We start from the raw sequence: 53,977 nt of genomic DNA on the forward strand, positions 1-53,977 counted from the left end.
GGTGGTCGCCGCCCTGCTCACCGAGAACCGCGATCTGACCCGGGTCGAGTGGACGGTGGGCACCGGCCGCTGGGAGGCGCTCTGCTCCGCCGGCACGACCCGGCACCTCACCATGCTGCTCAAGGTCGTCGCCGGGAACTGGCAGCTCACCTATCAGCACCTCGGCTGACTCAGCCGGCGGACGGCCTGCCGGCGCGTCCTCGGTCACCGCCGCGGCCCCGCCGGTCAGCCGGGTGTTGCCGGAAACGAATCGAGCGCCGCGCGTAAACCCGGCGAAACAGGCCCGGGCCAGCATGGCGGAAAGGTGCGAGACCTCGGACGAAGGAGATCTCTGATGCGGTCGGTTCCCCGGTTCCTGCAGGGCATCTACAGATTCGAGGGCAAGGGGCTGGACCAGCCGTTCCTGCTGGACGCCGGGCTCACCTACACGGTGCCGGACGGGACGGTGGCCCAGCCGGTCTACTTCCGGGGCGGCAACGCCGCACCCGACCTGATCTGCGTGATCCTGATGCGGGACGGCTCGCCGATGCGGTACTTCCCGATCGGCGCGAAGGGGGACGTCCACGTGCCGCTGCGCGTGGTCGAGGACCTGGAGCCGGGTACGGCGATCGAGCTGCACCTGGCCGCGCCGGTCGGTGCCACCGGCGCGCTGGTGGTCGACCTCGGCCTGGTCGAGGTGTGAGGTGGCCCGCAGACTGGTGGTGATCGGCAACGGGATGGCCGGCGCCCGGACCGTCGAGGAGATCCTGGAGCGCGGCGGCGGCGATCTGTTCGACATCACGATGTTCGGCGCCGAGCCGTACGGCAACTACAACCGGATCCTGCTGTCGACCGTGCTCAGCGGCGCCGAGGACGAGTCCGGCATCTTCCTGAACGACGTGGACTGGTATGCCGCGAACCGGATCGACCTGCACCCCGGCGTCCGGGTGACCCGGATCGACCGGTTCGCCCGGACGGTGACCGACGAGCTCGGCGGGACCACGCCGTACGACAAACTGATCCTGGCCACCGGAAGCGACGCCTTCGTGCCGCCGATCGCCGGCCTGCACCGGCCCGGCCGCGGCTATCACCAGGGTGTCTTCACGTTCCGGACGCTCGACGACACCCGCGGCATGATCCGGTACGCCCGGGAGCACCAGCGCGCCGTGGTGATCGGCGGTGGCCTGCTCGGCCTGGAGGCGGCCCGGGGCCTGCAATCGCATCTGCCCCACGTCACACTGGTCCATTCGGCCGGCCACCTGATGAACGCGCAGCTCGACTCGCAGGCCGGGGCGATCCTGCGCCGATCCGTGGAGGCGCTCGGCATCGAGGTGGTGATCGGCGCCCGGACCACCGAGATCCTCGGCAAGGAGGCGGTCACCGGCGTCCGGCTGGCCGACGGCCGGACGATCCGGTGCGACATCGTGGTGGTGGCGGCCGGCATCCGGCCGAACACGGCGCTCGCCGAGCGCAGCGGTCTCGACGTGGAGCGCGGCATCGTCGTGGACGACCAGATGCGCTGCCTGGACGAGCCGGACATCTATGCGGTCGGCGAGTGCGTGCAGCACCGCGGGGAGACCTACGGGCTGGTCGCCCCGCTGTGGGAGCAGGCGCGGGTGCTGGCCGACCACCTCACCGGCGCGGACCCGGACGCCGCCTATCACGGCTCGCGCACCGCGACCAAGCTCAAGGTCGCCGGGGTGGACGTGGCCACGATGGGCCTCAAGGAGCCGGATCGGGACGACGACGAGACCGTGGTGTTCGCCGAACGCCGGCGCGGCGTGTACCAGAGCGTGGTCATCCGGGACGGGCGGCTGGCCGGCGCCACGCTGCTCGGGGACGTCAGCAAGGCGGCCTTCCTGATCCAGGCCTTCGACCGGGGTTCACCGCTGCCGGAGGAGCGCATCCGGCTGCTGTTCGACCTCGGCGGACCGTCCGCCGAAACCAGCGCGGCGGAACTGGCGGACGAGGCGCAGGTCTGCAACTGCAACGGGGTGACCAAGGCCGCCATCGTCGGCGCGGTGCAGTCCGGGACCCGGACCGTCGGCGGCGTCGCCGACGCCACCCGGGCCGGCAAGGGGTGCGGCTCGTGCAAGACGCTGGTCGGGCAGATCGTCGAGTGGGCGGCCGGCGGTGAGGTCGAGGAGGACGAGTCCGCGTCGTGGTACGTGCCGGGCATCCCGCTGGCCAAGCCGGAGCTGATGACGACGATCCGGAACATGGAGCTGAAGTCGGTCTCCGCCGTCTTCGCCGCGCTCGCGCCCGGCGGCGCTGAGGACGCCCGGTCCAAGATGGGCCTGGCCTCGCTGCTGCGGATGATGTGGGCCGGCGAATACGTGGACGAACGTGACGCCCGATTCATCAACGACCGGGTGCACGCGAACATCCAGCGCGACGGCACCTTCTCCGTGGTCCCGCAGATGAAGGGTGGCGTGACCACCCCGCACCAGCTGCGCCGGATCGCCGACGTGGCGGAGCGGTACCGCGTGCCGATGGTCAAGCTCACCGGTGGACAGCGGATCGACCTGCTCGGCGTCCGCAAGGAGGACCTGCCGGCGGTCTGGGCCGATCTGGACATGCCCAGCGGATACGCCTACGGCAAGTCGTTCCGGACCGTGAAGACCTGTGTCGGCTTGGAGTTCTGCCGGTTCGGGCTGGGTGACTCGACCACGCTGGGCATCGCGATCGAGAGCCGGTTCCAGGGGCTGGAGAGTCCGGCCAAGCTGAAGCTGGCGGTGACCGGGTGCCCGCGGAACTGCGCCGAGGCGTACGTGAAGGACTTGGGTGTGGTGGCCGTCGAAGGCGGCCGGTGGGAGATCTACGTCGGCGGGGCGGCCGGCGCGCACATCCGCAAGGGTGACCTGCTCACCACGGTGGACACGGCGGACGAGGTGATCCGGTTGACCGGGCGGTTCCTGCAGTTCTACCGCGAGCACGCGAACTGGCTGGAACGCACGTACGCGTTCGTGCCGAGGTACGGCGTGGACCGGCTGCGCGCGCTGATCGTCGATGACGTGGACGGTCTGGGAGCCGGGCTGGACGAGCGGATGGACGCGTCGATCGCCGCGTACCGAGATCCGTGGAAGGAGGGCGCGGCGCTCGCCACCCCCGGGCAGTTCCGCACCTCACTGCCGCTGATCGCCCTGCCCCGACGCGTGCCCTGAGCACCGCCACCCGCACCGGTCCCCGGCCGGTCCCGCCGGTACGCTGCGCCGATGGAATCGCGGGTGATCCTTCTCGATCTGGACGGGACGCTGGTGGAGCGCGGCCTCCCGGTCCCCGGCGCCGCCCACGCCATCATGGAGCTGCGCCGGGCCGGGCACACCGTGCGGGTCTTCACCAACACCGATTCGCTCGGCGAGGCCGCCCTGGTCAAGCAGATCCGGCGGATGGGGATCCCGGTCGCGCTCGGCGAGGTGTTCACCCCGGTCGTCGCCGCGCTGCGCGTGCTCACCCTGGCCAGCCGGGTCCTGGTGCTGGCCGACCGGGCGGTCCGCGCGGAGTTCCCGGCGCACGGCGACCCGATCGACCCGACCCATGTGATCGTCGGCGACTGCCGGCAGACGCTCAGCTACCCGGTGCTGGACGCCGCGTTCCGCGCGGTTCGCAACGGCGCCGAGCTGCTGGCGCTGCAGAGCGGGCGCTATTTCCGGGGCGCCGACGGCGATCACGTGGACACCGGCGCGATCGTCGCCGCGCTCGAATATGCCACCGGCCGCCCGGCCCGCCTGCTGGGCAAGCCCAGCCGGGACTTCCTGCGGCTGGCCGCGGGCGACGCCGCCGCCGGCCGGCTCTGGGTGGTCGGCGACGACCGCACCACCGACATCCTGATGGCGAACCAGGGCGGGGCCACGTCGGTGCAGGTCCGCACCGGCAAGTTCGCCGACCAGCAGACCGCGGACGGCCTGGCCGAGCCGACCCACGTGATCGACTCGATCGCCGACCTGCCCGCGCTGGTCGAGGCTCAGGCGATCCGGTAGCCGACGCCGGGCAGCGTCACGATCGCCGCCGGCTCGCCGAGCTTGCGGCGCAGCCGCCCGACCGTCACGGTGACCGTGTTGGTGAACGGGTCGGCGTTCTCGTCCCACACCTGCTCCAGCAGATCCTCGCTGCTCAGATAGCCGGGCGCGGCCCGCATCAGCGCTTCCAGCACGCTGAACTCCTTGACCGACAGGTGCAGGCCGACCCCGGATCGGGCCACGGTCCGCCGGATCGGATCAAGTTCAAGATCATTAACTCTTAGCGTACGGGGCTGCGCTCCCGGCCGCCGCCGAGCCAGGGCCCGCACCCGCAGCACCAGCTCCGGGAAGTGGAACGGCTTCGCCAGGTAGTCGTCGGCGCCGAGCGTCAGCCCCCGGACCCGGTCGTCGGCGGACCCGGCCGCGGTCAGCATCAGCACCATCGCCCGCGCCACCCGGCCGGTGATCATCTCGCAGAGCGTGTCGCCGCCGATCCCGGGCAGGTCCCGGTCGAGCACCACCACGTCGTACGTGTTGACGTCGAGTTTCGCCGCCGCGGCCAGCCCGTCGAGCGCCACGTCGACCGCCATCCCCTGGTCCCGCAGCCCTTCGGCGACCACCTCGGCGAGCGTGGCCGCGTCCTCCACCACCAGGATCCTCACGGCAGCCGGATCTCCACCCGCAGCCCGCCCCCGGGCCGGGCCCGCAACCCGAGCGACCCGCCGTGCGCGGACGCCACCGCCGAGGCGATCGCCAGGCCGAGCCCGGTGCCGCTGCCGGTCCGGTCGGCGCCGAGCCGCCGGAACGGCTGCCCGAGCGTCGCCACCTGCCCGGGGTCGAGCACCGGCCCGTCGTTCTCCACCACCAGCGTCCCGTCCCGCAGGGTGACCCGCATCCAGCCGCCGGGGTCGTTGTGCCGCCGCGCGTTGTCCACCACGTTGGACACCATCCGGGCCAGCAGCACCGGGTTGCCGACCGTGACGAAGTCGGCGCCCTCGACCGGCACCCCGGCCGGGATCAGCGACCGCACCGCCAGCGGGGTACGCCCGTCCAGCGCCCCGTGCTGTGCCCGGGCCAGCACCAGCAGCCCTTCCAGGAGCCGTTCCAGCTGGTCCAGCTCGGTGCGCACCCGGCCGGCCAGCCGCACCACCTCGGCCGGCGGCGCCGGTTTCGCCTCGGCCACGTCGATCGCCGCCCGCACCGTGGCCAGCGGGGTGCGCAGCTCGTGCGAGGCGTCGGCGACGAACCGCCGCTGCGCCGCGAACGACTCCTCCAACCGGCCGAGCAGGTCGTCGATGGTGTCGGCGAGCGCTTTCACCTCGTCGGCCGGCCCGGCCACGGCGAGCCGCGAGTGCAGGTTGTCGGCGGTGATCCGCCGGGTCGCCGCGGTGATCCGGCGCAGCGGCCGGAGCACCCGCCCGGCCGCGGCCCGGCCCAGCACCAGCGAGATGAGCAGCATGACCGCGAGGCCGACCAGCGCGCCGGCCAGCAGCTGCCGGGTGTGCGCGGCCGACGCCGAGGCGAGCTCCTCCTGCAGCCGGGCGATCTGCTCGGCCGGCGGCTGGCCGGTGCCCGGCGGCGCCACGTGGGTGGTCCGGCTGACGCTGAACGCCGCGGTGATCGCGAGCAGCCCGGCCCCGGAGATCAGGAACAGCACGCCGTACAGAAGGGTGAATCGCAGCCGGACGCCCATCCGCCCAGCATGCCCTGCCCGGGGTAACAGCGACATGACAGCCTTCGTCGCGCCCGGGTTAGGCGCGGCTCCGTAGAACTTCCGGCATGACAGCGACCATCGAAGTGAACGGCCTGCGCAAACGGTACGGCGCCGCGCTCGCCCTGGACGGCATGACGTTCGTGGTCCGCCCCGGCCGGGTGACCGGCTTCGTCGGCCCGAACGGCGCCGGCAAGTCCACCACGCTGCGGGTGATCACCGGGCTGGACCGGCCGGACGCCGGCACCGCCACGGTCGGCGGGCGGGCCTACGCCTCCTTCGCGACGCCGATGCGGCACGTCGGCGCGCTGCTCGACCCGCACGCCCTGCACCCGCTCCGGACCGGCCGCAACCACCTGATGTGGCTGGCTCGCTCCCAGGACCTGCCGGCCGCCCGGGTCGACGAGGTGCTCGACCTGGCCGGCCTGACCGGCGTGGGCCGGCGCCCGGCCGGCGGCTACTCGCTGGGCATGCGGCAGCGGCTCGGGCTGGCCGCCGCGCTGCTCGGCGACCCGCCGGTGCTGCTGCTCGACGAGCCGTTCAACGGGCTCGACCCGGCCGGCATCGTGTGGATGCGCGACCTGCTGCGGGAGCTGGCCGGGCAGGGCCGGGCGGTGCTGGTCTCCAGCCACCTGATGAGCGAGCTGCAGGACATCGCCGGGCATGTGATCGTGGCCGGGCACGGCCGGGTGATCGTCGCCGCGGACGTGGACGACCTGGTCGGCGAGTACACCTCACTGGAGGCGGCGTACCTGAGCCTGACCGCGGGCGTGGGCGGCATCCGATGATGCCGCGCGCCGAATGGGTCAAGTTCCGCACCGTGCCGTCCTGGCTCGGCGGCGTCGCGGCGGCCGCGCTGATCGTGGTGGCGCTCGGCTGCCTGGCCGCGGCCGGCAGCCAGATGTCCTGCATGGACGGCACCCGCGAGGTGACCTGCCCGCCGGTGCCGGTCAGCTCGGCCGGGATCGCGGTGGAGGACCAGTTCACCTTCACGCACCGGGCGCTGACCGGCGACGGCTCGCTCACCGCGAAGGTGGGCGGGATGGACGGCATCATCACCTACCCGCCGCCGGACCACGACCAGCTGGTGCCCGGGGTGGTCCCCTGGGCGAAGGCCGGCCTGCTGGTCAAGGACGGCACCGAGCCGGGCGCCGACTACGCCGCGGTGATGCTCACCGGCGGGCACGGCGTCCGGATGCAGTCCGGTTTCACCGGCGACACGGCGGCGGCGGACCAGCCGGCCACCCGGGAGGCGTGGCTGCGGCTCACCCGGCACGGCGATGACATCACCGGCTCGGTCTCGGCCGACGGCGTCACCTGGCGGGAGATCGACACGGTACGCCTCGGCGACCTGCCCGACACGGTGCGGATCGGCCTGTTCGTCACCTCGCCGAGCGGCGTCAGCGTCGACGACAGCGCGCGGGGCGGGCACACCGTGGCGGCCCGGTTCACCCAGGCGAGCGCCGAGTTCTCCGAGGTCAGCCCGGGCGGTGGGTGGAGCGACACGCTGGTCGGCTACACCTCGTACCGGACCACCTGGCAGGAGACCCACCCGCCCGGGCACACCGAGTCCGGCGGCGTGCTCACGGTGACCGGGACCGGCGACATCGCCCCGACCAGGCAGGGCGGAATGCCGACCAGCTTCGTGCTCACCGGCGTCTATCTCGGCCTGCTGCCGCTGATCCTGGTCGCCGCGCTGTGCGGCACCGCCGAGTTCCGGTCCGGCATGATCCGCACGACGCTCGCCGCGATGCCCCGCCCGGTCCGGCTCTCCGCCACCAAGGCCGGCGTGGTCGGCGCGGTGTCGCTGGTCGCCGGCCTGCTGGCGGTCGGCGTGACGATGGCCGTCACGTCCCGCATCTTGCACGCCCACGCCGTGGTGGCACTGCCCGTCCCGTGGCCGACCTACCTGCGGGTCACCCTCGGCACGGCCGTCCTGCTGTCGCTGGCCGCCATCTTCGCGTACGGCCTGGGCGCCCTGCTCCGCCGGGCCGTGCCCACCGTGGTGGCGGTGACCGCCCTGCTGATCGCCCCGCCGATCCTGGCCGTCACCTCGGTCCTGCCACCGAGCGCCGGCGCCTGGCTGCTCCGTCTCACCCCGGGCGCCGCCTTCGCCATCCAGCAGGAGGTCCCCGCGTACCCTCAGCTCGCCCAGCCGCAGACGGTCTACGACGGCTACTTCCCCCTGTCGCCGTGGACCGGCCTGGCCGTCCTGGCCCTCTACGCCCTGGCCGCGGTGGCCGCCGCCACCTGGCGCCTGCACCGGACCGCCGGATGAGGGCCGCCCTGCGGGCCGAGTGGGCGAAGCTCCGCACGGCGCCCGCCCTGCTGCTCCCGCTGACCCTCGCCGTCCTGCTCACCGCCGCCGGCGCCGCTCTCGGCGACCACGGCATCGACCCGGTCCAGCTGCGCCTGCTGGGTGTCCGTCTCGGTCAGGCCGCGGTAGCCGCCGCCGGCGTCCAGATCCTCGCCGGCGAATACCGCACCGGCCTGATCCGGAGCACCCTGCTGGCCGTCCCCCGCCGCACCCACCTGCTCGCCGCCAAGGCCACCCTGCTCACCGCCGGCGTAGCCCCGGCAGCCCTGCTCGGCGTGACCGCCGCCGTGCTCACCCTGCCGGCGACCACCCCGATGCTCCGAGCCGCCATCGGGTCCGTCCTCTACCTGATCCTGATCGGACTGCTGTCCCTCGGCACCGCCGCGGCCGTCCGCAGCTCCGCGGCCGCCATCAGCATCGTCCTGGCCCTGCTCTACCTCATGCCGATGCTGCTGCAGATCCTTCCCGACCCGGACTGGCAGCGCGCCCTCTACCGCCTCACCCCGGCCACCGCGGTCCAGGCCCTGACCACCACCACCGACACCACCTCCCTGGCCCTGACCCCGGCGTCCGCCCTGGCCGTGGTCACCACCTGGACCACCGCCGCCCTGCTCCTGGGAGCCGTCCTCCTCCACCGCCGAGACACCTGATCCAGAGCTCCCGCCATTCCCGACCGGCTCGAGAAGTCGTCCCGACACGACCGAGGCACCTCTCCCGGCCAGTTCCCCACCCCCCGGGGGGGGTGGCCTCCGCGCTGGCCGAGCACCATTCCGGTGCACCCGATCGAGCGGCGGTGGCTCGGACGACCACGGACGAGGTATCGTTGCGGTGATAACAAAAACCTTATCGTCAGGCCATGACTTGGAGGGTCGTCATCCATCCGGAGGCAGAGCTCGAACTGGCGAAGCTTCCCACCGCGGAGGCAGTCGCCCTGCTCCACGCGACAGAGAAGCTGATGGCTCTCGGACCCACCCTGCCGTTCCCACACACCAGCAACGTCAACGGGGCCGAAAAACTCCGCGAGCTGCGACCGCGCGCCGGCAGCAGCCCCTGGCGGGCCCTGTACCGCCGGATCGGAACTGTCTTCGTCATCGCTGCCGTCGCTCCCGAGGCGGCCGGCGACCACCGCGGTTTCCATCGCGCCGTCCAGGCGGCCGAGAAACGGCTGCAACAGCTGCAGGAGGACTGACGTGGAAATGCGTGACGTGAAGTTGTCCGGCCTCAAGTCCGCCGGCGAGGTCATCGAGGAGCGGCGCCAGGCCGACGCCGGGTTCCTCGACGAGTGGGACCGGACGGCGTTCGCTCGCGAGGTCGCAGTGACCGTGGTGCGGTACCGGGCCGAGCAAGGCATCTCGCAGCGGCGACTGGCTGACCTCACCGGTCTGCAGCAGCCGGCCATCGCCCGCCTGGAGAGGGGCTCGGAGGCTCCGGGTCTGGCCACGCTGGCACGGCTCACCCGGGCCACCGGCTTGACGTTCCGGCTTGAGATCGCCAACGGCTCCGCCGGTCTGGTGCCGGCCTGAGGTCCGCCTGGGCGATCGGGTCGACGGCGGGACCGGCGACGCGTACGCGCGCCGGTCGAACTCACCGGCTGAATGATCAGCAGAACGGCGGGTTCCCGCCGTCGGCCGATCGACCGAGGCGGGTGACTACCCCGGCAGGGCGGCGGTGAGGTCGACCTCGACTAGCTGGCCGGCGTAGCCGAGAGCCGCCACCCCCACCAGCGTGCTGGCCGTGGTGAAGGCCGGGGCCAGGGCGGACTCGTTCAGCTGCTGCCAGACCGCGGCGAGGACGTGGCTGTCCGGGCTGACCACGTAGATCACCGAGCGGACCACGTCGGCCGGGGTGGCACCGGCCGCGGTGAGGACGGTCAGGCAGTTCGCGATGACCTGCGCGGTCTGGGCGGCGTAGTCACCGTCCGCGCCGACCACCTGCCCGGACAGGTCGAGCGGGCACTGGCCGGCCAGGTGGGCGAGCCGCCCGGCCTCGGTGATCGTCACGTGGGCGTAGCCGGCCGTCTCGTGCACCGACTCCGGATTGATCTTCTTGAGCATCCGGCCAGTATCACCAGAGCGGCGCCCGCCGGCAGCTCAATAAGGCACCGCCCGATCACGGGACGAGCGGCCCCGGCAACGCCGCCCGGGCCGCCGCCGCGTCCCCGTCGAGTTTCGCCCACGGGAACCTGTTCCACAGCGCGAGCAGCAGCTCCGGCGCCGCGCCCCGCAGCTCGGCCACCGGCTCTCCGGGCCCGAAGTCCCAGGACCGGCCGAGATCGGTCGCGGTGAACCGGACCGCCGCCGACGGCGCCGCCATCCGCCCCAGCTTCACCTGCCGTGGGGCGAACGTGTCGAACACCTCGGCCACCCCGTCCCCGCACAGTTCCGGGTCGAGCTCACTGGGGAGGCCGAGCGCGTGCTCCGCGTCCCACCGGTGCACCAGGGTCTCCAGCCACCGGCGCCGCCGCCAGAACGCCACGGTCCGCGGCGGCCAGAACGTCCACGCCTCGGTCGCGGGGTCCGCGCTCAGCGTCGCCAGCATCAGCCGGGACGTCTCGGCCACATGGGGCGCGATCGCCTCGGGCGCGGGCGGCCCCTGGTAACGCCCGTGCTTCTCCCGGACCGCCGCGACCACCCACAGGTTGCCCTCGGCGACGTGCGCGGCCAGGTCGCGCAGCGTCCAGTCACCACAGTGCTCGACCGGCGCGCTGAGATCGCCGTCCAGACGCTGCTGGAACAGGTCCAGCTCGGCCCGGAGCAGCGCCAGGTGATCGATCTCCATGGCCGGGACTCTACCGCCGGCCCCCGACGGAACCGGTGTGATTTCTTGGCCGATTGCCGCCCCGGGAAGCGGCGAAATGCCGACACTCGGTGGATATGACCCAGGTGGTATGGCGGCGGCCGCAGCCCGGTCCCGCAGACTCAAGCTTGTCTATACAGCCCGGTGAACGGAGCACCCCGATGCCCCCACGTCGCCCCGTCCCCCTCCTGCTGCCCGTGCTGGCGCTGGCGCTGGCCCTGGTCGCCGTGCCGGCCTCGGCCGCGAGCCCGCTGACCGTCGCGCAGGCGATCACCACCCAGAGCGGCACCGGCACGGTCCTCGGGTACATCGTCGGCGAGCCGACCGGCACCAGCACGGTCCGGTTCAGCGGCTTCACCGGGGACACCGCCCTGGCCCTCGCCGACAGCCGGACCGAGACCAGCCCGGCCAGGATGCTCTACGTCCAGGTGAGCAGCGCCTACCGGTCGTCGTTCGGGCTGCTGAGCAATCCGTCGCTGATCGGCCGGCAGCTGACCGTGACCGGGACGCTGACCGCGTACTTCACGCATCCGGGCCTGAAATCGCCGTCCGCGATGACCCTGGGCACGACCTCGACGCCCACCCCGACGCCGACCGCCTCCAGCGGCACCGACGCCTACTACGCCGCCGCGAGCGGCAAGTCCGGGGCCGCGCTGAAGTCCGCGCTGCACACGATCATCTCGACCGGCGCGACGAAGCTGTCCTACGAGGCGGTCTGGGACGCGCTCAAGGTCACCGACCAGGACCCGGCCAACTCGGCGAACGTCATCCTGCTCTACTCCGGGATCAGCCGGTCCAAGTCGCTCAACGGCGGCGACCCCGGCGACTGGAACCGCGAGCACGTCTGGGCCAAGTCGCACGGTGACTTCGGCACCAGCGCCGGGCCCGGCACCGACCTGCACCATCTGCGCCCGGAGGACGTCACGATCAACGCGCTGCGCAACAACAAGGATTTCGACTCCGGTGGCAGCGCGGTCTCCGGCGCGAGCGGCAACTACACCGACGCGGACTCGTGGGAGCCGCGCACCGCGGTGAAGGGTGACGTGGCCCGGATGATCTTCTACATGGCGGTCCGCTACGAGGGCGACGACGCGTGGCCGGATCTGGAGGTCAACGACGCGGTCACCAACGGCTCCCGCCCGTACCTGGGCCGGCTGTCCAAGCTGCTCGCGTGGAACGCGCAGGATCCGCCGGACGCCTTCGAGAAGAATCGCAACCAGGTGGTCTACGCCTCCTACCAGCACAACCGCAATCCCTTCATCGACCACCCGGAATGGGTGAGCTCGATCTTCGGCTGACAGATCACCGACCCGATTTCCGGTACGGCGTAAGCGCTCACACACGGGGGCTTCCGGCGTACCGGAAATGGGGGTTGATCGGAGTGGGGTGATTGCTGATAGGGTCACGTCCGTGAACACCGGACCGGCCTTGAGCCACGCACGGATTGGCGACCCGGTGGATCGCTGACCGCCGCTCGATCGGCACGCGGACCGCCGCGACGACAGGACTCACACCCTGTCGATGTCGATTCCGAAATGCGAGGTCAGCTCCATTGCCAGCCACCTTCAACCACACCATCATCGCGTCCAAGGACCGTGTCGAGTCGGCGCGCTTCTACAGTGAGCTGCTGGAGGCGCCCGCGGCTCCGTCGTGGGGATTCTTCACCAACATCCAGCTGGACGGCGGGGTGTTGTTGCAGTTCGCCGAGCCGCCGGTGGACATTCAGATGCAGCATTACGCTTTTCTGCTCGACGACGATCTGTTCGACCGGGCATTGGCCCGGCTGCGGGACGCCGAGATCGAGCATTGGGCCGATCCGCAGATGCGCCGGCCCGGTGAGATCAACAATGAGCACGGCGGCCGCGGCGTCTATTTCAAGGATCCCGCCGGGCACGCCGTCGAACTGATCACTCGCCCTTACCTCTGACGGATCGCCGCCGGGCGTCCACATTGGCGGTCATCGCTGCCAGGACGCCCGGCAACTCCGCGACGGTGGCGGCGGGCAGGCCGCGCACGGTCTCCTCGGCGAGCGCCGACCACAACTGTTTCACCTGATCCGCGAGGGCCCGCCCGGCCGCGGTCAGCTCCACGACGCTGGCGCGTTTGTCACCCCGGGCCTGGGTACGCTGAACGTGCCCGGACGCCTCCAGTTTGCGCACCATGAGGGTGACGCTCGGCGGCTCGCAGCCGAGCGCCTCGCTGAGCTGCGCCTGGATCCGCGGTCCGGTCCGGTCCAGTTCGAGCAGCAGCGCCTCCTGGCCGGGATGCAGCCCGAGCGGCGCGAGCAGCGTCGCCGCCCGGGCCCGATGCCGCAGGCTGAGCAGCCGAATCGCCTGGTTGAGCGCGTCCGCCTGAGCGAAGTCCATCGACCACTCCTTGACAGCCGAGAAGGTTATCTGGATAACGTTATGCGCGTAACTAAATCTATCACCGGAGGACGACATGGTCCTACTGCTGGCCTGCGTCTGCCAGTTCATGGTCATCCTGGACGCGGCCATCGTGAACGTGGCGCTGCCGTCGATCCAGCACGATCTCGGCTTCACCGCGACCGGCCTGGCCTGGGTGGTCAACGGATACTCGCTGACCTTCGCCGGGTTCATGCTGCTCGGCGGGCGGGCCGCCGACCTGTTCGGGCACCGGCGGATGCTGGTCGCCGGGCTCGGCGTGTTCACCGCGGCCAGCCTCGCCGCCGGGCTGGCCACCAGCGCCGGTCTGCTGGTCGCCGGCCGCGCCGCGCAGGGCGTCGGCGCCGCGATGCTGGCCCCGGCCACCCTCGCCGTGCTCAACACGCACTTCGTCACGCCGGCCACCCGTACCCGGGCGTTCGCCGCCTGGTCCGCGGCCGGCGGCGTGGGCGGGATGGCCGGAGCCCTCGCGGGCGGCGCGCTGACCACCCTGCTGTCCTGGCGCTGGGTCTTCCTGATCAACGTGCCGATCGGCGCCGTCCTGATCGCCGCCGCCCTGCTCGCCCTGCCCGCCCGCCGGGTCCGGGAGCGCCCGTCGCTGGACCTGCTCGGGGCTCTGACCGGGACCGCCGGCCTGGCCATGCTGATCTACGGGGTGATGCACGGCGCCGGGCTCCCGATGCTCGCCGGAGCCGCGCTGCTCGGACTGTTCCTGCTGGTGGAGGCCCGGTTCGCGGCCCGGCCGATGGTCCCGCTCGGATTGTTCCGGATCCGCGGGGTGGCGGTCGGCAACGTCATGCTGCTGCTGTTCGGCGGGATCGCGGTGGCGATGTGGTACTTCACCTCGCTGCTGCTGCAGAACGAACTCGGCTTCACCGCCCTGCGCGCCGGCCTCGGCCAGACCCCGGCGGCGGTGACCTTCGTGCTGGTCGCCCGCTGGGCCGGCGCGCTGCCGCCGCGGATCGCGGTGCCCGCCGGGTGCGGCTGCCTCGTGGCCGGCTTCGGCTGGCTCGCGGCAGCCGACGGCGGCTACCTGACCGCGGTCCTCGGCCCGACCCTGATCGTCGCGGCCGGGATCGCCCTGACCTTCCCGGCGATGATGGCCGCCGCGACGTCCGGCGTCCCGGAGGGCGACGCGGGCACGGCCGGCGGTCTCGCCACCACGTCCAACCAGGTGGGCAGCGCGGTCGCGCTGGCGGTGATGGCCACGGCCGCCACCTACGACCACGTCTTCACCCTCGCGGCCCTGATCGGCCTGGCCATCGCGGTGACCGGCCTGCTGCTCCCCCGCTCCGCCCACACCCCGGCGATGACATCAGGCACCGCCCGATGACGCCGCCGGGGTCAGCAGGACTCGCTGACCCGGGCACCCGATGCGGCCGCCCGATGACGCGGCCGGGGTCAGGAGCGCTCGCTGACCCGGGCACCCCATGCGGGCCGCCCGATGGCGGCGCCAGCCCAGGAACGCCCGTCGTCCGGGCCCAGCCGATGACGCCGCCAGCCCAGGAACGCTCGCCGCCCGGGCCCGCCCGATGACGCCGCCGGGGTCAGGAACGCTCGGTGACCCGGGCGCTCATCGCGGGCTCCAGCTCGGCCGCATGGTTGTCGTCGAAGACGGCGTCCTGCAGGCGCTCCGGGAAGATCCGCCGGATGTCCGGGCCGTAGCGGGAACCGTCGCCGGGACCCTCGCTGGTCGGCGGATCGGTCAGGTGCACGGCCACCGGGATCAGACTCGACGACGAGACGGCGCCGCCGGTCCCGCACATCGCCCACACATAGACCGTCCGCGCCTGATCCGCCGAGGTCAGTGTGGGCGGATCGGCGCCGATGACCCGCACCCCGCAGGCCCGCCACTCACCCGCCTGCCCCAGGCCCGGCGTGCTGCCACGCTCGATCACGTCCCGGGCGACGAGCGCCAGCTCGGCGCGCACCGCCTCGGGCAGCTCATCCTCGCCACCGGAATCGCGGGCCACCAGGTAGATCCCCGCGCCGGCGGCCACCCCGACGGCCACCGCCGCCACCACCCACCCGCTCCGGATCCTGCCTGCCACGGCCAGCAGGGTAGCCCGCCCCCTCCACCCGCAGCCCGAGCCTGTCGACCTCAGCGGGTGAAGACCGCTCGCCAGCGGACCACCAGTCGTGAGTCGGGGGCCGGCACCTCCTCCACGGCGAGCTGGCGCAGGCCCGGAGCGGCGAAGGCGTCGATCTCGGCGCGGGTCAGGGGCCACGGTGGGCCTTCGCCGGGAGCGTCGGTGGCGGCCGCGGCGAGGACGAGCAGCGTTCCGCCGGGGGCGACGAACTCGCCGACCACGGCGATCGCCCGGGCCCGGATCTCGGTGGGCAGGGCCTGGACGTTGTTGCTCTCCAGCACCAGGTCGAACGTCCGGTGCCAGTCCGCGGGCGGGTCCAGCAGGTCGGCGACCCGGTAGTCGACCGGCGAGCCGGGGTGCCGCTCGCGGGCCAGGGCGATCGCCGTCGGCGAGATGTCGAAAGCGGTCACCGCATAGCCCAGGGCGGCGAGGTGCTCGGCGTCGCGCCCCGGGCCGCAGCCGACCACCAGCGCACGCCGCCCCTCCCCCGGCGGCAGCGGGAACTCCCGCAGGTTGACGCTGGCGGCCGCGACGTCCCACGGCACCGTGGCCCGGCCGTCCTGCGCCTCCGCGTAGAGCCGCTCGAACCAGCCGGTCGCATCCCCGGCCGCCAGCGACGAGGCCGCGAACTTCCGCGTGTCGGTGGCACCGTCCGGCCGCGCACCACCAGCGGCCTCCTCAGGCGCGGCACGACCGGCCGGGCCGGGCGCGGAGCCGGACGACTGAGAACCAGAACCGGAGCCGGACCACTGAGAACCGGATGCGGAGTCGGACGACTGAGAGCCGGACGCGGAGGCAGGCGGCTGAGCACCGGACGCGGAGGTCATCGGGGGACGACCCGGCGGAGTTCGCGGAGGGCCTGGCGGCGGACGTCGCCAGTGAGGGTGTCGATGTAGAGGCGGCCGTCGAGGTGGTCGGTCTCGTGCTGGAGGGCGCGGGCCAGGAACCCGGTGCCGTGGATCACCAGGGGCTCGCCGTGCTGGTCGAAGCCGCGGGCGGTGACCGACTGGGCGCGCTTCGTCGCATAGCCGAGGCCGGGCAGCGACAGGCAGCCCTCGTCGTCCTCCTGCTCGCCGTCGAAATCGGACAACACCGGGTTCACCAGGTGGCCGACCTGGCCCGCCACGTGGTACGAGAAGACCCGCAGGCTGACGCCGATCTGCGGACCGGCCACCCCGGCGCGGCCCGGCTCGCGGACGGTGTCCTCCAGGTCCCGGACGATCTCCCGCAGGCTGGCGTCGAAGTCGGTGACCGGGTCGGCGGGTGTGCGCAGGACCGGGTCACCATAGAGCCGAATCGGCCGAACTGTCATGCCCCAGACCTTATCCGCTCGTTACGCCTGCCGGCTCAGCCACTCGTCGAAGGTGGTCGGCGCGAGCCGCGCGTCCGACCCGGGCAGCAGCACCTCGCCGGCCATCGACACGTCGAACAGCGACGACCAGGTGGGGACCAGTCTGACCACCCGGCCCCGGGCGGCGTGGGTCCGCCGGGCCATGTCCACCAGGTCCTGCGTCTCCGGCCCGGCGACGTCGCGGTGGCGCCCCTGCGGCTCGCCGGTGGCGATCTCGGCGAGCACGGCGGCCACGTCCTCGGGCGCGATCGGCTGCACGAGCAGGGGCGCGATGGTCGCCGCGCCGTCCCGCTCGGTCCAGCCCGCCACCATCTCGGCGAAGTCGTGGAACTGGGTCGCCGGGACGATCGTCCACGGCACCGGGCCGTCGCTCACCAGCCGCTCCTGCTCCCGCTTGCCGGCGTAGTGCGCGTTGCCCTCGACCCGGTGCAGACCGGCGATCGACAGCAGGACGTGGTGCCGCACCCCGGCGCGCCGGCCGGCGGCGAGCAGGTTGCCGGTGGCGGCGCCGAAATAGGCGACGGCCTCGTCGCGGTCGCCGGCCGGGCCGTTGGTGACGTCGACGACGGCCTCGACGCCGGCCAGGGCGGCGTCCAGGCCGGCGCCGGTGACCAGGTCCACCCCGAGCGACCGGCTGATCCGGACGACCCGGTGCCCGGCGCGCTCCAGGGCGGCCACGGTGAGTGCTCCGATGTTGCCGGTCGCTCCGGCTACGGCGATGCGCATGCTGGTCATGACGCTCCCCTCTCTCCACCGGCACCGTATCTCGGACAATGCAGGTCCGCAATATCTGCGATAGGATTCGGTCATGAAACTGCCGGTCAGCACCGAGTGGCTGTTGCACTGCGCCGCGTCGCTGGCGCAGCTGGAGGCGGGCGCCACCGCGTCGGCCACCCAGCTCGCACGGTATTTCGACGTGCCCGCGGCCTACCTCGCCAAGCAGCTCCAGTCGCTGGTCAGAGCCGGGGTGCTGACCGCGACCACCGGGCCGCGCGGCGGGTTCCGGCTGGCCCGCGACGCCGCACGGATCACCCTGCTGGACATCGTCGAGGCGGTCGACGGCGCCGCGCAGCCCTATGAGTGCCGGGAGATCCGCCAGCAGGGCCGCGGCGCGTTGAGCCCGGAGGAGTGCCGCAGCCCGTGCATCCTGGCCCGCAAGATGGCCGAGGCCCACGACGCCTGGCGGCAGAGCCTCGCCGCGACGACGCTGGCGGACATCGTCGCCGCGATCCCCGCGTCCGCCCCGGCCCGCACCCGCGCGCGCCTGACCGGGACACCCTGACACCGGCCGGACCGCCGCGGGGAACCGGTCAGCTCTCCGGGGTGACCACCCGGGACAGCGCCACCCCAGCGACGATCAGCGCGAGCGCCGCGACCCGTCCCGGCGTCAGCGGATCCTTGTGGAGCACCACGCCCAGGGTGATCGCGCCGACGGCGCCGATCCCGGTGAAGACGGCGTAGGCGGTCCCGACCGGCAGCCCCTTCATCGCCAGCGACAGCAGGTAGACGGCGACGGCGGCGAGCACGAAGCAGACCAGCGTCGGCAGCAGGCGGGTGAAGCCGGCCGTCGGCTTGATGCTCTGCGACCAGGCCACCTCGACCAGGCCGGCGGCGATCAGCAGCAGCCAGCTCACCGGTCCGCTCCGATCTTGCGAGCCGCGGTGCGGGCAGCGGACCGGGACACCTCGTGGGCCTCGCGCAGCTTCGCCAGGCCCGGGTCGATCCGCGCGTTGACCAGTTCGGTGCCGACGAACGCCATGTCGGACTCCGGGACCGCGAAGTGCCCGGTGAAGAAGTCACGCAGGTAGCGCTCCTGGTGGTCGACCGGGTGCCGCGGGGTGCCCGGCCCGTAGGCCCCGCCCCGGGCGTGGGCCACCACGAACCGGCGGCCGGCCAGCGACATCTTGGGGAAGGTGACCTGGTCGATCCAGGCCTTCAGCGACGCCGGGATGCCGAAGTTGTACATCGGGGTGGCGATCAGCACCGTGTCGGCGGCGACCAGTTCGTTCAGCAGCGGTTCGACGATCGCCCAGGCCGCGGACTGAGCCTCGGTACGGACTGCCTCGCCGTACCGGGAGATGTCGGTGATCTGGTGCTCCAGCACGTAGTCGCACAGCTCGGTCCAGGCCTCGCCGATCTGCGGGACCGGGGTGATCGCGAGATCCCGGTGCAGATGGCGGCCGTCCGGGTGGGCCGCGCGCCAGGCGTCGGCGACCGCGTCACCGACCTCCCGGCTGAAGGACCGGCGGCGGGCGCTGGCGTCGAGGTGCAGCAACGTCGGGGTGGTGGCAGACATGCTCGGCTCCTGACAGACGATCGGCTAACCGGACACCGCGTCCAGTTATCTCGACCGTAGCAACCGGACAGCGTGTCCAGTTATTCCGGGGGTGCCGTAGGCTGACGTGGTGGAGACGAGGGAACGCGCGGACGCCGCCCGCAACCGGGCCAAGGTGCTCGCCGCGGCGGCTTCACTGTTCGCGGCCGGGGACTCCCGGGCGGTCACGATGGAGGACATCGCCCGCGCGGCCGGGGTGGGCCGGGGCACGCTCTACCGGCGCTATCCGGACGTGGCGTCGATCGCGGCGGCCCTGCTCGACGACCACGAGCGCACCCTGCAGCACGAGTTGATGCAGGGCGAGCCGCCGCTCGGGCCGGGGGCGCCGCCGCACGAGCGGCTCGCCGCCTTCTTCGCCGCCATGGTGGACCTGCTGGAGCAGCACAGCCATCTGGTGCTGGGCGCGGAGGCCGGGCCGCGCCGGTTCGCGGTCGGCGCCTACGGCTTCTGGCGGGCCCACGTCCTGGCGTTGCTACGGCAGGCCGGCGTCGCCGACCCGGACGCCCTGGCCGACTCGGTGCTCGCCCCGCTGGCCCCGGAGGTCTTCCGCCACCAGCGCGCCCAGGGCATCACCCCGGACCGCCTCAAGGCCGCCCTGACCCACCTGGCCGCCACCGCCACCCGCTGATCCACCCGCCACCACGACCAGCCGGCACACACCGGAGAAGATCAGGCCGCCTCGTCAAGAGCGGCCACTGCCCGGCGCTGACCCGAGCCGAGCACGGAAGCGGAGACCGAGGCAGGCGCGGAGGTCACTGCGGAGGTCACTGCGGGCGCGGGAACAGCGGCAGAGGTAGGGGCCGCGGGCGACGGCACGGCCTGCAGGCCGTCGAAGCGGATGGCGGTCAGGTTGGAGGCGACGGCGCGGTCGATGATCGTGATGGTGGCGGCTTCGCGGTGGACCCGGTGGGCCGGGTCGGCGACGTTGCGGAGCAGCCGCTGCCAGTTCTGGTAGTGGGTGGCGAACGACGACCGCCGCACCTTGCGCTTACGCGCCTCCTGCCCGGCCAGCGCCTCCTCGGCGGCGACGTCCAGGAGCAGCAGGTGGGTCCGCCGGCCGGCGCGGGCCGCCGCGGCGGTGATCAGCTTGCGGACCCAGGAGCGGGTGCCGCTCTCGTGCACCACGATCGCCTCGTCGCCGCGCAGCGCCCGGAACAACCGGGCATAGTGGGCGGCGTGCACCAGCGGCCGCCAGTAGCGGTAGGGCAGCCGGCCGAGGTACGGGCTCCACTCCACGCGGGCCCGCTCGGAGTCCAGCAGCCGCACGCCGGGCCGCGGGAAGAGCCGTTTCAGCAGCGTGGTCTTGCCCGCCCCGGGCACCCCGGCGACCACCAGCACCGAGCGCGCCGGGTAGTTCAGCTCGCCGACCCGCCGGCCCCGCAGGTCCTGCCCCGCGCCGGGCACGGCAGCCCGCCCGACAGCAGACGAGCCGGAGAAAGGCACAGCGGCGACACCGGACGGGGCGACCCACGCGGGCGGCATCAGGGCGGGCGGGATCACGGCCGTGAGCGGCACTGTGTCCAGGAAGGTGCGCTCGCGATGAAGGGGCTCGGTGAGGGTGGTCATCGGTCTCGGTCCAATCCCGCCGCGGCAGCGACCGAACTCCCGACACAGCACCGAGACCCCGGCCCCTGTCCCGGCGACAACGTCACCTGCAGGGCCGAAGGTCTGGTCCACCCCGGCAACCCGGAGCCCGGCCGCCGGGAGCCCGCAGGCTCCAGGATGTCGAACGACCGACGAGGGACTACTCCCCTTCGCGGGAAACTATACCGCGACTCCACAAGCCCCCTCCGCCTGCGAAAAGGACCACGAGAACGAGGCGCGAGCGAAGGCCGCGGGAGGGGGCCGGACGCGAAGACCGGAGCCGCCGATGCGGGCCGCGGAAAGGAGCGGCGAACGGAAGGCTCACGCCACGAAGAGCGTCGCCCGGTCGCGCAGCAACAGGTGCTTCAGCTTGATCAGCGACCGCCGCGTCTGGCTCTTCACGACGGTGATCGGGACGTCCAGCTCGGCCGCCACCTGCTCCACGCTGTGGTCGGCGAAGTAGCGCAGCAGCACGATGGTCCGGTCCCGGGCGGGGAGCCGGCTCAGCGCGTCCATCATCGTGATCCGCAGGTCCCGGTCGACCGCGTAGGACGGCTCGCGCAGCTCCCCCGGCGTCGACTCGGTGGAGCTGCGGCGGCGCCGGTGGTCGAGGTAGGTGCGCACCAGGACCTTCTGCGCGTACGCCGAAAGGTTGTCGCTGCCGGCGGCCCGCTCCCAGCTCAGGAACAGCTTGGTCAGCGTGGCCTGGGTCAGGTCCTGGGCGAGGTGCCAGTCGCGGCAGAGCTGGAACGCGGTGCTGTGCAGGCGCGCGGAGCTGTCCGACGCGAAGCGCGTGAACTGCTCGGTCGAGGCGGGCGCGCGGGCAGGCGCCGGAACCGGGGGGTCGAGGAGTTCAAGCATGGCCAGGGTGTCGCCTTCTCTGCAGCCACCGTGGCAGGCATCGCCACAGTGGACCGTCTCGGGGAAACGCGTGCGCCAAAGTACGCGGTCCTCCCCCGTTCGTGGGGGCGGACGCCGAGAGTGGCACGCAATAGGTAGAGAAGGCTCGGAGGCCGCTATGCGCCGGCTGTGTCCGCGTCCCGCAGCGCCGCGCGCAGCGGCCCGGCCTTGGCGGCCGCCTCGGCGACCTCGGCCTGCGGGTCGCTGTCCGCGGTGATCCCGCCGCCGGCCCAGGCGTGCACCCGCTCGCCGTCGACCGCCACGGTCCGGATGCTCAGCCCCAGGTCGAGGTGGTCGTGACCGATCCAGCCCAGGGCGCCCATGCTCACCCCGCGGCCCACCGGCTCCAGGGCGGCGATCTGGTCGAGCGCGGCGAGCTTGGGCGCTCCGGTGACGCTGCCACCTGGGCAGACCGCGCGGAGCAGGTCGGCGAGCCCGACGTCGCCGTCGAGGGCCGCGGAGACGACCGATTCGGCCTGCCACAGACCACACCACTGGCGGACCGCGAACAGTTCGTCGACGCGCACCGGGCCGGTGCCGGGCAGCCGGGCCAGGTCGTTGCGCTCCAGGTCGACGATCATGACGTGCTCGGCGCGTTCCTTGGCGGAGGCGAGCAGTTCCCGGCGGCCCGCCTCGGTGGCCGGCCGGGTGCCCTTGATCGGCCGGGTCAGCACCCGGCCGTCGCGGACCTCGACGAGGGTCTCCGGCGAGGCGGTGGCGAGCGCCCACCGCCCTTCCGGGTCGGCCAGGACCCCGCCGTATCGCGCGCCGGGCAGGGCCGCGACGCGCCGCAGGGCCGCGGTCGGATTTCCGACGTACGGAGCAGCCGCGTGCCCGACGACGTTGACCTGGTACACGTCGCCCCGCCCGATCGCCGCGCGGACCTGGTCAATCGCCCCGGCGTGCTCGTCCGGCGTCCAGCTGGCCCGCCACGGGCCGAGTTGCCAGCCGGTTCCATGCTGGGGTGAACCGGGGGCACCCCGGTCGGCGTGTACCCAGACGACGGCGTACACGTCGGGGACGACGGGGACCGGAGTGGGGCCGCCAGGAGTGGCGTTGATCATCACGCATCCGGCATCCGCGGACACGTAGAGCGACGCTCCACAGATATCGGAATGGCCATCCGGCCGAGATTTGTCAGCCGAACGGCCGAGGTTTCGCACCGCTAGTCCGTTGGCGGCGAGGAACCCGGTCAGAAGCTCGGCAGGGTCACCGGAATCACCCCGGTGCCACCGGAAGACACGTAACGCATGGTGACGGGCATGGCAGGCGGTCGGAGCCGCCGGCGGAGCACCGGGAGGAGGTGCCGGAGAGTGGTCGACAGACCCCTGGGCGTGGACCATCGATACGGCGGAACCGCGGGCCGATGCCGTCACCGCAGTGAACCGTTCTCGTTCGATCTGAGGTAACGTTCGAGCCCGACTTTGTGAGCCTTCACACAGCCCCCGACCGGAGTAAACCCAAGATGTGCCAGCACCGAATCCCCTGCCCTCCAGCCGATGCCATCGATCGCGAAGCCGCCAAGACCGTGGCGACCTTCTGCGAACAGGGCTGGAGCCTGCTCTGCAACGGCGTCATCGTTTTCGAGGACACCGGCGAGCTCCTGCCGGACGGCACGACCATCGAGCCGCACCGCGGTCCGGCGGTCCACGCCCTCGCAGCGTAATTACTCAGAGTAACAAAACGAACGCCCGGCTGGACAGAGACGGCGCAGGCCGCGATCCGTGGACCGCGACCTGCGCGAGATGACCGATGTCAGCTCTCGAAGGCTTCCGGCGAGGGGCAGGAGCAGACCAGGTTCCGGTCCCCGTAAGCCCCGTCGATGCGGCGCACCGGCGGCCAGTACTTCGCCGTCCGGTCGACGCCCTCCGGGAAGCCGGCCACCGACCGCGGGTACGGGTGCGACCACTCGTCCGCGGTGACCGCCGAGGCGGTGTGCGGCGCGTTCGCCAGCGGGTTGTCGTCCTTGGGCCAGGTGCCCGCGGCGACCTGGTCGATCTCGCCCTTGATCGCGATCATCGCGTCGCAGAACCGGTCCAGCTCGGCGAGGTCCTCGCTCTCGGTCGGCTCCACCATCAGGGTGCCCGCCACCGGGAACGACATGGTCGGCGCGTGGAAGCCGTAGTCGATCAGCCGTTTCGCCACGTCGTCCACGGAGACGCCGGTGGCCTTGGTGATCGGCCGCAGATCCAGGATGCACTCGTGCGCCACCAGGCCGTGCTCGCCCGCGTAGAGCACCGGGTAGTGCTCGCGCAGCCGGGCGGCCACGTAGTTGGCGGCGAGCACCGCGGTGGCGGTGGCGTGGGCCAGCCCGTCCGGGCCCATCATCCGCACGTACGCCCAGGAGATCGGCAGGATGCCGGCCGAGCCGTGCGCGGCGGCCGAGACGGCGTGGTGGTCGCCGGCCTCCAGGGGGTTGCCGGGCAGGAAGTCGGCGAGGTGGGCGCGGACCGCGACCGGGCCGACGCCGGGGCCACCGCCGCCGTGCGGGATGCAGAACGTCTTGTGCAGGTTCAGGTGCGAGACGTCCGCGCCGAACTTGCCCGGCTTGGCGAAACCGACCAGGGCGTTCAGGTTCGCCCCGTCGACGTAGACCTGGCCGCCGGCCTCGTGGACCCGCTCGCACAGCTCGGCGATGCCGGTCTCGTAGACGCCGTGGGTGGACGGGTAGGTCACCATGATCGCGGCCAGCGCGTCCCGGTGCTTCTCGATCTTGGCGGCCAGGTCGGTCAGGTCGACGTTGCCGTTCTCGTCGCAGGCGACCACGACGACCCGCATCCCGGCCATGACGGCGCTGGCCGCGTTCGTGCCGTGCGCCGACGACGGGATCAGGCAGACGTCGCGGTGCACGTCCCCGCGCGCGCGGTGGTAGCTGCGGATCGCGAGCAGGCCGGCCAGCTCGCCCTGGGAGCCGGCGTTCGGCTGGACGCTGACCGCGTCGTACCCGGTGATCTCGGCGAGCCAGCCCTCCAGCTGGGCGACCAGGTGCTCGTACCCCTCGGTCTGCGACGCCGGGGCGAACGGGTGGATGTTCGCGAACTCCGGCCAGGTGACCGCCTCCATCTCGGTGGTGGCGTTCAGCTTCATCGTGCACGAGCCCAGCGGGATCATGCCGCGGTCCAGGGCGTAGTCCCGGTCGGAGAGCTTGCGCAGGTAGCGCAGCATGCTCGTCTCGGAGTGGTGGGTGTTGAACACCGGGTGGTGCAGGTAGTCGCTGGTCCGGGCGAGCGGCTTGGCGCCGCAGGTGGCCGGCTCGGCGACGGTGGCCCCGAACGCCGCCAGGACGGTCTCGACGTGCGCCGCCGTGGTGGTCTCGTCGGTGGAGATCGACACCCGGTCGGCGTCGACCAGGCGCAGGTCCACGCCGTTCGCCGCGGCGGCCGCCACGATCTGCTCGGCGCGGCCCGGCACGACGGCCGTGACGGTGTCGAAGAACGCCTGGTGGGCGACCTCGACGCCGGCCGCGGTGAGGCTGCCGGCCAGGGTCAACGCGTGGTCGTGCGTCCGCTTGGCGATGGCGCGCAGGCCGGCCGGGCCGTGGTAGACCGCGTACATGCTGGCCATCACGGCCAGCAGGACCTGCGCGGTGCAGATGTTGCTGGTCGCCTTCTCCCGGCGGATGTGCTGCTCGCGGGTCTGCAGCGCGAGCCGGTAGGCGGGCGCGCCGTCGGCGTCCTTGGACACCCCGACCAGGCGGCCGGGCAGGCTGCGCTCCAGACCGCTGCGCACCGCCAGGTAGCCGGCGTGCGGGCCACCGAAACCGAGAGGTACGCCGAAGCGCTGCGTCGTACCGGCCGCGATGTCCGCCCCGATCTCGCCCGGCGCCCGCAGCAGCGTCAGCGCCAGCAGGTCGGCGGCGACCGTGACCAGGGCACCCTTGGCGTGCGCGGCCTCGACCAGGGCGGCGTGGTCGCGGACCGCGCCGGACGCGCCCGGGTACTGCAGGTGCAGGCCGAAGAACTCCTCGGGCAGCTCCTCGTCGCGGTCCAGGTCGACCAGCTTGACCTCGATGCCCAGCGGTTCGGCCCGGGTGCGCAGCACGGCCAGAGTCTGCGGGAAGGTGTCGGCGTCCACCGCGTACACCGAACTCTTGACCTTGGACGCGCGGCGCGCGAGCGTCATGGCCTCCGCGACCGCGGTGGCCTCGTCGAGCATCGACGCGTTCGCCGTGGTGAGCCCGGTGAGGTCGGTCACCATGGTCTGGAAGTTCAGCAGGGCCTCCAGGCGGCCCTGGCTGATCTCCGGCTGGTACGGCGTGTAGGCCGTGTACCACGCCGGGTTCTCCAGCACGTTCCGCTTGATCACCGCGGGCGTGTGGGTGCCGTAGTAGCCGAGACCGATCATCGGGGTGACCAGGGTGTTGCGCGCCGCGATGGCGCGCAGCTCGGCGATCGTCTCCTCCTCGCCGATGCCGGCCGGCAGGTCGAGGGAGCCGTGGAACCGGATCGACTCCGGGATCGCGGCGTCCATCAGCTGATCGAGCGACTCGTACCCGACCGCCTTGAGCATCTCCGCCTGCTCATCGGCCTGCGGGCCGATGTGGCGGTGGGTGAATGACGAGGTCATGGGCGACTCCCAGGTTCGAGAAGGCTGACAACGCCCTCCCCCTCTGTCATACCCACATCGGGGCACTTCAGAGTCGCCTGCCCGCGCGGTCCGTTTGCCTGTAGAGATTCCGGGGAGGAGTTGCCCCTTCGGCGCCTGGATGTGCAGGTCTCTCCCGCGCGGCTGGCACCCAACCTACCAGTGCGACCGGTCATGATCGGAATGCCTAGGCTGGGCGTGTGACGTATTCCGCTGCTCATGATCGTTACGAGTCCATGACCTACCGCCGCGCCGGGCGCAGCGGGCTCCAGCTGCCCGCCATCTCGCTGGGCCTGTGGCACAACTTCGGCGACACCCGGCCCGCCGACCGCCAGCGCGACATCGTCCGCCGCGCCTTCGACCTCGGGGTCACCCACTTCGACCTGGCCAACAACTACGGGCCGCCGCCCGGCAGCGCGGAGACCAACTTCGGGCGGATCCTGGCCGGTGACCTGAAGCACCACCGCGACGAGCTGATCATCTCCAGCAAGGCCGGCTACACCATGTGGGACGGCCCCTACGGCGACTTCGGCTCGCGGAAATACCTGGTCAGCTCGCTGGACCAGTCGCTGAAGCGGCTCGGCGTCGACTACGTCGACATCTTCTACCACCACCGGCCCGACCCGGACACCCCGCTCGAGGAGACGATGGGCGCGCTGGACCACCTCGTGCGGTCCGGGAAAGCGCTCTACGTCGGCCTGAGCAACTACAAGTCGGAGCAGACCGCGCAGGCCGCCGCGATCCTGCGCGAGCTGGGCACGCCGCTGCTGATCCACCAGCCGTCGTACTCGATCCTGAACCGCTGGATCGAGCACGACAACCTGCTCGACACCCTGGAGGAGGCCGGCGCGGGCTGCATCGCGTTCAGCCCGCTGCAGCAGGGCCTGCTCACCGACCGGTACCTCAACGGCATCCCGGACGACTCGCGGATCCGGACCAGCGTCTTCCTCAACGAGGAGGCCCTGGACGCCAAGACGCTCGGCCGGCTGCACGCGCTCAACGACATCGCCAAGTCGCGCGGGCAGTCCCTGGCCCAGCTGGCCCTCGCCTGGGCGCTGCGCGACCCGCGGATGACCAGCCTGATCATCGGCGCGTCCAGCGTCCAGCAGCTGGAGAACAACATCGCCGCCCTGGACAACCTGTCGCTGACCCAGGACGAGCTGGACGCCATCGACGGCACCGTGCTCGACCTCTGAGCTAAATCCGGTGCGTGCCCGCGACCGGGATGACTACCGTTCGCGGGCATGAGCGGGCTGGTCGAGAAGCACACGATCCTGGGCGTGGTGGTCGGGTCCCGGGCCTACGGCCTGGACGGGCCGGACAGCGACCACGACCGGCGCGGCGTCTACGCCGCGCCGACCCGGGACTTCTGGCGGCTGGACAAGCCGCCGACGCACCTCGACGGGCCGGCCGAGGAGCAGTTCTCCTGGGAGGTCGAGCGGTTCTGCACGCTCGCCCTGCAGGCCAACCCGACGGTGCTCGAAGTGCTCTGGTCGCCGATCGTCGAGCGGATCACGCCGGACGGCGAGGAACTGCGCGGCGTCCGGACCGCGTTCCTGTCCCGGCGGGTCGCCGAGACCTACGGCAACTACGCGCGGGACCAGCTCGACCGGGTCGCGGCGCGCCGGGCGCGGACCGGGGAGACCAACCACAAGCAGGCGATGCACATGATCCGGCTGCTGATGGCCGGGGCGCACGTGCTGCGTACCGGGGAGGTGCTGGTCGACGTGCGGCACCTGCGGGACCGGCTGCTCGCGATCAAGCAGGGGCTGGTGCCGTGGGAGGACGTGACGGCCTGGGCCGCGACGCTGCTCGGGGAGCTGGACGAGGCCGCGGCGGCCACGACACTGCCGGAGCGTCCGGACCGGGGCCGGGTCGACGAGCTGCTGCGAGGGATCCGGGAACGCGGGCTCCTGGCGTACGGGAAGAGGGGTTGAGATGACCACCGAAGTGCCGGAGTGGGCGGCGGACGCGGCCCGGCAGCTGCCCTATCCCCTGATCTTCTGCACGGTGAGCGGGGCGCACCTGTACGGGTTCGCCTCGGTCGACTCCGACCTCGACCTGCGCGGCGCGCACGTGCTGCCGGCGGCCGAGGTGGTCGGGCTGCGCACCGGCCCGGACACGCTGCAGCGCGGCGGCGTCCGGGACGGTGTCGAGCTGGACGTGGTCTCGCACGACCTGCTGAAGTTCGCCAAGCTGCTGACGAGCCGCAACGGCTACGTCCTGGAGCAGCTGCTGTCGCCGCTGGTGGTGCTCACCTCGCCGCTGCACGCCGAGCTGGTCGCGCTGGCCCCCGGGCTGATCACCCGCAACCACGCCTATCACTACCTGGGCTTCTCGCACAGCCAGGAGAAGCTCTACGCCAAGAACGGCGAGCTCAAGCCGGCCCTCTACACGCTGCGGGTGCTGCTCACCGGCATCCACCTGATGCGCACCGGGCGGCTGGAGACCGACCTGCGGATCCTGGGCGCCGGCATCGACTACGTGCCGGACCTGATCACCGCGAAGCGGGAGGCCGAGCACGGCCCGTTCCCGCCGGGCGCGGCGGACCGGCTGACCGCCGACATCCCGCGGCTGCGCGCCGAGCTGGAGGCCGCCCGGGACAGCTCGCCGCTGCCCGGCAAGCCGTCCTGGGAGGCCGTCGACGCCTTGCACGACCTGGTCGTCCGCACCCGCCTGGCGACTCAGGAGAAGTCGGCGTAGGCGAGGTGCGCCCGGCAGCGCCGGCACCGGAACAGGAACGCCGAGATGGCGCCGTCGGGGACGAGATAGGCGAGAAGGGTCTCGTCCCCGAGATGCTCGACCAGCGACTCCCGGGCGTCCGGCAGCGCCTCGATCTCCCGGGCGCCCACCTCGCCCAGAAACGCGGCGCCGTCCCCGCAGTGCGCCAACCAGGTCTCCTGCTGCCAGCCGGAGAAGCCCGGCGTGCGCCGGATGACCGCGTCCGGCAGGTCCCCCACCGCGTCGGTGAACTGCGCGTCGAACTTCGCCGCCGCACTGCCGTCGGCTATGCACCATGGGCACAGCCGGCGGCGTAGATCGGCGACGGCGTAGACCGGCCCGACGTAGGTCATCGGGCGCTCCCGCCCACAGCAGGCGCAGAGAACCGGCTCGGGCCGGATGGCGCCGGTCGCGATCGGATCCGGGTGGTACGGGAAGTCGGGCAGCTCCACCGCGCGATCCTGGCACAGCCCCTCACACGCGAGTGAACTCCATGACCCAATTGGACTCCCAGGTCTGACCGCCGTCGGCGGAGAACTCCTGCTCCCAGCGGGCCGACGTCGGGGTGATGTCCGACCAGATGAAGTGCGCCTTGATCGGCTTGCCCTCGTGGGTGTCGTCGCCGTAGAAGTCGCCGCGGCCGCCGGCGAACCGTCCGGTCACCGGCGGGTACTGGCGGCCGGTGCGGCTGCTGGACCAGTACAGCGACCACTCCTCGCGCTCGACGTCGAACAGCCGCAGGGTGAACCCGCTGCTGCCCAGCGTCGGGAAGACGATCTCGTCGATGTTGCCGCCGCCGCCGAAGATCTGCTGGCCGGTCGACGTGCCGGGGAAGGTGACCCAGTCGTCGCTGCCGCTGAAGAGGGTGGTGAGCCGCCGGTTGAGCACGGTCCAGGAGCCGATCAGGAAGTCGAAGTCGTTCATGGCGATGATCATGGGACGTTACCCCTGACAGCTTCTGTCAGGGGCCTGGGAGAATCCGCGGATGCGTGCCAGCCGACTGCTCTCCCTGCTGCTCCTGCTGCAGAACCGGGGACGGATGAGCGCCACCCAGCTCGCCGCCGAGCTGGACGTGACCGCGCGGACCATCTACCGCGATGTCGAGGCGCTGGTCGCCGCCGGGGTGCCGGTCTACGCCGAGCACGGCCCGACCGGCGGCTACCAGCTGATGGACGGCTACCGCACCCGGCTGACCGGGCTGACCGCGGAGGAGGCCGAGTCGCTGTTCCTCACCGGGATGCCGCAGCCGGCCGCCGAGCTGGGGCTCGGGGCGCAGGTGGCCGCGGCGGAGCTGAAGCTGATGGCGGCGCTGCCGACGCCGTACCGGGACGCGTCGATCCGGATCCGGCAGCGGTTCCACCTGGACGCCCCCGGGTGGTACCGGGAACCGGGCCGGGTGCCGCACCTGCTCGCCGTCGCTGAGGCGCTCTGGCAGGACCAGGCGATCGAGGTGCGGTACCGGCGGTGGTCGCCCGAGCCGGGCGAGGTGACCCGCCGGCTCCAGCCGCTCGGCCTCGTCCTCAAGGCCGGAGTCTGGTATCTGATCGCGGTCGGCGACGAACGGCCCCGCACCTACCGCGTCTCGGCGATCACCGGCCTGCGGCTGCTGCCGGACCGGTTCACCCGGCCGGACGGCTTCGACCTCGCCGAGTTCTGGCAGCACCACGTGGCACGCTTCGAGCAGTCCGACACCGACCAGGTCGCCGTCGTCACTCTCAGCCCGCGGGGCGTCGCCGACCTGCCCGACCTGCTCGGGCCCCGGGCCGCCCGGACGGCGCGGGGCACCCTGGCCGATCCCGGGCCGGACGGCTGGCGGCAGGCGACGATCCCGCTGGAGAGCGTCCCGCACGCGGCCGCGAGCCTGCTTCGGCTCGGCGCCGACGTGCGGGTCCTCGAACCGCCCGCGCTGGTCGCCCACATGGCCGCGACGATCCGGGCGATGGCCCGGCTCTATCCCCGGTCAGGGTCGGCGGCCGATCCAGACGTCGCGGGTGGCCCGGACCACCAGGTCGTCCCGGCCGGGTAGGTCCGCCACGATCGCGCCGAGGGCGGCCACGTCCGCCGCGCTCAAGCGGTCCGCGAGGCGCTCGCGGGTGCGGTCCAGAACGACCTGCGCATACCGCCTCGCCGTCGCGGACAGCGGGGCCGGCAGCTCGATGACGAAACTGCGCTCACCGACCAGGTCGAAGCCCGCCCCCTTGAGCTGGGCGCCCCAGTCCAGGCCCATGTGCATGCCGGCCTCCAGCCGCAACCGGCCCAGCTCGGCCTGGCAGCGCTCCTCCAGCGCCGCCCCGGCCGGGTCGGTCAGGAAACGCGGGAACCCCTCCAACTCGGCGATCATGAAGACACCGCCGGGCCGGAGGACCTCGCGGACCTGCCCGAGCGTGCGTGCCGGATCGGCCAGGTGGTGCAGGGACGCCGACGCCCACACCAGGTCGGCCGGGCCCAGCTCCGGCCAGTCACCGTCGAGGTCGGCCCGCACCGTGCGGATCCGGTCGCCGAAACCCGCCTCGCCGGCCCGCTCGCGCAGCCGGGCCTGCATCTGCTCGTCGACGTCGACAGCGGTGAGCGTGGCGCCCGGCAGCTGCCGGGCAAGGGCGATCGTCCCGGTGCCGGTGCCCGCGCCGAGGTCGACGATCCGGGCATCGGCCGGGACGAGCTGGCCGGCCCAGCCGATCACCTCGCGGTAGTAGTCGGCCAGCACCTCGGCGTCGAGATCGAGCATCTCCGCCATCTGCCCATGGCCGTGATCGCCGTGTCCGTGTCCGTGCTCGCCGTGACCGTGCTGTCCGTGACCGTGCTGTCCGTGACCGTGCTGTCCGTGACCGTGCTGGCCGTGACCGTGCTGGCCGTGACCGTGTTCGTGTGCCATGCCCACGACGGTAGCGTCGCCTTGCGCCACCGGCATAGCATCTTGCGTATGACGCAAGACGGAGAATTGGACGCCCTCGTCCGCCAGCGCATCCGCAGCCTCCGGGTCGCCCGCGGCTGGTCCCTCGACGAGCTGGCCTCCCGCGCCTACCTCACCCCGTCCACGCTGAGCCGGATCGAGACCGGCCACCGCCGGATCGCCCTCGACCAGCTGGCCGCCATCGCCCGCGCCCTCAACACCACGCTCGACCAGCTCGTCGAGTCCGGCCGCGACGAGGACGTGGTGATTCGCCCGCACCACGACGAGCAGCGCGGCATGACCACCTGGCTGCTCACCCGGGACAGCGCCCCGGCCGGGATGACCGTCGCCAAGCTGCGCGTCGACCGCCCGGTCCCCGCCGACCTGCGGGTCCACCCCGGTCGCGACTGGTTCGTGGTGCTCTCCGGCACGATCGTGCTGCGCCTGGCCGAGCGCACCATCGTGGTCCGGGCCGGGGAGGCCGCCGAGTTCTCCACGATGGTGCCGCACGCCTTCGGCTCGACCGGCGGCCCGGCCGAGGTGCTCTGCATCCTCGACCAGGAGGGCGAGCGCTCCCACCTGGGCCCGCATCACTAGCCCGAGATCAAACCCGATTTTCGGTACGCCCGGAGCCGCCCGGCCACCACACCTCACCCCACCGGCGGCGCCCATCCCGGCCGCCTGATCAGGCAAAACGGGTGCCCAGCCGGATCGGCGAAGACGTTCTCCCCGGCCAGCCGCACCGCCCCGAGCGCCAGCACCGCCGCGGCCGCCTCCGCCAGGTCGTCGACCATCACGTCGACGTGCATCTGCTGCGGCACCGCCGGATCCGGCCAGGTCGCCGCCCGCTGATCGGGCGCCCGCTGGAACGCCATCCCGGACGTCGTGGTGTCCTTCGCGACCACCACGAAGTCCCCGTCGTCGTAGGTGACCGGCTCCCCGAGCACCGCACTCCAGAACCGCGCCAGCCCCAGGGGGTCCGGGCCGTCGAGGATCAGGTGGTGTAGACGTCCGATCGCCACGACGCTAATCTCCCCCACTTCAAGATCCACAGCAACGGACAGGTCACATGAGCATCGACTACTTCTGGAAACGTGTCCCCGAGGCGAGGATCGCCGACCTCTCGCCCTGGGACCTCGCCGGCCTCGTGCCCGGCTGGTTCGACGACGAGTTCGCCGCGCAGGTGCGCGAGCAACGACTGGTCGGCGCCGAGGACACCGGAGCCATGGTCGGCGCGCTGCTGGGCTGCGGCGTGACCAGCGACGCCTCCCGGCGGGCCGTCGAGCACTTCGTCATCGTCCCGGACAACTGGGACGACAACGCCATGACCGGCTACCTGCCGGCCGCGGACGTGCGGACGATCGCCGAGTTCCTCGCGACCGCGCAGCCCGGCGCCTGGGCCCGGCAGCACGCCGCAGCTCTGGCCGCCCGGTTCGCGGAGCTCGGCTATCAGCGGCCCTACGAGCCGGAGACGGCCGCCGAGGTGGTCGAGACCACCGAGGCGGTCGCCGCCCTATTCAGAGCGGCGGCCACCAACGGCGAAGCGGTCATCCTCAAGGTGGAGGCCTAACCGTTTCCGATCAAGGTCGGCAACGCGACACCCGCTCCGGCGCGTCGATGGGCAGCGGACGCGCGTCGATGGGTTCAATCGATCCATGGACTACTACCTGCTCGCCGGAGACGGGATCCTGGTCGAGGAGTTCGCCTACGGCGACGACCATGTGACCGTGGGGCTCGGCGGCGCGATGTGGACCGCCGGCAGCGGTGGGTGGCGCGGCGCCGGATCGTTCGGCAAGGCTTTGCGTACGGACGAGCACCTGCTCGCCACGGTCACGCCGGTCACCCGGGACCGGGCTGCCCAGGTCTACCGGGGGCTCGCCGGCCGGCCGCTGCCCGCCGAGGAGTCGCTGCGCGGGCACTTCGGGGAGTGGGTGCGCTTCGCGACGACGGCGCCGTTGCGGCTGAGCGTGGACGACACCCCGGACGGGTTCGCCGAGAGGCGCGTCTACCGGGTGCTGTTCGCCAAGGAACTGCGCGACAACCACCTGGCCGACCTGAACGACACCTGGCCGGGCGCCAGCAACGGCGGCATCCCGGGCGGCCGCGGACGGGCCGGCAACGACCTGTTCGCCTGGAACCTGCGCCGGGTCGGCAGCGGCCTCGCCTGGGGCCTGGACGTGACGGTCCTGCTGGCCGGCGACAGCCCGGAAGTGGTCGGCGACGTCCTCCGCAAACTCACCGCGGACGTCCGGCGGCGCGGCCTGGTCCCGCTGACCACCGAACGCTTCGCCTGACCTCAGCCGGCCGGGCGCAGTGCCGCCGCCCCGCCTGACTCAGCCGGGTGGGCTCAGTGCCGTCGCTCCGCCTGACTGAGGCGGCCGGGCGCAGTACCGCCGCTTCGCCTACTCAAGCGGCCGGGTGCGGGGCCGCCTCCTCCCGTGACTCACCCGGCCCGGTGCAGTGCCGCCCTCAGCCCTGGTGGCGGGTGGCTGAACAGGCCGACCGTCGTCCGCCTTCTCGTGCGCCTCGCTGTCCAGTTCGAGCACCGCGATCAACAGGTCGGCGGTCGTCGGCCAGTCGCGCGCCGCCCAACGGGCATACACGACGGCCCAGTCGGCATCGTCCTTGGCCGTCCGGAATGCGGTAGGCGAGTCAAGCGCGGGACTGCGCTCCGACACGGGGCGGGGCGCGGCAGCAAGCGCGGGCTCGAAATCAGGCGCCGGGCTGGCCACGAGCGCAGGCTCCGGATCAGGCGCCGAGCTGGCCACGAGGGGAGGGACCGAATGGGCGCTACGCCGCCTGCCGCGCCGGGACCCCGGGCCATCAATGAACGCGAATTCCCATTCCTGGTGCGGAGCCGCGCCCGCCGAACCGGCGTTATGGGGCCAGAAGCTCACGGGGAGCCGCGCGCCGGTAAACGGGCGTTCGGTGACCGGAAGCCTCGGCCCGACGCGGGCAGTCGGTCGTGACCGGCAGCGGCCCGAAGCCTGCTCGGCGGGGCCGTGCATTGGACGTACGAAATAAAATCGAAGCGAATCGTGAGTTGCCGCACGATGTATGTGCATCCTAGGAATCTAGGAGCTTGCTTTCCTGCCGGTATGACGGTTTAGGCTGGGCGCATGTCCGCGAGCGCCGCCCCCGTTGTCCACCTGGCCCGGCCGCACCGGCCGGTCGTCGTGGCCGGCACGCTCGCCGAATTGCGCGGTCCCACCTGCGGTCTGGTCGAGTTGCCGTTGCGGCTGTGGTGGCATCCGCAGCGCGCGTTCGATCTCGGGCAGCACACGATGCTCCTGTGGATGTATGAGAATGTGCTCCGCGAATCGATCCGGGTCGACGAGTTGCGCGCCTTTCTGGACGGCGCGACGCTGCTCCGGGTCTGGCCGGAGCTGAATCTGCCACGCGGCGTCCGGGCGGCGTGGGAGGCGCGCCATCCACGGTTGCGCGCTCGCCTCGCGGCGTGAATAGCCGGCCCATTCCGTGCCCACTCGACCCACCGCCGAGAATGGCCGGCCGCGCTCCACGACACGTGCCCGACACGGCGCGATAAGCCGGATGGACTCCACCCCATGCTCGCCGGCGGGCCGGAAACGCCGAATGCCCACCACTGGCTGCCCGGCTAAAGATGCGGCAATCTCGACCCACCCCGCCCGAAATCACCGGAAATAGCGTGACCAACCCTAGCGTCGACGACTTCTATCGCGAGGTCGCAAGGATTGCTCTGGCGGTCGCCGACAAGCACCGCTTCGTCCTCGGCGGCGGCGTGGCCTGGCTCGTCAACGGCCTGGTCGCCCGCCCCACCGAGGACATCGACCTGTTCACCGACACCGAGGGCGCGGTCCTCGCCGCGGCTGGCGAGGTGGTCGCCGCGCTGACCGAGGCCGGCTACCGGGTGGTCCGCGAGGAGGGCGACGAGCTGTTCGCCGGGATGGACGCCGACATCCAGGAGTTCCTCGTCGCGGGCGAGCACCGGGCGCTGCGGCTCACCCTGTGCCGGCTGGACCGCCAGCGCACGCCGGTCGTGATGGACCTGGGCCCGGTGATGCACCTCGACGACCTGGTCGCCACGAAGGTCGCGGCGCTGGTCACCCGCCGCGAGGTCCGCGACTACATCGACGTGGCCGCGGCGCTGGAGCGCTATCCGCTGGAGCGGGTTCTGGAGCTGGCCTACGCCGCGGACCCGGCGCTGGAGCCGGAGGAGATCGCCGACGCGGGACGCTACCTGGACCGGCTGGATGATGTCCGGTTCACCCTCTACGGCCTGGACGCCGAGAAGATCGCGCAGCTCAGGCAACGCCTCGCGGACTGGCCCAGGGCATAGCCTGCGCGCGCCAGAACGCGGGAGACGCGCGGCGAAAGGCGGAAGGCCGGAAGCGGGAAAACGGCTGGAACCCGACGACGGCCGCCGACGTCGAAGCGGCATGAACAAACGGTTGACCGCAGCGGCGATCGTCCTGGCCCTGGGCGTGGGCGGATGTGCCGATGCCGGCGGCGAGGGCACCACGGACGCCGGCAACCCCGCCGGCCCGCCGAGCGGCGCTCCCCAGGTGCACGAACGCTGGACGTCGTGCGCGACCGCCGGTGCGACGGACGGCTTCGACGCGACCGACCTGTCCCGGCTGGACGACAGCTTCACCCCGGCCGCGGCCGTCGTCTGCCTGACCAGTCCGCGGGAGCGGTTCGGGGGCGGCCATGACCTGGTGGCGACCGAGGCCCGGGCCACCGACCTCACCGAGCTGCTGGCCGCCCTGCGCCTGCCGGACGAGCCACGCACCGACCTGCCCTGCACGCTGGAGATGCCGTTCGTCCCGTGGCTGGCGCTGCTCGACGAGCACGGTCGCTGGGTGCGGCCGGGCGTCCCGGTCGACGCGTGCGGCAAGCCGCGTGCCGAGTTCCGCGTGGCGTACGCAAAACTGCACACCCGACCGGTGAGCAGCGAGGTCGTCCGGGACCTGGATCCTAACGGCGCGGCGGCGGCGGGTTGCGCGCCGGACTGGAAGGACGAGCTCACCGTGGCCCGGCGCACCGGCGGGGGCGCCGCCATCCCGGATCCGCTGCCGGACCCCGGCGCCACCGTCAAGCTCTGCCTCTACCAGGTTCCGGCCGATCAGCGCGGCAGCGATCTGCCGGTCGGCGCCTTCCAGTCCGGCCGGAGGCTGACACCGGCCCAGTGGACGGCGATCCGCGCCGAGCTGGCCGCCGCCGCACCCGGCACGCCTTGTGCCGAGCAGGCCACCCGATTCGCGGTCCTGCGCGCCGGCCCGGCCTGGACCGTTGTCGAAGCGGACGGCTGCCGCCAGGTGCTGCTGCCTCCCGGGGCGATCCGCCAGGGTTCAGCGGCGCTCGCGAAGGCCCTGTCCGGCTAGCCCGGCCACCGCGAGCACGCACAGCACTCCCCCGCTGACCAGCGCCACCGGCCCGGACGTCGCCCGGGCCACCAGCCCGGCCCGCAGGTTTCCCAGGTCCGGCCCGGCCTGCCCGACGATCTGCTCGGCGGCCGCCACCCGGCCGAGCAGCCCGGCCGGCGTGTTCAGCTGCACCACGGTCCCCCGGGAGACGACCGCCACGGTGTCCGCCGCACCGGCCAGCACCAGGCAGCCGAGGCCCAGCCACGGGCCGCCGGCCAGGCCGAACCCGGCGAGCGCCAGCCCCCACACCGCCGAGGCGCCGAACATCACCGGCTGCGGCCGGGGCAGCCGGGTGAACGTCCCGGACAGCAGCGACGCGATCAGCCCGCCGACCGCGATCGCGCTCAGGAACAGCCCGAAGGTGCGCGGGTCGTCGCCGAACCAGGTCGCGTTCATCAGCGCGAACAGGCTGATCGGCATGGCCAGCACGGTTGCCGCGAGGTCGGTGAGCAGGGCGGCGCGGACCACCCGGTGCCCGGCCAGGAAGCGCAGTCCCTCGGCCACCGCCTGTGGGCCGGAGGTGGTGCGCTCGCCGTCGGGCGGCAGCACCGGCAGGCCGAGCACGCCGAAGAAGGCCAGCCCGAACGTCGCGGTGTCGACCAGATAGCAGCCGCCCACCCCGAGCCGGCCGAGCAGCAGCCCGCCGACGGCCGGCCCGACCAGCATCGACGCCTGGAACGAGAGGTGGTCGAGCGCCAGGCCGGCGGCCAGTTCGTCGCGGTGCAGCAGGTGCGGCAGGTAGCTGCGCCCGACCGGTCCGCCGGCCGCGCCGAAGCAGGCCTGCGCCGCGACCAGCAGCAGCACCACCGGGACCGGAGCGGGTCCGAGGAAGCCCTGCACGGCGAGCAGGGCGGTGCAGCCCGCCGCTCCGGCGGTGGTGATCAGCGACAGCCGGCGCCGCTCGGTCCGGTCGGCGAGGGCGCCGGCGAACAGGCCGAACAGCACGATCGGCAGCGCCTGGGCGAACCCGACCGCGCCGGTCCAGATCGTGCTGTGGGTCTGCTGCCACACCTGGTACATCACCGCGACCACGGTCATCTGGCTGCCGAACCCGGAGCACGTCTTGCCGATCCACAGCCGCCGGAACGCCCGCGACGAGCGCAGCGGCCGCACGTCGAGCAGCGCGCCGGTCACCGCCACGCCGGGTCCTCGGCCAGCCGCTCGGCGATCCGGTCCCGGAAGCTCTTGCGCCGCAGCACCTCCTCGATGTCCCGGACCACCCGGGTCATCGGGTAGGGCAGTTCCGCCTCGATCTCGGCGACCGCCGCCTCGGTGGCCCGCCACTCCGCCGCGAGCCGCTCCACCACCGCCTCCGCCTTCTCGGTCAACACCACTTTCTTGGTACGCCCGTCCGCCCCCGCCGCCGTCCGCACCCACCCGGCCGCCCGCATCGCCGACACCTTCTGGCTGAGCGCCGAATGCGTCCGCCCGACCGCCACGGCCAGCTCGGTGATGGTCATCGGCCCGCGCGCGTGCAGCTTGATCAACTCCTTCACCCAGACGGGCTTCAGCCCCCCCAGATCCGCCTCGGCGTAGACCCGGGCGATGTCCGCGTCCAGCGCGGCCTGCAGATCCCACAGCGACCGCCAGACGGCGTGGTCGGTCGGGTCATCGAAGTCGGTCATCACGTCACTGTAACAGCACTTATATAAGCACTGTCACATCGACCCCGGATTTGACATCTACAAGTCAGTAGAAGAATGATGCGGGTTACGAACTTAGGTTTGGCTAACCTTTGGAGCTCCATGACCGCCATCTACCTCATCGGCCTCCGCGAGGGCCTGGAGATCACCCTCGTGGTCTCCATCCTCGTGGCCTTCCTGGTCAAGAGCGGCCGCACCGGCATGCTCCGCCTGGTCTGGGCCGGCGTCGCGCTGGCCGCCGCCATCGCGATCGGGTTCGCGGTGCTGCTGCAGCTCGGCATCACCCGGCTGAGCTCGACCAACCAGGAGCTGTTCGAGGCGATCGCCTCGTTCGTGGCGGTGGCCTTCGTCACCTGGATGATCTTCTGGATGCGGCGGATGGCCCGGTTCATGGGCCGCGAGCTGCGCGGCAAGATGGAGGCCGCGATCGAGGTCGGCCCGGCCGCGGTCGCCGGGGTGGCGTTCCTCGCGGTGATCCGCGAGGGCCTGGAGACCTCGATCCTGTTCTACGCGGCCGCCCAGGGCGCCGCGGACAGCGCCCGGCCGCTGATCGGGATCACTCTCGGTCTGCTCACCGCCGTGGTCCTCGGCTGGCTGCTCTACATCAGCGCGGTCCGGATCAACCTGTCCACGTTCTTCACCTGGACCGGCGCGCTGCTGGTGCTCGTCGCCGCGGGCATCTTCAAGTACGGCTTCCACGACCTGCAGGAGTCCAACGTCCTCGGCGGCCTGGACCACCACGCGTACGACGTGACCGGCGCCTTCCCGCCCGGGGCCTGGTATTCGGAGCTGCTCCGCGGCATGGTCAACTTCACGCCGGCGCCGACCGTGATCGAGACGGTCGCCTGGCTGGCGTACGGGATCCCGGTTCTCGTCCTCTTCCTCTGGCCGGCTCGCAAGCCGGCCCCCGCCCCCGCCACCACCGCCTCTTAGGAGTTCGATGCGCCCCGCACGCCTTATCACCGCCGGAGCCGCGGCCACCGCCGCCGCGCTGCTCCTGACCGCCTGCGGCGACAAGGACGCCGACACGCAGGCCGGCAGCGCCGCCGCCTCCGGCAAGATCACCGTTGCCGCCTCCGACACCGAGTGCAAGGTGGAGCGGACCAGCTCGAACGCGGGCACGGTCACGTTCAGCATCGCCAACAAGGGCACCAAGATCAACGAGTTCTACGTCTACGCGGCCGGCGACCGGATCATGGGCGAGGTGGAGAACATCGCCCCCGGCCTGTCCCGCGACCTGATCGTCGAACTGCCGGCCGGCACCTACGAGACCGCCTGCAAGCCCGGCATGATCGGCAAGGGGATCCGCGGCGCGTTCCAGGTCGAGGGCTCCGCCGCGCCGCTCACCGAGGACGCCAAGCTCGCCCAGGCCACCAAGGACTACCAGCGCTACGTGAAGAGCCAGACCAGCGCGCTGATCGAGCAGACCACCGCGTTCGTGACCGCGGTCAAGGCCGGCGACGTGGCGAAGGCGAAGAGCCTGTTCCCGATCGCCCGCACCTACTGGGAGCGGATCGAGCCGGTCGCGGAGAGCTTCGGCGACCTCGACCCGAAGATCGACGCCCGCGACGGTGACCTGGAGCCGGGTCAGGAGTGGACCGGCTTCCACAAGCTCGAGAAGGACCTCTGGGTCACCAAGGACGTCAGCAAGGACGGCCCGATCGCCGACCAGCTGCTCAAGGACGTGCAGACCATCGTGACCAAGGCGGAGACGGTCACCTTCTCCCCGGTCGAGCTGGCCAACGGCGCCAAGGGTCTGCTCGACGAGGTCGCCACCGGCAAGATCACCGGTGAGGAGGACCGATACTCGCACACCGACCTGTGGGACTTCGCGGCCAACATCGAGGGCTCCCAGGGCGCCATCCAGGCGCTCCGCCCGGCGCTGGAGGAGCGCGACCCGGCCCTGGTCAAGACCCTCGACGCGAACTTCGCCAAGGTCGAGGCCTCGCTCGAGAAGCACCGCGCCGGCGACGGCTGGAAGCTGCACAACCAGCTCACCCAGGCGGACCTCAAGGAGCTGAGCGACACCATCAACGCGCTCGCCGAGCCGATCTCCAAGGTCGCGGCGCTGGTCGCGGCCAAGAAGTAGAAGCAGTTCTCGGACATGGGTTTGCCGGGAGCGGACCAGTTCGCTCCCGGGTCTGGGTTTCGTGACCACCCGCGGACGTCGCCCTTTCGGGTCGGGCGTTCTGGACGCGTCAGCGGCCAGCCCGGCCCGGAAGGGTCCCTGGCGGGAGCGACGATCAGTGATCAGCGCGGATCCGAGTCAGCAAGATCTTGAATGATCTTCAGGGCGACGCAGGACTCGACACAAAATCCGCCTAAGTGCACGAAAGGCAGAAGATGGAACGGCGCAAGGTCCTCGGGCTGGCCGGCGCGGGCGTGGCCGGTGCGGCCGCTGTCGGCGCTGGTGCGCTGGCCCTGTCCCGCAACGACGCGACCACCAGCGTCGCGACCGAGCTGGTGTCCGACGCCGGCGGGGCGATCCCGTTCTATGGGGCTCGGCAGGCCGGGATCATCACGCCGGCGCAGGACCGGCTGCACTTCTGCGCGTTCGACGTGATCACCGACGACAAGGCCGCCCTGGTCGACATGCTGCAGGACTGGACCGCCGCGGCCGCCCGGATGACGCAGGGGCGGGACGCCGGCACGTTCGGCGCGGTCGGCGGTTCGCTGGAGGCGCCGCCGGACGACACCGGCGAGGCGCTCGGGCTGCCCGCGTCCGGGCTGACCCTGACCATCGGTTTCGGGCCCACGCTGTTCCGCGACGCGCGCGGCAAGGACCGCTTCGGGATCGCCGCGAAGCGTCCGGCCGCCCTCGCCGACCTGCCGAAATTCCCCCGCGACGTGCTCGAGGACGCGATCTCCGGCGGCGACATCGGCGTCCAGGCCTGCGCCCACGACCCGCAGGTCGCCGTGCACGCGATCCGCAATCTGGCCCGGATCGGCATGGGCAAGGTCTCGGTCCGCTGGTCCCAGCTCGGGTTCGGCCGCACCTCGTCGACCTCCACCAGCCAGGCCACCCCGCGCAACCTGTTCGGCTTCAAGGACGGCACCCGCAACCTGAAGGCCGAGGAGCCGGCCCTGCTCGACGAGCACCTGTGGGTCCAGCCCGGTGACGGCCCGGAGTGGATGACCGGCGGCTCCTACCTGGTCACCCGCAAGGTCCGGATGCTGGTCGAGACCTGGGACCGGTCCCCGCTCGCCGAGCAGCAGACCATCATCGGCCGGGACAAGGGCGAGGGCGCCCCGCTGACCGGCAAGCTGGAGCACGACGAGCCGGACTTCGCCGCGCAGGACGGCGAGGGCCAGCCGGTCATCCCGATGGACTCGCACCTGCGCCTGGCCCACCCGGACCAGAACGGCGGCGCCCGGATGCTGCGCCGCGGCTACAACTTCGTCGACGGCTCGGACGGTCTCGGCCGCCTGAACGCCGGCCTGTTCTTCATGGCCTACCAGCGCAACCCGCACAAGCAGTTCGTCCCGGTGCAGAACAGCCTGGCCAAGCTGGACGCCCTCAACGAGTACATCCGCCACGTCTCGAGCGCCGTGTTCGCCTGCCCGCCCGGGCTGCCCGCCGCCGACGACTACTGGGGCCGTTCCCTCTTCGCCTGACGCCCCGCCGAACCCGCTCGCAAGGCCCGCCCGGGGTCCGGGTGTACGCGCGGTCCCGGCCCCATCGGCTCGGCCGGCCGGAGGGCACGGGGGCGAGGGCGGCCGGTGAGCGGCCGGGTCAGCGGGTGACGGTGACCGGGGTGGTGACGGTGACCGGCTTGACGTCCGGGCTCTTCGCGACGGTGACCAGCTGGCCGGGGCCGCGGACCAGGCCCTTCGCCGTCACCGTGTAGGACAGCTTGCCGCCGGGCTGACCCGCGTCGCTGGTGACCCGCAGGTCGGACGGGGGCAGGGTGCCCTCGGGCAGCCGCACGCCCCGGGTGCCCTCGGCGTTCTCGGCGCCCACCACGAGCGGCCGGCCGGAGTCGGCGATGGTGTCGAACTTGTAGGCGAACTGGACGTCCTGGACCCCGTTGACCCCGATCCACGCCTGGAAGACCCGCGGCGTGCCGGTGCCGGCCACGTTCTCCTGCCACTCGATCACGAGCCAGTTCCAGACGCCGTCGGTGAGGACGTTGGCCATCGCCCCGGTCATCCCGGTGCCGTCCAGGTCGGTCCAGAACGGCGCGATCACGTTGTTCGGTGCCGCCGGGTCCGGCAGCGTACCGGGTCGGGCCTGGTCGGCGTCGCCACCGGAACCGCCGGGGAGCAGGTAGCCGTTCGACGAGATGCCGACCTTGCCGTAGGTCTTGCCGTTGTAGACGAACCCGGGCACGTCCAGGTTCGCGGTCTGCTCGTCGCCGAGCGGCAGGATGGTGTTCCCGCCGAACGCGGTCAGCGGGATGTACCCGAAGACGTGCCCCGGGTCGGGCGCGACCGACGACGGCCCGGCCGGCCGGGTGCCGGCCAGGGTCGCCTTCGGCGGATACGCCAGGAACGGGGTGAACAGCGACGCCCCGGACGCCGCGGTCATCGGCAGGTTCACCGAGGAGACCGTGCCCAGCTCGGCGGTGATCTCCGCGGCGCCGGTGTTCTCGGCGGTGACCGTGCAGGTGGTGAGCTGCTTGACGGCGACCGTCGCCGGGTCGCAGGCCTGGGTCACCGTGACCGGGCTGGCCGGCAGGGCGCCCGCCGCCGTGCTGCCGGCCGCCGCGGCGCTCCGGCTCTTCGCCGCCACCGGCGCGCTCGTGGTCAAGTGAATGCCGGCCGGGCGGAGCCTGCCGTGGTCCGGGGCCGCCTGGGCCGGCCCGGCGCAGACCGCCACCAGCATCGGCGGTACGAGCCCGGCAGCGGCCGCGGCCGCTTTCCAACTGGTGCGAGACATCGTGAATCCCTTCCGTGACGTGTCGGAACCTCGGCTACACGACGGGCCGGCGCGGCGCCGAGTACCGGGTGTCCGGAAGGCGTCAGACCAGCGGGATCAGGCCCGGGGAAGGAACCGGACCTCGGGGAAGTGCCGGCTCGGACCGTCGAGCAGGTGTCCCCGGCCGCGCAGATGAAGATCGAAGAAGGCTTTCGGGTACGCCCGCTGGATCCGCACCGCCCGGCCCGGGTCGAGCGTGCCGACCCAGTCCGCCAGGTCCTCGCCGCCCAGGCCGACCAACTCGGCGAGTTGCGGGACCAGCCACTGCTGGTCGTTGTACGACCCGTGCGCCGCCCCGTCGGCCCGCACCTCGAGCCGCCAGCCGCGCAGCATCGACCAGAACTCGGCGACGCTCGGCTCGGCGTCCCGCCCGTGCTCGGCCGTCATCAGCATGAACGGCCGGTCGAGCCCGGCCACGGGCGGCTGCGCCTGCATCTCGCCGTCGAAGCCGAGCCCCGCCCTGACCCGCCGGTCGACGTTCATCACCAGGGCCGTCGAGGTGGCGCCCTTCGACCAGCCGAACATGCCGATCCGGCGCAGGTCCAGCGCGGCGCCCAGCCCGGCCGGCAGGGGGCGGCCGTCGGCGTCGGGGTTGCGCCCGGCCGCGATGTCATCCAGCGCGTCGAGTGCGACCAGGACGTCCGCGGCCGAGTCCCACGGGGTGAACGACTCGGCGGTGGGCAGCGTGACCCGGCCGTCCGGGAACTGGCTGACCCCGTCGTAGGTGTGATCCACGGTGACCACGACGTACCCGTGGCTGGCCAGTTCCTGCACCACGATGGTGGTCTCGGCGCGACAGGAGTCGTTGCCGTGCGAGTACAGCACCACGGGCCGCCGGTCCCGGCCCCGCGCCACCGGTGCGCCCAGGTGTCCGGCGGTCCGCGGCGGCGCCACCTCGGCGGCGAGACCGACCCAGGCGAGCAGCTCGTGCCAGCCCGCGGCCGGCATCCAGTCGGCCACCGGGTGACGCCCGGCGCCGCGGCCGGCCGGATACCAGACGGAGGCCATCAGTTCCCGGCGGCCGCCGGTCTCCGGGTCGGGCCGCGACTTGTCGACGAGGTGCAGTTCCGCGGTCCCGACCCGGTGCGGCCCGGTCGGCCCGGGCAGGGTGATCCGCGCCGGCCCGCCCTCACCGGGCGACGGTGTCCGGGCCGGTGCGGCCGATCCGGGGCGGGCGGCCAGCGGCACGGCGAGTCCGGTGGCGACGGCGGAGGCGAGCAGGCTTCGACGACTGAGAATCGGATTCATGCCAACAGGTTTCCACAGCAAACCTGTTGGCGCTAGAGTGAGATCGTGGCGCTGCTCGGCGCCTCCGCAGGAGCGGCGAGGTGACACGGGGACGGCAGCGCCGCCGCAGGATCGATGCCGGCCCCGGGCACGGCGCGACCGCCCCGGGGCCCGGACGACGGCGGGGGCGGTTGACGTACCGGAAATGGGGGTGATCGCCGGCGAGAAAAGCCGGGGCGGTGGGTCAGCGGAGCGCGGCGTGGATCAGTTCGACCAGGTCGAGGGTGGCCTCGCCGGTCCAGATCACCGAGCTGAGCGCGACCGCCGCCGGGAGCAGGAGGAACAGCGGGGGCGCCGGGCGGGGCTGCGGGCGGAGGAGGTGGGCGACCCGTTTCGGGACGACGCCGCCCGGGACGGCGGCGTGCAGCGCGGCGGCGAACGGGCTGCCGGCACCGGCCAGGGCCGCGACGCCGATCGCGTGGGCCAGGGTCTTGCGGCTGCCGAGCGAGGCGGCGGCGCGCTCGTCGGCGGCGCGCTCGATCAGGTAGTCGACGTGTTTGCCGACCCACCACAGGGCCGGGTGGGCGGCGACCGCCAGCTCGGCCAGCCGCGCCAGGCGGTGGTGGTGCTCGGAGAGGTGGGCGTGCTCGTGGGCCAGCAACGCCTCGAACTGCGGGTCGGTGAGCAGGCCCCGCATGCCGGTGGTGACCACCACGTGACCCGGGTTGCCCGGGACGGCGAAGGCGCGCGGGGCGTCGTCGGGCAGCAGGACCAGGCCACCCGGGCCCGCGGCGGGGACCATGGCCAGCACCCGGCGCTGCCGGCGCCAGCGGAGCGTGACGGAGAGGATGACCGCGACCAGCAGGACCAGGCTGAGCCACGGGACCCACTCGACGCCGGCGGTGTCGGCGGCGACGACCGCGGCGGACCAGCCGAGCAGCCGGCCGACCGCGGGGACCTGGGCGAGGGCGTGCGCGGCCAGCAGGAGCAGGTTGATCGTGCTGGTGGCGGCGACGGTCACGGCGGACCAGGCGACCACGGACGCGGCCCGCCCCGGAGCCAGCCGGTCGGCGAGCAGGCGCACCACGAGCACGGCCAGCGGCGGAACGACCACCACCGACCACAAGAAATGATCGAACACCTAGGCACCTCCCCCGCCGATGTTCTCACCCCGGCCGGTGGACCTTTCGGCCCACTCCGCCCGGGCCCTTATTCCTCCCCGAGCTGCTCCAGGGCCCAGCGCGCCCACTCGCCCTGCGCCTGCGCCTGGAACCGGCCCAGTTCCATCGCCAGCCGACCGAAGCGCAGGCCGCCGCGCGGGTGCGTGTCGGCGTCGGCCGCCTCGGCGAGCGCCCGCAACTCCGCCGCGCGCTGCTCCGCCTCGGCCAGGTGCTCCCGGACGACCGCGCGGGCCTGCGCCGGCTCCAGCGCCGAGATCAGACAGAGCCGCAGCGCCTGCTCGTCCCGGACCGCCCGCGGTTTCGGCGGGGACATCAGCCACTCGCGCAGCGCGGCCCGCCCGGCGTCGGTGATCGCGTAGGTGCGGCGGCCCCGCGCGCCCTCCTCGGCGACCTCGATCAGGCCGTCCTCGGCGAGGCGGGCCAGCTCCGGGTAGATGTGGCTCTGCCGGGCCGTCCAGGCATAGCGCTGCAGCGAGCGCTCGAATCGCAGGGTCAGCGTGTAACCGCTGGCCGGCCCGTCCTCGAGCAGGCCCAGCATGGCGAACCGCAGTGACAACTTCGTGCTCCCCTCTAGACACCTCCAATCGTACAGGTACGTTTGTAGCTATGGACGCTGTGGACGTACTGATCGCCGGTGCCGGTCCGACCGGCCTGACCCTGGCCTGCGACCTCGCCCGGCAGGGTGTCGCGTGCCGGATCGTCGACCAGTCCGCGGGGCCGGGCGGGGGCGGGCGCGGGTTCAGCCTCAAGCCGCGGTCGCTGGCCGCCTTCGACGACCTCGGGCTGGCCGCGGCGGTCACCACGGCCGGGTCGGTGGAGCGGCGCACCCGGTTCCACCAGGGCACCCGCCGGCTGTTCCAGCTGGACACGCCGCCCGCCCCGGTGACCGGGACGGAGCCGTACCCGAATGTGGTCGCCCTCCCCCAGTGGCGCACCGAGGAGCTCCTCCGGGACCGGCTGGCCGAGCTGGGCGGCAAGGTGGAATTCGGCCGGCGGGTGACCGGGGTGGCCGGCGGCGAGGTGACGCTCGCGGACGGCGAGCGGGTGCGGGCCCGCTTCGTGGTCGGCGCGGACGGCGGGCGCAGCACGGTCCGGCGGCTGCTCGACGTGCCCTTCACCGGGCGGACCGACCAGGACACCCGGGCGATGATCAGCGACGTGCGGCTGACCGGGCTGGACCCGGCGGGCGGGGTGAGCATGTGGCTGTCGGCGGACCGGGGTGTCGCGGTGGCCCGGCCGGTGGCGGACACCGGGGTGTGGCAGGTGGTGACCTCGCTGGGGCCGCACCTGGCCGGCGACCAGGAGACGCTGCAGCGCCTGCTGGTCGAGCGTTCCGGGCTGCCCGGGCTGCGGATCACCGAGGTGCTCTGGCACTCGGTGTGGCGGTACAACGTGCGGATCGCCGAACGGTTCCGGGTCGGCCCGGTGTTCCTGGCCGGGGACGCGGCGCACGTGCACAGCCCGTTCGGCGGGCACGGGATGAACACCGGGATCCAGGACGCGTACAACCTGGGGTGGAAGCTCGGCATGGTGATCCGGGGGCTGCTGCCGGAGCGGGTGCTGGAGTCGTACGAGGCGGAGCGCATGCCGGTGGCCCGCGCCATTCTCGCGGACAGTGACCAGCGGATGAGCGGCATGATGCGGTGGCGGTTCGCGCGGCCGCTGGCCGGGCCGCTGCTGAAGAGAGGCTTCGCCCGGCAGCAGCGGGTCACCCGGCGCGATCATCCGGTCTATCCGGCCGGACCGCTGATCGGCGACGGCGGCGGTCAACCGGCGCCGGACGGATCGCTGCCGACCGGGGCGCGGCTGTTCGACCTGTTCCGCGGCTCGCACTTCACCGTGCTCGGGCCCGGGGCGGTGCCCGGGCTCGATCCGGATCTCGTCCACGTGCACCGGGTCGGCGGGGACTTCCGGGTGGTCCGGCCGGACGGCTACCTGGCGCTGACCGCGCGGACGCCGGGGCCGGTCCGCGACTACTTCGACCGCCTCACCGTCGCGCGCTCAGTGCCTGTCTCGCTACTTCAAGGTCGGATTAGGGGCGGTTCTACGCTCGCGGAATGAGCGGTGTGAAGCGCGCTGCCCGGGGCTGGTTGTCGCTGGTCCCACAGCCGACCGGTACGGCAGAGAGGCCGTCGCCGCGGCGGTGCCCGGTCTGTGGTGACCGGTTGCCGGTCACGGCCCGGCCGTCTACGGTGTTCTGCTCGCCGGCGTGCCGAGCTCGGCATTGGCGTGCGGTCCGGCGGAGCCGGGCCCGGATCGTTGCAGACCGTCTACGGGTTCTTCGCTCGCTGGGCCAAGAACGGCGTCCTCGACTAGCTGCGGCGCCGCATCCGCGTCGACGCCGGCCGGTGCCCCCGCCCAGTCACCGCCATCATGGACTCCCAGAGCGTGAAAGCCGCCGCGACCGTCAGCCGAGACACCTGGGCAAACATCACCCTCATGACCCGCCGAATCACCCGCGCGGATGCCAGGCGGGCCGCCCTGCCCAAGCTCAGCGCCGCCTGACCACCAGGGTCGGCGTCACCGCGGGCGCAGGTCGTTGACTATCTCGTTGAGGGCGGCGATCAACTCAGAGGAATGCGCGGTCAAGTCGGCCTCGTCATCGATCAGGCCGTCGACGTACATGAGCACGCTGATGCTCGCGTTGCCCGAAGTGGCGTATGCCCGCACCAGCGGACGATTGGCGCCCTTGCTGCTGCCGTCGAGAACCGCCAGGCCGCCGTCGCCGATTCCGGACAGTGGCACAACGAGGTGGCCAGCCATTTTCGAAACTCTCACGGTCTGCTCCAGGCCACTTCGATGATCAGCGCCGGGATCTGCCCGGTCGATGTCAACCGTGGCGGATCTAACCCTGCCGTCATAGGTCCAGACTCGCTGGAACTGGGCGTCGTTGTCGAATCCGTTCATGGAAGCCAGCGGCCCGGTCGTCACGCGCTTCGAGCCGGAGAACTCCGGACCGCTGCCGACTACCGAATACCAAGGCGGTCCGGCCTGGGCACTGGCGGCTGCAGGTGAGGCAGCCGAAGAGGACATACTGCTATTTACTGACTCGACGGACACGGTGGGTGCCGCACTGCCGCCATGGCCTTCAGGGCCTGCACCTTGCCCGCAGCCAGCCATCGCGACCATTAACATGACTCCCGCCCACAGCCAGCGCATACAGGACCCATCCTTCGGAGACTGCGCGATCTTTCCATAGCCCCGGCTGCAGAACCGCATGCAGGGGCTGTAGCAACTCGGGTAGCAGGCACGCAACGGCGGCTTGCAAGCTAACCACCATCGCGCCCAGCGAGCACTGCGGTCAGGTCGCGCCGCTGCGGCTCAGGGTAGGTAGCCCGCCCGCGGTGAACCGAACGCCTTGTCATCTTGACGGCTGCCTATCAACCAGCTTCGCGCGTTCGGATGGGCGTTACCGTGACGGTGATACGAACGCCTGGGAGGGATCCCGGAAGGCCAATGGTCGCACTAGCTGCAGAAACAGGTTGCGAGACAGCCACTAGACTCCCGACCGCCACCTACCGCTGGCTTCGAGCGCAGGGTGGTCCGGCATCCTGGGGACGTGACAGATCCGGATCGCTTCCTCACGTTCGAGCACGGGTACCGAGATGGGCTGCACTCCTACACGGTTGCCGTCGATGAGTCGGATCTGCCTGTCCCGGTTTGGCCGGGTTTGCAGAAGCGGGACTCCTACCCAGACGATCTCCACCTGAATCCGTGGCACCGTCACGGAATCAACAACTGCCACGGGGAGTCTCTAGCGGTCTGGCGCGCGTTGGCTTGGGCGTTGACCGAGGGTCGGAGCCGATATGCCATTCCCTGTTACTACCGTGACGAGGTGGCGCAGTGCCTCGGCGTCGACCGCGAGGCCATGCAGCTGATTCGATGGGAGTACGAGGTTGACGTTGAGCTGCCGGACTGGGGAACCGCTGACTACGGGTTCGTCCCTGCTCGCACCAACGGCTTCCTGCGTCCGGCCGCGGACACCTGGGACATAGACCACGTCGGATTCGCTGGCCTATTCGAGGTGAAGAGCTTCCGGCGGTTCACCGACATCGACCGCGTGATCGCGGGCGATAACGCATCCGAACTCACGGTGTTCGCCCTCCACCATTCAGGCAGGCGAGACATCTTGGTCGCAGCGCTCAACCAGAGTGACCGCCCCCGTCTGGCCACACTCCTGGAGCCCGGCGAAATCTTCGTCGATATGGCGGTGGTCCGCGAAAGTGGTGCCGGTGCCAGGAGCTACCTCACCGTCAAGGCGCCCGAAGAGACCCGCCAGGTCGATCAACTGGCTGAACACTTCAGTCAAGCGTTTCGTCGCTACCTGGACCTCGTCGGTCAGATCCAAACGTTGAACGACTTTCATGCCGCAATCGATGGCCTGCTCGCCCCACCTCATGCCGTCGGCCTCCACCAAGGCTGATGACCGCTTGCCGGGACGCCAGTCTCCGGCGTTCGGATCGGCGTCACGGTGACGCCGATCCGAACGCCGGGAACGGAGCTCGGTAGTTCATGGTGAGCGCTAGCTGCGAAAACAGGTTGAGAGACAGCCACTAAGCCTGTTCTTTAACCTCGAGCGCGTGTTGGGCTCTTCCTGGTCGTGCCGTTGCCTACGCTCGCCATGTGGAGACGATCGTGGCCACAGGAACATGGATGTACGACGGCGTCGCGCCCACGACGGTCCGCGTGGTCATGCTCGACTACGACTTTTGGCACGCCCTCGGAGAAGCCGAAGATGACCTGGACGTGGACGAGTCTCCGGAGCTGAACGCCGACGGGCGCCTCTACTACGTGCGGCATCGACCAGGGTGGCCCGACGGAGAACGCACCTTCTGGCCGGACTCTCAAGGTTTCGACACCCTGGAGGAGGCGGTCGCCGCCGCGGAGTCGGCCGTGCCTGGCCCCATCCGGTGGCAGTAGGTCGGGGTGGGTCGCCTCGCCACTGGGCAGCCATCTCGAAAGGCTGGCGGTTGAATCTTGAGTCTTCTTCTGTCTGACACTCGTTGTAGTGACCGTGGCAGATGAGGTCCGGGCAGCCGGTGTCCTGTCGGGATTCCGGGATGAGTTCTACCGCTGCTTGAGCACGCGGTCGGACGCGTTGTTCGAGCTGGCCGACGCGGTGTTGTGCACGGATGGTCCAGTCAAGACGTTGGTCGATCTGACGCTGGCGGCCGAGCACCGGCGTGGCCACGGCGCGTTGTATGACGCGCTCAACCAGGGCCGCATCGATGTGGGACGGCTGCGGCGGGCGCTGACGGCGCAGCCGCTGCCGCGGTTCAGTGATGATCGGATCGTTCTGGCTGTCGATGTGTCACCGTGGCTGCGCTCCGACGCGGCGTGCAGCCCGGACCTGTTGTTCTGCCACGTATACGGGCGCGCCAAGAGTGCTGCGCAGTTCATCCCCGGCTGGCCGTATTCGTTCGTCGTGGCGCTGGAACCCGGCCGGACGTCGTGGACAGCGATGCTGGACGTGGTCCGCCTCGGCCCTGCCGACGACGCCACGGCTGTCACCGCGACGCAGTTGCGTGAAGTGGTCGACCGGCTGATCGGCTGCGGCCAGCAGCAACCCGGTGACCCGGGCATCCTGATCGTCTGCGATGCCGGCTACGACGTGACCCGCCTGGCCTGGGTACTGCGTGATCTGCCAGTCGAGGTGGCCGGGCGTATCCGCGCCGACCGGGTTCTGCGGCTACCAGCCCCGCTGTACGAGCACCCTCCGCACGGCGGCCGTCCACCCAAGCACGGCGGCGAGTTCGACCTGAAGGAGCCTGACTCCTGGCCCGAGCCGGCCGTGACCACGATCAACGAAACAGCAAGCTACGGCAAAGCCGAAACCCGGGCCTGGGATGCTCACGGAACCCTGCCAACACATCGATCGCTTCCGCCCTGTCGGTCACGACCGCCACAACGAGCGTCGATAGGTGCCCGATGCGCTCATCCTCACCGGATGGCGCTCGGTTACCGTCGGCCAGACCGGAGGTGGTCCCTACGAACACGCTCAACTGCCGATGAGTACGCGCCCCGAGCTTCCGCCGCGACTCCACGCGACCAGTACGGCGGGCCCACCGTTCGGCCTGAAGCTATCAGCATTGCTCGGATCGAGGCCGCTGCCGTCGATGGGGATGGTCGTGGAGTCCGCTGTCTCGCCTAACCGAGGAACTATACGGTTCCTCCCCGAAACGGGCATTTCCAGCCTGTGGTGGTTTACCGCCTGGGTGGGGTGCTACATCTACTTCACCGCCACGGCTGATCCAGCACCCTCTTGCGAGGGTTCGGAATGCTTCAGCGCGCGCGAATGGGCGCTGGCCGGAGTGATCCTCCTGGGCGCCCCGCTGGCCATGGCGGGCGCTGTCATCAGCTCGGCCGCCATCGCAATCCTCAGGACCACCGTCAAACGGCCGCGATGGCCGACGGGCGTGGTCGGCACGGCCGTCACCTGGATCGCCTGGTTGCTGATCATTGCGCTCTGGACTGCCCGCCGCGCAATCGGCTGACGCACCCGCCTGAGCGGACGGCCCGCCTCTTCATCCGGATCTGCCGCCGAGAAGGCGCACTTGGCCCGGTCTTTGCCCGCGCACGGCGCGTCGGCCGGCATTCGCTGTAGTCGCCGTCGGCGACGGAGCCGGCGCTCCGCCGGAGGACCGGCTGGGGTAGTCGAGGTTAAATGACAAGCTCAGCGGGAGCGGGGACGTGAGCGCTGGGCGGGAGCGCTGGGCGTACCGTCAAGCGGGTCAGCGGCCGGCGACGGATCGGCGGACCGCGACCGGGAGGACGCAGCCCGTCAGGGCGAGGATCGCGCCCAGGAGAAACCAGCCGGGCCGCCCCCAGCCGAGACAGAGCCAGATCACCAGGGCCGGCCCGAAGGTGTCGGCCAGGCCCGCGCCGAGACCGAAAACGCCCAGGTACTGCCCGGTCGCGTGGGCCGGCGCGAGCGCGAACGACACCTCGAAACCGCCGGCCGAGTTCCACAGCTGGCCGACCGCGTGGATCATCACGGCGACGATCAGGATCGCGGCGGCCACCGCGGCGGGCGGGCCGGCCGCGAGCGGGATCAGCGAACAGGACAGCAGGAAGGCCAGCCCGGCCCGGCGGTAGGCGCGGCCACCGGCGGCCGGCGAGTCGACGCCGCGGCTCGCCCGGACCTGGAAGAGCACCACGATCCCGGTCGCGGTCGCCATGGTCACCGAGACCAGCCAGCGGGGCGCCGCGGTGAACCCGATCAGCCACAGCGGCATGGCCACGGTCAGCACCTTGAACTGGATCGCCATCACCCCGTCGAGCACGGTGAGCAGCAGATAACGCCGGTCCCGCAGCGCGATCCACCGCCGGCCCGCCGGCGCCAGCGGCTCGACCCCCGGCACCAGCGTCAGGATCGCCGCCGCGACCAGCGAGGCCGCCACCATGCCCAGGACCAGATTCCGGTACGCCGTGAGCGTCCCCACCTGCACCGCCCACCCGGCAAGCGGCGCCCCGATCGCGATTCCCAGATTGGTGACCGCCCGCAGATACCCGCGGAACTCCTGCGGCCGGTCCCCGCCGTAGTGCCGGATCAGCGGAGTCCGGGCGGCGAACCCGGCCGTCTTCGCCGACGCCGCGAGGCAGACCACCACCAGAAACGTCGGGAAATCCCCGGTCAGCAGGAACGCCCCGTCCGCGACCGCCTGGGCCAGCAGGGTGCCCAGATAGACGCCCCGGGCGCCGACCCGGTCCGCGAGATGACCGATCATGATCCCGGCGGCCAGCGACCCCACTCCGGCCACGCCCAGCCCCAGCCCGACCTGCGCGGCGGGCAGACCGACCGCCTCGGTGAAGTAGAGCACCCCGGCGGTCAGGTAGAGCCCGCTGCCGACGGTGAAGGCGAGGTTGGCGGCGGCCAGCGCCCGCTGCGGTCCCCTCACCGGACTTCACAGCTCGGCTCGATATGGTTCACCGCGTGACGGAAGCACGCGGCCGCCGCCGGCCCGGTCAGCTGGAGACCGAG

General features: G+C 72.0%; 61 protein-coding genes and 1 riboswitch (2 of these 62 cut by a window edge). Of the genes, 34 read left to right on the forward strand and 27 right to left on the reverse strand.

What is annotated here, in order from left to right:
* From BJY16_RS34675 to BJY16_RS34690, 4 genes are all read left to right on the forward strand, one after another.
* Nucleotides 1-169: the 3' portion of an SET domain-containing protein-lysine N-methyltransferase gene (locus tag BJY16_RS34675; RefSeq protein WP_185043770.1), read on the forward strand. Its footprint begins 443 nt before the window's first position; only the last 169 of its 612 coding nucleotides appear in the window; the start codon falls outside the window, past its left edge; the stop codon is at nucleotides 167-169.
* A gap of 165 nt (nucleotides 170-334) precedes the next feature.
* Nucleotides 335-682, forward strand: coding sequence for a molybdopterin oxidoreductase (locus BJY16_RS34680; protein WP_185043771.1), 348 nt, complete (start codon nucleotides 335-337; stop codon nucleotides 680-682).
* 1 nt (nucleotide 683) lies between these two features.
* A complete protein-coding gene (gene nirB / locus BJY16_RS34685; RefSeq protein WP_185043772.1) occupies nucleotides 684-3,143 on the forward strand; it encodes a nitrite reductase large subunit NirB in 2,460 nt (819 codons plus the stop codon).
* Nucleotides 3,144-3,194: 51 nt separating this feature from the next.
* Nucleotides 3,195-3,959 (forward strand): HAD-IIA family hydrolase, encoded by a 765-nt coding sequence (locus tag BJY16_RS34690; protein WP_185043773.1) that lies wholly within the window; start codon nucleotides 3,195-3,197, stop codon nucleotides 3,957-3,959.
* Here BJY16_RS34690 and BJY16_RS34695 read toward each other — a convergent pair.
* Both BJY16_RS34695 and BJY16_RS34700 read right to left on the reverse strand, forming a co-directional pair.
* Nucleotides 3,944-4,600: a response regulator transcription factor gene (locus tag BJY16_RS34695; RefSeq protein ID WP_185043774.1), complete on the reverse strand. Its 657-nt coding sequence runs from the start codon at nucleotides 4,598-4,600 to the stop codon at nucleotides 3,944-3,946. The two genes, BJY16_RS34690 and BJY16_RS34695, sit on opposite strands and share 16 nt — an antisense overlap.
* On the reverse strand, nucleotides 4,597-5,631 hold the full coding sequence (locus BJY16_RS34700; RefSeq protein WP_185043775.1) for a sensor histidine kinase: 1,035 nt from the start codon (nucleotides 5,629-5,631) through the stop codon (nucleotides 4,597-4,599). The genes BJY16_RS34695 and BJY16_RS34700 overlap by 4 nt, the downstream gene beginning before the upstream one ends.
* 86 nt (nucleotides 5,632-5,717) lie before the next feature.
* On the opposite strand from BJY16_RS34700, the gene BJY16_RS34705 reads away from it, so the two are divergent.
* From BJY16_RS34705 to BJY16_RS34725, 5 genes are all read left to right on the forward strand, one after another.
* Nucleotides 5,718-6,437 carry an ABC transporter ATP-binding protein gene (locus BJY16_RS34705; protein WP_185043776.1) on the forward strand — a complete coding sequence of 240 codons (720 nt, stop codon included), beginning with the start codon at nucleotides 5,718-5,720 and terminating at the stop codon, nucleotides 6,435-6,437.
* Entirely contained in the window at nucleotides 6,434-7,927 is a 1,494-nt protein-coding gene (locus BJY16_RS34710; RefSeq protein WP_185043777.1) for a DUF1349 domain-containing protein, read from the forward strand. Before BJY16_RS34705 ends, BJY16_RS34710 begins: the two co-directional genes overlap by 4 nt.
* A complete protein-coding gene (locus tag BJY16_RS34715) occupies nucleotides 7,924-8,616 on the forward strand; it encodes an ABC transporter permease (RefSeq protein WP_185043778.1) in 693 nt (230 codons plus the stop codon). Before BJY16_RS34710 ends, BJY16_RS34715 begins: the two co-directional genes overlap by 4 nt.
* Nucleotides 8,617-8,822: 206 nt before the next feature.
* A complete protein-coding gene (locus BJY16_RS34720) occupies nucleotides 8,823-9,155 on the forward strand; it encodes a type II toxin-antitoxin system RelE/ParE family toxin (protein WP_185043779.1) in 333 nt (110 codons plus the stop codon).
* Nucleotides 9,156-9,162: 7 nt separating this feature from the next.
* Nucleotides 9,163-9,489: a helix-turn-helix domain-containing protein gene (locus BJY16_RS34725; RefSeq protein ID WP_239177928.1), complete on the forward strand. Its 327-nt coding sequence runs from the start codon at nucleotides 9,163-9,165 to the stop codon at nucleotides 9,487-9,489.
* 126 nt (nucleotides 9,490-9,615) lie between these two features.
* Here BJY16_RS34725 and BJY16_RS34730 read toward each other — a convergent pair whose 3' ends face one another.
* A complete protein-coding gene (locus tag BJY16_RS34730; RefSeq protein WP_185043781.1) occupies nucleotides 9,616-10,020 on the reverse strand; it encodes a RidA family protein in 405 nt (134 codons plus the stop codon).
* A 55-nt stretch (nucleotides 10,021-10,075) separates the two neighbouring features.
* Complete coding sequence (locus BJY16_RS34735) at nucleotides 10,076-10,744, reverse strand: maleylpyruvate isomerase family mycothiol-dependent enzyme (protein ID WP_185043782.1); 669 nt, start codon at nucleotides 10,742-10,744, stop codon at nucleotides 10,076-10,078.
* A 179-nt stretch (nucleotides 10,745-10,923) separates the two neighbouring features.
* Here BJY16_RS34735 and BJY16_RS34740 point away from each other — a divergent pair, with 179 nt between their 5' ends.
* Together BJY16_RS34740 and BJY16_RS34745 are read left to right on the forward strand one after the other, a co-directional pair.
* Nucleotides 10,924-12,060, forward strand: a complete 1,137-nt coding sequence (locus tag BJY16_RS34740) for an endonuclease (protein ID WP_185043783.1) — start codon at nucleotides 10,924-10,926, stop codon at nucleotides 12,058-12,060.
* Nucleotides 12,061-12,314: 254 nt separating this feature from the next.
* On the forward strand, nucleotides 12,315-12,689 hold the full coding sequence (locus BJY16_RS34745; RefSeq protein WP_185043784.1) for a VOC family protein: 375 nt from the start codon (nucleotides 12,315-12,317) through the stop codon (nucleotides 12,687-12,689).
* Here the strand turns inward: BJY16_RS34745 and BJY16_RS34750 are convergent.
* Entirely contained in the window at nucleotides 12,670-13,128 is a 459-nt protein-coding gene (locus BJY16_RS34750) for a MarR family winged helix-turn-helix transcriptional regulator (RefSeq protein ID WP_185043785.1), read from the reverse strand. The genes BJY16_RS34745 and BJY16_RS34750 overlap by 20 nt on opposite strands.
* Nucleotides 13,129-13,204: 76 nt before the next feature.
* On the opposite strand from BJY16_RS34750, the gene BJY16_RS34755 reads away from it, so the two are divergent.
* A complete protein-coding gene (locus BJY16_RS34755; RefSeq protein ID WP_185043786.1) occupies nucleotides 13,205-14,500 on the forward strand; it encodes an MFS transporter in 1,296 nt (431 codons plus the stop codon).
* 214 nt (nucleotides 14,501-14,714) lie between these two features.
* On the opposite strand, the gene BJY16_RS34760 is transcribed toward BJY16_RS34755, so the two are convergent.
* From BJY16_RS34760 to BJY16_RS34775, 4 genes are read right to left on the reverse strand one after another with little or no spacing between them, the layout of a single operon-like run.
* On the reverse strand, nucleotides 14,715-15,218 hold the full coding sequence (locus BJY16_RS34760; protein ID WP_185043787.1) for a hypothetical protein: 504 nt from the start codon (nucleotides 15,216-15,218) through the stop codon (nucleotides 14,715-14,717).
* Between the two features lie 50 nt (nucleotides 15,219-15,268).
* Nucleotides 15,269-16,084, reverse strand: a complete 816-nt coding sequence (locus BJY16_RS34765) for a class I SAM-dependent methyltransferase (protein WP_239177925.1) — start codon at nucleotides 16,082-16,084, stop codon at nucleotides 15,269-15,271.
* Nucleotides 16,081-16,569, reverse strand: a complete 489-nt coding sequence (locus tag BJY16_RS34770) for a peptide deformylase (protein WP_185043788.1) — start codon at nucleotides 16,567-16,569, stop codon at nucleotides 16,081-16,083. The genes BJY16_RS34765 and BJY16_RS34770 overlap by 4 nt, the downstream gene beginning before the upstream one ends.
* A 21-nt stretch (nucleotides 16,570-16,590) precedes the next feature.
* A complete protein-coding gene (locus BJY16_RS34775; RefSeq protein ID WP_185046815.1) occupies nucleotides 16,591-17,334 on the reverse strand; it encodes an SDR family oxidoreductase in 744 nt (247 codons plus the stop codon).
* Between the two features lie 82 nt (nucleotides 17,335-17,416).
* Here BJY16_RS34775 and BJY16_RS34780 point away from each other — a divergent pair, with 82 nt between their 5' ends.
* Nucleotides 17,417-17,890 (forward strand): RrF2 family transcriptional regulator, encoded by a 474-nt coding sequence (locus tag BJY16_RS34780; RefSeq protein WP_185043789.1) that lies wholly within the window; start codon nucleotides 17,417-17,419, stop codon nucleotides 17,888-17,890.
* A gap of 28 nt (nucleotides 17,891-17,918) precedes the next feature.
* Here the strand turns inward: BJY16_RS34780 and BJY16_RS34785 are convergent, their stop codons facing one another.
* Together BJY16_RS34785 and BJY16_RS34790 are read right to left on the reverse strand one after the other, a co-directional pair.
* Nucleotides 17,919-18,242: a DMT family transporter gene (locus BJY16_RS34785; RefSeq protein ID WP_185043790.1), complete on the reverse strand. Its 324-nt coding sequence runs from the start codon at nucleotides 18,240-18,242 to the stop codon at nucleotides 17,919-17,921.
* The gene (locus BJY16_RS34790) at nucleotides 18,239-18,904 is read right to left on the reverse strand and encodes an FMN-dependent NADH-azoreductase (RefSeq protein WP_185043791.1); all 666 of its coding nucleotides are present in this window, start codon (nucleotides 18,902-18,904) and stop codon (nucleotides 18,239-18,241) included. Before BJY16_RS34790 ends, BJY16_RS34785 begins: the two co-directional genes overlap by 4 nt.
* Nucleotides 18,905-19,013: 109 nt before the next feature.
* Here BJY16_RS34790 and BJY16_RS34795 point away from each other — a divergent pair, with 109 nt between their 5' ends.
* Nucleotides 19,014-19,571: a TetR/AcrR family transcriptional regulator gene (locus BJY16_RS34795; protein WP_185043792.1), complete on the forward strand. Its 558-nt coding sequence runs from the start codon at nucleotides 19,014-19,016 to the stop codon at nucleotides 19,569-19,571.
* 41 nt (nucleotides 19,572-19,612) lie between these two features.
* Here BJY16_RS34795 and BJY16_RS34800 read toward each other — a convergent pair whose 3' ends face one another.
* The 3 genes from BJY16_RS34800 to BJY16_RS34810 form a co-directional block, all read right to left on the reverse strand.
* Complete coding sequence (locus BJY16_RS34800) at nucleotides 19,613-20,509, reverse strand: AAA family ATPase (RefSeq protein WP_185043793.1); 897 nt, start codon at nucleotides 20,507-20,509, stop codon at nucleotides 19,613-19,615.
* 339 nt (nucleotides 20,510-20,848) lie between these two features.
* Nucleotides 20,849-21,388, reverse strand: a complete 540-nt coding sequence (locus tag BJY16_RS34805) for a sigma-70 family RNA polymerase sigma factor (protein WP_185043794.1) — start codon at nucleotides 21,386-21,388, stop codon at nucleotides 20,849-20,851.
* A 155-nt stretch (nucleotides 21,389-21,543) separates the two neighbouring features.
* Entirely contained in the window at nucleotides 21,544-22,770 is a 1,227-nt protein-coding gene (locus BJY16_RS34810; protein WP_185043795.1) for a chorismate-binding protein, read from the reverse strand.
* Nucleotides 22,771-22,892: 122 nt separating this feature from the next.
* On the opposite strand from BJY16_RS34810, the gene BJY16_RS34815 reads away from it, so the two are divergent.
* The gene (locus BJY16_RS34815; protein WP_185043796.1) at nucleotides 22,893-23,093 is read left to right on the forward strand and encodes a DUF5999 family protein; all 201 of its coding nucleotides are present in this window, start codon (nucleotides 22,893-22,895) and stop codon (nucleotides 23,091-23,093) included.
* Between the two features lie 89 nt (nucleotides 23,094-23,182).
* Here BJY16_RS34815 and gcvP read toward each other — a convergent pair whose 3' ends face one another.
* On the reverse strand, nucleotides 23,183-25,993 hold the full coding sequence (gene gcvP / locus BJY16_RS34820; protein ID WP_185043797.1) for an aminomethyl-transferring glycine dehydrogenase: 2,811 nt from the start codon (nucleotides 25,991-25,993) through the stop codon (nucleotides 23,183-23,185).
* Nucleotides 25,994-26,069: 76 nt separating this feature from the next.
* Nucleotides 26,070-26,160: riboswitch (glycine riboswitch) on the reverse strand.
* Between the two features lie 51 nt (nucleotides 26,161-26,211).
* Here gcvP and mgrA point away from each other — a divergent pair.
* The 3 genes from mgrA to BJY16_RS34835 are packed head-to-tail and all read left to right on the forward strand — an operon-like array spanning nucleotide 26,212 to nucleotide 28,714.
* Nucleotides 26,212-27,207 carry an L-glyceraldehyde 3-phosphate reductase gene (gene mgrA, locus BJY16_RS34825; protein WP_185043798.1) on the forward strand — a complete coding sequence of 332 codons (996 nt, stop codon included), beginning with the start codon at nucleotides 26,212-26,214 and terminating at the stop codon, nucleotides 27,205-27,207.
* Between the two features lie 48 nt (nucleotides 27,208-27,255).
* Complete coding sequence (locus tag BJY16_RS34830) at nucleotides 27,256-27,948, forward strand: nucleotidyltransferase domain-containing protein (protein ID WP_185043799.1); 693 nt, start codon at nucleotides 27,256-27,258, stop codon at nucleotides 27,946-27,948.
* 1 nt (nucleotide 27,949) lies between these two features.
* Nucleotides 27,950-28,714 carry a nucleotidyltransferase domain-containing protein gene (locus tag BJY16_RS34835; protein ID WP_185043800.1) on the forward strand — a complete coding sequence of 255 codons (765 nt, stop codon included), beginning with the start codon at nucleotides 27,950-27,952 and terminating at the stop codon, nucleotides 28,712-28,714.
* On the opposite strand, the gene BJY16_RS34840 is transcribed toward BJY16_RS34835, so the two are convergent.
* Entirely contained in the window at nucleotides 28,696-29,184 is a 489-nt protein-coding gene (locus BJY16_RS34840) for a CbrC family protein (RefSeq protein ID WP_203759259.1), read from the reverse strand. The two genes, BJY16_RS34835 and BJY16_RS34840, sit on opposite strands and share 19 nt — an antisense overlap.
* Before the next feature lie 22 nt (nucleotides 29,185-29,206).
* Nucleotides 29,207-29,656: a hypothetical protein gene (locus BJY16_RS34845; protein WP_185043801.1), complete on the reverse strand. Its 450-nt coding sequence runs from the start codon at nucleotides 29,654-29,656 to the stop codon at nucleotides 29,207-29,209.
* Nucleotides 29,657-29,717: 61 nt separating this feature from the next.
* Here BJY16_RS34845 and BJY16_RS34850 point away from each other — a divergent pair, with 61 nt between their 5' ends.
* The gene (locus BJY16_RS34850) at nucleotides 29,718-30,758 is read left to right on the forward strand and encodes a helix-turn-helix transcriptional regulator (protein ID WP_185043802.1); all 1,041 of its coding nucleotides are present in this window, start codon (nucleotides 29,718-29,720) and stop codon (nucleotides 30,756-30,758) included.
* Here BJY16_RS34850 and BJY16_RS34855 read toward each other — a convergent pair.
* The gene (locus BJY16_RS34855; RefSeq protein WP_203759255.1) at nucleotides 30,693-31,457 is read right to left on the reverse strand and encodes a class I SAM-dependent methyltransferase; all 765 of its coding nucleotides are present in this window, start codon (nucleotides 31,455-31,457) and stop codon (nucleotides 30,693-30,695) included. The two genes, BJY16_RS34850 and BJY16_RS34855, sit on opposite strands and share 66 nt — an antisense overlap.
* Nucleotides 31,458-31,652: 195 nt before the next feature.
* On the opposite strand from BJY16_RS34855, the gene BJY16_RS34860 reads away from it, so the two are divergent.
* Nucleotides 31,653-32,219 carry a helix-turn-helix domain-containing protein gene (locus tag BJY16_RS34860; protein WP_185043804.1) on the forward strand — a complete coding sequence of 189 codons (567 nt, stop codon included), beginning with the start codon at nucleotides 31,653-31,655 and terminating at the stop codon, nucleotides 32,217-32,219.
* Nucleotides 32,220-32,272: 53 nt separating this feature from the next.
* On the opposite strand, the gene BJY16_RS34865 is transcribed toward BJY16_RS34860, so the two are convergent.
* Entirely contained in the window at nucleotides 32,273-32,644 is a 372-nt protein-coding gene (locus BJY16_RS34865) for a VOC family protein (protein ID WP_373873486.1), read from the reverse strand.
* Between the two features lie 47 nt (nucleotides 32,645-32,691).
* On the opposite strand from BJY16_RS34865, the gene BJY16_RS34870 reads away from it, so the two are divergent.
* The 5 genes from BJY16_RS34870 (at nucleotide 32,692) to BJY16_RS34890 (ending at nucleotide 36,985) form a co-directional block, all read left to right on the forward strand.
* Nucleotides 32,692-33,192, forward strand: coding sequence for a hypothetical protein (locus tag BJY16_RS34870; RefSeq protein ID WP_185043805.1), 501 nt, complete (start codon nucleotides 32,692-32,694; stop codon nucleotides 33,190-33,192).
* An 85-nt stretch (nucleotides 33,193-33,277) separates the two neighbouring features.
* Complete coding sequence (locus BJY16_RS34875) at nucleotides 33,278-33,916, forward strand: hypothetical protein (RefSeq protein WP_185043806.1); 639 nt, start codon at nucleotides 33,278-33,280, stop codon at nucleotides 33,914-33,916.
* A gap of 825 nt (nucleotides 33,917-34,741) precedes the next feature.
* On the forward strand, nucleotides 34,742-35,083 hold the full coding sequence (locus BJY16_RS34880; RefSeq protein ID WP_185043807.1) for a hypothetical protein: 342 nt from the start codon (nucleotides 34,742-34,744) through the stop codon (nucleotides 35,081-35,083).
* Between the two features lie 161 nt (nucleotides 35,084-35,244).
* Nucleotides 35,245-35,940, forward strand: a complete 696-nt coding sequence (locus BJY16_RS34885; protein WP_185043808.1) for a nucleotidyl transferase AbiEii/AbiGii toxin family protein — start codon at nucleotides 35,245-35,247, stop codon at nucleotides 35,938-35,940.
* A gap of 100 nt (nucleotides 35,941-36,040) precedes the next feature.
* Nucleotides 36,041-36,985 carry a hypothetical protein gene (locus BJY16_RS34890; RefSeq protein ID WP_185043809.1) on the forward strand — a complete coding sequence of 315 codons (945 nt, stop codon included), beginning with the start codon at nucleotides 36,041-36,043 and terminating at the stop codon, nucleotides 36,983-36,985.
* Here the strand turns inward: BJY16_RS34890 and BJY16_RS34895 are convergent.
* Together BJY16_RS34895 and BJY16_RS34900 are read right to left on the reverse strand one after the other, a co-directional pair.
* Nucleotides 36,953-38,167 carry an MFS transporter gene (locus BJY16_RS34895; RefSeq protein ID WP_185043810.1) on the reverse strand — a complete coding sequence of 405 codons (1,215 nt, stop codon included), beginning with the start codon at nucleotides 38,165-38,167 and terminating at the stop codon, nucleotides 36,953-36,955. The genes BJY16_RS34890 and BJY16_RS34895 overlap by 33 nt on opposite strands.
* Complete coding sequence (locus BJY16_RS34900; protein ID WP_185043811.1) at nucleotides 38,158-38,652, reverse strand: MarR family winged helix-turn-helix transcriptional regulator; 495 nt, start codon at nucleotides 38,650-38,652, stop codon at nucleotides 38,158-38,160. Before BJY16_RS34900 ends, BJY16_RS34895 begins: the two co-directional genes overlap by 10 nt.
* Nucleotides 38,653-38,772: 120 nt before the next feature.
* Here BJY16_RS34900 and efeU point away from each other — a divergent pair, with 120 nt between their 5' ends.
* From efeU to efeB, 3 genes are all read left to right on the forward strand, one after another.
* Entirely contained in the window at nucleotides 38,773-39,603 is an 831-nt protein-coding gene (gene efeU / locus BJY16_RS34905) for an iron uptake transporter permease EfeU (RefSeq protein WP_185043812.1), read from the forward strand.
* Nucleotides 39,604-39,610: 7 nt separating this feature from the next.
* Entirely contained in the window at nucleotides 39,611-40,759 is a 1,149-nt protein-coding gene (gene efeO / locus BJY16_RS34910) for an iron uptake system protein EfeO (protein WP_185043813.1), read from the forward strand.
* Between the two features lie 254 nt (nucleotides 40,760-41,013).
* Complete coding sequence (gene efeB, locus BJY16_RS34915) at nucleotides 41,014-42,285, forward strand: iron uptake transporter deferrochelatase/peroxidase subunit (RefSeq protein ID WP_185043814.1); 1,272 nt, start codon at nucleotides 41,014-41,016, stop codon at nucleotides 42,283-42,285.
* A gap of 118 nt (nucleotides 42,286-42,403) precedes the next feature.
* Here the strand turns inward: efeB and BJY16_RS34920 are convergent, their stop codons facing one another.
* The 4 genes from BJY16_RS34920 to BJY16_RS34935 form a co-directional block, all read right to left on the reverse strand.
* The gene (locus tag BJY16_RS34920) at nucleotides 42,404-43,549 is read right to left on the reverse strand and encodes an NIDO-like domain-containing protein (RefSeq protein WP_185043815.1); all 1,146 of its coding nucleotides are present in this window, start codon (nucleotides 43,547-43,549) and stop codon (nucleotides 42,404-42,406) included.
* Between the two features lie 96 nt (nucleotides 43,550-43,645).
* Nucleotides 43,646-44,836, reverse strand: a complete 1,191-nt coding sequence (locus tag BJY16_RS34925) for an alpha/beta hydrolase family protein (protein ID WP_185043816.1) — start codon at nucleotides 44,834-44,836, stop codon at nucleotides 43,646-43,648.
* A 223-nt stretch (nucleotides 44,837-45,059) separates the two neighbouring features.
* Nucleotides 45,060-45,956, reverse strand: a complete 897-nt coding sequence (locus BJY16_RS34930; protein ID WP_185043817.1) for a M48 family metalloprotease — start codon at nucleotides 45,954-45,956, stop codon at nucleotides 45,060-45,062.
* A gap of 68 nt (nucleotides 45,957-46,024) precedes the next feature.
* A complete protein-coding gene (locus tag BJY16_RS34935; protein ID WP_185043818.1) occupies nucleotides 46,025-46,552 on the reverse strand; it encodes a PadR family transcriptional regulator in 528 nt (175 codons plus the stop codon).
* A 50-nt stretch (nucleotides 46,553-46,602) separates the two neighbouring features.
* Between BJY16_RS34935 and BJY16_RS34940 the strand changes: the two genes are divergently transcribed.
* Nucleotides 46,603-48,057 (forward strand): FAD-dependent monooxygenase, encoded by a 1,455-nt coding sequence (locus tag BJY16_RS34940; RefSeq protein ID WP_185043819.1) that lies wholly within the window; start codon nucleotides 46,603-46,605, stop codon nucleotides 48,055-48,057.
* Nucleotides 48,058-48,516: 459 nt separating this feature from the next.
* Here BJY16_RS34940 and BJY16_RS34945 read toward each other — a convergent pair whose 3' ends face one another.
* Complete coding sequence (locus BJY16_RS34945) at nucleotides 48,517-49,155, reverse strand: hypothetical protein (RefSeq protein ID WP_185043820.1); 639 nt, start codon at nucleotides 49,153-49,155, stop codon at nucleotides 48,517-48,519.
* A gap of 400 nt (nucleotides 49,156-49,555) precedes the next feature.
* Between BJY16_RS34945 and BJY16_RS34950 the strand changes: the two genes are divergently transcribed.
* The 4 genes from BJY16_RS34950 (at nucleotide 49,556) to BJY16_RS34965 (ending at nucleotide 52,490) form a co-directional block, all read left to right on the forward strand.
* Nucleotides 49,556-50,419 carry a hypothetical protein gene (locus BJY16_RS34950; RefSeq protein WP_239177923.1) on the forward strand — a complete coding sequence of 288 codons (864 nt, stop codon included), beginning with the start codon at nucleotides 49,556-49,558 and terminating at the stop codon, nucleotides 50,417-50,419.
* A 200-nt stretch (nucleotides 50,420-50,619) separates the two neighbouring features.
* A complete protein-coding gene (locus BJY16_RS34955; RefSeq protein ID WP_185043822.1) occupies nucleotides 50,620-50,916 on the forward strand; it encodes a hypothetical protein in 297 nt (98 codons plus the stop codon).
* Between the two features lie 88 nt (nucleotides 50,917-51,004).
* A complete protein-coding gene (locus BJY16_RS34960; RefSeq protein WP_239177922.1) occupies nucleotides 51,005-52,147 on the forward strand; it encodes a transposase in 1,143 nt (380 codons plus the stop codon).
* Nucleotides 52,125-52,490 carry a hypothetical protein gene (locus tag BJY16_RS34965; RefSeq protein WP_185043823.1) on the forward strand — a complete coding sequence of 122 codons (366 nt, stop codon included), beginning with the start codon at nucleotides 52,125-52,127 and terminating at the stop codon, nucleotides 52,488-52,490. Before BJY16_RS34960 ends, BJY16_RS34965 begins: the two co-directional genes overlap by 23 nt.
* A 237-nt stretch (nucleotides 52,491-52,727) precedes the next feature.
* On the opposite strand, the gene BJY16_RS34970 is transcribed toward BJY16_RS34965, so the two are convergent.
* Nucleotides 52,728-53,894, reverse strand: coding sequence for an MFS transporter (locus tag BJY16_RS34970; RefSeq protein ID WP_185043824.1), 1,167 nt, complete (start codon nucleotides 53,892-53,894; stop codon nucleotides 52,728-52,730).
* Between the two features lie 35 nt (nucleotides 53,895-53,929).
* On the opposite strand from BJY16_RS34970, the gene BJY16_RS34975 reads away from it, so the two are divergent.
* Nucleotides 53,930-53,977: the start of a BlaI/MecI/CopY family transcriptional regulator gene (locus BJY16_RS34975; protein ID WP_239177921.1), read on the forward strand. 318 nt of this gene lie beyond the right edge of the window; the window shows 48 of its 366 coding nt (coding positions 1-48); its start codon is at nucleotides 53,930-53,932; the stop codon falls past the right edge of the window.

It is taken from the genome of Actinoplanes octamycinicus (genome assembly GCF_014205225.1).
GTDB classification, from domain to species: Bacteria; Actinomycetota; Actinomycetes; order Mycobacteriales; family Micromonosporaceae; genus Actinoplanes; species Actinoplanes octamycinicus.

Bases quoted from the DNA above. Each gene is read 5' to 3' on its own strand.
- BJY16_RS34680 (WP_185043771.1), top strand. From the start codon at position 335: ATGCGGTCGGTTCCCCGGTTCCTGCAGGGCATCTACAGATTCGAGGGC.
- BJY16_RS34690 (WP_185043773.1), top strand. From the start codon at position 3,195: ATGGAATCGCGGGTGATCCTTCTCGATCTGGACGGGACGCTGGTGGAG.
- BJY16_RS34700 (WP_185043775.1), bottom strand. From the start codon at position 5,631: ATGGGCGTCCGGCTGCGATTCACCCTTCTGTACGGCGTGCTGTTCCTG.
- BJY16_RS34705 (WP_185043776.1), top strand. From the start codon at position 5,718: ATGACAGCGACCATCGAAGTGAACGGCCTGCGCAAACGGTACGGCGCC.
- BJY16_RS34710 (WP_185043777.1), top strand. From the start codon at position 6,434: ATGATGCCGCGCGCCGAATGGGTCAAGTTCCGCACCGTGCCGTCCTGG.
- BJY16_RS34715 (WP_185043778.1), top strand. From the start codon at position 7,924: ATGAGGGCCGCCCTGCGGGCCGAGTGGGCGAAGCTCCGCACGGCGCCC.
- BJY16_RS34720 (WP_185043779.1), top strand. From the start codon at position 8,823: ATGACTTGGAGGGTCGTCATCCATCCGGAGGCAGAGCTCGAACTGGCG.
- BJY16_RS34725 (WP_239177928.1), top strand. From the start codon at position 9,163: ATGCGTGACGTGAAGTTGTCCGGCCTCAAGTCCGCCGGCGAGGTCATC.
- BJY16_RS34730 (WP_185043781.1), bottom strand. From the start codon at position 10,020: ATGCTCAAGAAGATCAATCCGGAGTCGGTGCACGAGACGGCCGGCTAC.
- BJY16_RS34735 (WP_185043782.1), bottom strand. From the start codon at position 10,744: ATGGAGATCGATCACCTGGCGCTGCTCCGGGCCGAGCTGGACCTGTTC.
- BJY16_RS34740 (WP_185043783.1), top strand. From the start codon at position 10,924: ATGCCCCCACGTCGCCCCGTCCCCCTCCTGCTGCCCGTGCTGGCGCTG.
- BJY16_RS34750 (WP_185043785.1), bottom strand. From the start codon at position 13,128: ATGGACTTCGCTCAGGCGGACGCGCTCAACCAGGCGATTCGGCTGCTC.
- BJY16_RS34755 (WP_185043786.1), top strand. From the start codon at position 13,205: ATGGTCCTACTGCTGGCCTGCGTCTGCCAGTTCATGGTCATCCTGGAC.
- BJY16_RS34765 (WP_239177925.1), bottom strand. From the start codon at position 16,084: ATGACCTCCGCGTCCGGTGCTCAGCCGCCTGCCTCCGCGTCCGGCTCT.
- BJY16_RS34770 (WP_185043788.1), bottom strand. From the start codon at position 16,569: ATGACAGTTCGGCCGATTCGGCTCTATGGTGACCCGGTCCTGCGCACA.
- BJY16_RS34775 (WP_185046815.1), bottom strand. From the start codon at position 17,334: ATGCGCATCGCCGTAGCCGGAGCGACCGGCAACATCGGAGCACTCACC.
- BJY16_RS34780 (WP_185043789.1), top strand. From the start codon at position 17,417: ATGAAACTGCCGGTCAGCACCGAGTGGCTGTTGCACTGCGCCGCGTCG.
- BJY16_RS34790 (WP_185043791.1), bottom strand. From the start codon at position 18,904: ATGTCTGCCACCACCCCGACGTTGCTGCACCTCGACGCCAGCGCCCGC.
- BJY16_RS34800 (WP_185043793.1), bottom strand. From the start codon at position 20,509: ATGACCACCCTCACCGAGCCCCTTCATCGCGAGCGCACCTTCCTGGAC.
- BJY16_RS34805 (WP_185043794.1), bottom strand. From the start codon at position 21,388: ATGCTTGAACTCCTCGACCCCCCGGTTCCGGCGCCTGCCCGCGCGCCC.
- BJY16_RS34810 (WP_185043795.1), bottom strand. From the start codon at position 22,770: ATGGTCCACGCCCAGGGGTCTGTCGACCACTCTCCGGCACCTCCTCCC.
- BJY16_RS34815 (WP_185043796.1), top strand. From the start codon at position 22,893: ATGTGCCAGCACCGAATCCCCTGCCCTCCAGCCGATGCCATCGATCGC.
- gcvP (WP_185043797.1), bottom strand. From the start codon at position 25,993: ATGACCTCGTCATTCACCCACCGCCACATCGGCCCGCAGGCCGATGAG.
- BJY16_RS34830 (WP_185043799.1), top strand. From the start codon at position 27,256: ATGAGCGGGCTGGTCGAGAAGCACACGATCCTGGGCGTGGTGGTCGGG.
- BJY16_RS34835 (WP_185043800.1), top strand. From the start codon at position 27,950: ATGACCACCGAAGTGCCGGAGTGGGCGGCGGACGCGGCCCGGCAGCTG.
- BJY16_RS34845 (WP_185043801.1), bottom strand. From the start codon at position 29,656: ATGAACGACTTCGACTTCCTGATCGGCTCCTGGACCGTGCTCAACCGG.
- BJY16_RS34850 (WP_185043802.1), top strand. From the start codon at position 29,718: ATGCGTGCCAGCCGACTGCTCTCCCTGCTGCTCCTGCTGCAGAACCGG.
- BJY16_RS34855 (WP_203759255.1), bottom strand. From the start codon at position 31,457: ATGCTCGATCTCGACGCCGAGGTGCTGGCCGACTACTACCGCGAGGTG.
- BJY16_RS34860 (WP_185043804.1), top strand. From the start codon at position 31,653: ATGACGCAAGACGGAGAATTGGACGCCCTCGTCCGCCAGCGCATCCGC.
- BJY16_RS34870 (WP_185043805.1), top strand. From the start codon at position 32,692: ATGAGCATCGACTACTTCTGGAAACGTGTCCCCGAGGCGAGGATCGCC.
- BJY16_RS34875 (WP_185043806.1), top strand. From the start codon at position 33,278: ATGGACTACTACCTGCTCGCCGGAGACGGGATCCTGGTCGAGGAGTTC.
- BJY16_RS34880 (WP_185043807.1), top strand. From the start codon at position 34,742: ATGTCCGCGAGCGCCGCCCCCGTTGTCCACCTGGCCCGGCCGCACCGG.
- BJY16_RS34885 (WP_185043808.1), top strand. From the start codon at position 35,245: ATGCGGCAATCTCGACCCACCCCGCCCGAAATCACCGGAAATAGCGTG.
- BJY16_RS34890 (WP_185043809.1), top strand. From the start codon at position 36,041: ATGAACAAACGGTTGACCGCAGCGGCGATCGTCCTGGCCCTGGGCGTG.
- BJY16_RS34900 (WP_185043811.1), bottom strand. From the start codon at position 38,652: ATGACCGACTTCGATGACCCGACCGACCACGCCGTCTGGCGGTCGCTG.
- efeU (WP_185043812.1), top strand. From the start codon at position 38,773: ATGACCGCCATCTACCTCATCGGCCTCCGCGAGGGCCTGGAGATCACC.
- efeO (WP_185043813.1), top strand. From the start codon at position 39,611: ATGCGCCCCGCACGCCTTATCACCGCCGGAGCCGCGGCCACCGCCGCC.
- efeB (WP_185043814.1), top strand. From the start codon at position 41,014: ATGGAACGGCGCAAGGTCCTCGGGCTGGCCGGCGCGGGCGTGGCCGGT.
- BJY16_RS34920 (WP_185043815.1), bottom strand. From the start codon at position 43,549: ATGTCTCGCACCAGTTGGAAAGCGGCCGCGGCCGCTGCCGGGCTCGTA.
- BJY16_RS34925 (WP_185043816.1), bottom strand. From the start codon at position 44,836: ATGAATCCGATTCTCAGTCGTCGAAGCCTGCTCGCCTCCGCCGTCGCC.
- BJY16_RS34940 (WP_185043819.1), top strand. From the start codon at position 46,603: ATGGACGCTGTGGACGTACTGATCGCCGGTGCCGGTCCGACCGGCCTG.
- BJY16_RS34945 (WP_185043820.1), bottom strand. From the start codon at position 49,155: ATGCGCTGGCTGTGGGCGGGAGTCATGTTAATGGTCGCGATGGCTGGC.